Genomic DNA, 44,628 nt, shown 5'->3' with positions numbered 1-44,628 from the left:
CGCTGCCTTGGGCGAGTCCCCCTAGCCTTGGGCAGTCTGCCGCCTGGGGCGGCAGGGTGGGCAAGGCGGCGCCCCGTCGCGGGGTGAGCGCTTCAAGGGGCGTTCGGTGCAGCGCCGTTGGCGGGTGCGCCCCGGTGGGGCTTCTCGCGCAGTTCCCCGCGCCCCTTACGGGGCGGGTAGTAACCCGCGACCCAGCGCGCCCCGCTGTACAGTCCCGCGCCCCTGTCGGGGCGAAGAGCGGCCCGCGCAGTCGCAGCGCCCTGACGGGGCGGACAGCAGCCCGCGTGCACAGCGGGCCCGACGGGACGGACAGCAGGCCGCGATCCCAGAGCGACCTGGCGGGGCGGACAGTGGCCCGTGCCGGGAAGGGGACCCGTTCGGCTCAGCCCGTCGAGCCCGGCAGGGCCCCGCGTGGGACGGTGAAGCGAACGCCGTCCCACGTTTTCCGGAGCCTGCCATGGCAGACCTACAGGGCGAAGTCGTCGCCCCCGCAGAGGCGGGCGAGCTGGACCAGCCCGCTCCCCCCGTCCCCGTCAATGTCCCCGCACCCGCCCCCGACCCCCACACCCTCCTGTCCCGGCACCCCGTGGCCGACGGATACTGCGGCCTGCCGGAGACGCTGCGCACCTTGCCCTGGCACGACCTCGAACTGGGGGAGACCTCCGTCGAGAGCGACCTGCCGCGCCTGCGCGCCGGCGGCACCGGCGCCCTCCTGTGGGCCCTCGACGCGACAGCGGACCGCCCCCTCACCGCGGTCCTGGAACAGATCGACCTGATCAACAACGTCGTCGCCCGCTACCCGGAGGGCCTGCGCCTGGCCCGCTCCGCGTCCGAGACCGCGGACGCCCGCGCCCACGGCCGGATCGCCGTCGTCATCGGCCCGGCCCCGGCCGCCGCCACCGGCGAATCCCTGGGCACCCTGCGCGCCCTGCACGCCCTCGGCCTGCGCGCGCTCACCTTCGCCGGCGCCTCCTGGGCGGAGTGCGAGCAGGGCCTGACCCGGTTCGGCGAAGAGGTCGTACGGGAGATGAACCGGCTCGGCATGCTCGTCGACCTCACCGGCGCAGCCCGGGCCACCGCGGCCCGCGCCCTCGCCGTGTCGAAGGCCCCCGCGCTGCTCACCCGCTCCGGCGCCCGCGCCCTCAACCACCACCCGGACAACGTCCCCGACGACCTGCTCGCCGAACTCGGTGAGCGCAAGGGCCTGTGCCTGGTGCCCTGTTCGGCCGCGCGGACCGGCCCCGAGCTCCGCGACGTCGCCGACCACCTCGACCACGTACGCGAACTGGCGGGCCCCGAGTCGGTCGGCCTGTCCGGGATGTACGACACCGGCGACGCCCACCCCGAAGGACTCGGCGACGCCACCGGCTACCCCGCGCTGATCGCCGAACTCCAGGGCCGCGGCTGGCCCGAGGAGGACCTCGCGCTGCTCACCTGGGGCAATGTCCAACGGGTGCTGCGCGTCGCCGAGTTCACCGCCCGGGCCGCCCGGCAGCGCAGGGGGCCCTCGACGGCGCGGCCCTGACGCCCGCTCAGCAGGCGCACAGGCAGAAGGGGTGCCCCACCGGATCCGCGTAGACACGCCACGAGCGGGTCCGGTCCTCGTTGTCGAGCACCGTGGCGCCGAGGGCCAGGACCTCCTTCTCGCCGGCGTCCAGGTCCTCGACCTTCAGGTCGAGGTGGAACTGCTGCGCGCCGCCCACCGAGGGCCAGGGCGGCGGCGCGTACCCCGGTGCCTCCTGGAAGGCCAGCGGATGCCCGCCCGGCACCTCCAGGTCTACCCAGTCGGGCTCCGCGGGGTCCGTGGCGGGGGTGCCGCCGAGCAGTGCCGCGTAGAACCGAGCGAGCGCGAGCGGGTCGGGACAGTCCAGAACGGTGGCGCCCAGCCGTGCGATGGCCATGATTCCTCCCAGGGGTTACCGACAGAACCGCTCAAGGGGTAACGCTGTCGTCACCGCATCATCCCGCCTCAAGGCGTGCGAGGCCCACGACTGCCACCGGAGCCCCGCGGGCCTAGAGCCGGTCCGGTTCGCGCAGGGCCGTCGAGAGCAGGATCGCCAGGACCGGCACCGTGGCGAGGACCGTCAGCGCGCCCCGGGGGCCGTGGTGGGTGGCGACGATGCCGAGCAGCGGCATGAACAGACCGCCGGCGCTGAGGGCGAGGCCGAGGGTGACCCCGGCCGCGGTCCCGGGCCTGCTGGGCAGATAGTCCTGGCCGAGCTTGATGAGCACGGCGAACGGGATGTTGGAGATCAGGCCGACCAGCAGCGCCAGCGGCAGCGCGGCGTACTTGTCGTCGCAGACCAGCATCGCCCACAGCGCGGGCAGCATGGCGGCGTTGCCGATCTGCACCGTACGGACCATGCCGACCCGGTCGGCGAGCCGGCCGCCGAGCAGGGTGCCGAGCACACCGCCGCCCAGCTCCAGGGTCAGGGCGAGACCGCCGAGGCCGCTGCTCGCCTCCAGGTGCCGGATCCAGTACAGGGAGATGAACGTGTTGAGGCCGGTGGAGATGGTCGAGCGGACGATCTCCACGGCGGTCAGGGCCGCGAACAGGCCCGGCCGGTCCCGGCCCCGGCGCCGCGCCTTCCCGGCCGCCGGCCCGGTGGCGGCGCGGGTGTGGTGGCGCAGCAGGACGAAGCCCATCAGGACGGCCGGGGGCACGAACAGCGCGGTCGCGTTCATCCCGAGGCGGTCCAGGGCCGGGGTGACCAGGGCCGGGGCGATGAAGAAGCCGACGCTGCCGCCCGCGGCGAAGTAGCTCATCGCGGTGGCGCTGCCGCCGGCCGCGCGGCGCGCGTCGCGCCCGGCCGGCGGATGGAACATCGCGATGCCCACGCCCGCCGTCAGCAGCAGCGCGAACACCACGGGGTAGGAGGGCGAGAGTCCGGACAGGCCCGCCCCGGTCCCCGCCAGGCCGATGCCGAGCGGCGACATCCAGCGCAGCCGGTAGCGGTCGGCCAGCAGCCCGATCGGCACCTGCGGCAGGGCGCTGCCCAGGGTCGCGGCGAGCGCGAGGCCCGACGCCTGTACGTAGCTGAAGTCGCGTTGCAGCACGAAGTAGGGGACGGCCGCGGGCACCAGCCCCTGGTAGAAGTCGTCGACGGCGTGGGCGGAGGCCCAGATCCGCATCCGGCGCCAGTGTCCGGGCGGCCCGGCCGCCTCCTGATCGGTGCTTGTCTCCTGGATCGAGGTCACCCGTCCACGATGGCGAGCGGCACCCCGGGCGCGCTTCCCGTATTCTGCCGATCCATGTCGCAGATCCGCCACACGGCCGTCGCGCCGACCAGCACCCAGTCCCGCGGCGGCGGCGACACCATCGACCGGCACCGCCACGACGACCACCAGCTCATCTACGTGAGTGCGGGCGTGCTCGCGATCACCACGGAGCACGGATCCTGGATCGCGGGCAACGACCGGGCGGTGTGGATCCCGGCGAACACCTGGCACGAGCACCGCTTCTACGGGCAGAGCCGCTTCCACACCATCGGCTTCCCCGCCCGGGACAGGCCCCCGCTCCCGTACACCGAGCGGCCGACCGTCATCGCCGTCGACGCGTTGGTGCGTGAACTGCTGATCGCCCGGACCGGCAGCGCGCTGCCGCCCGCCGAGGTCCGGCACATCGACGCGGTGCTCCGCGACCGGCTGCGCCGCGTCACGGCCGAGCCGGTGGCCCTGCCCGCCGCCCGCGACCGGCGGCTCGCCGAGGCCTGCGCGCTCGTCGAGGAGGACCTGAGCGTGCCGCGCACGCTGGCGCAGCTCGCCGCCCGGGTGCACACCGGCGAGCGGACCCTGTCGCGGCTGTTCCGCGACGAGTTCGGCATGACGTATCCGCAGTGGCGCACCCGCGCCCGCCTGTTCACGGCGAGGGTGATGCTGGCCGAGGGGGCGGGCGTCACCGACACCGCGCACGCCTGCGGCTGGGCGACCACCAGCGCCTTCGTGCACACCTTCGCCCAAGCCGCGGGCAGCACGCCGGGCGCCTACCGCGCGGGCGTGCGCACGGCGCCGGGCGCGTAGCCCGTGGGTCAGGCGGCGGGTCGCCCCATCGCGCGGAACGTCCAGCCGGCCGCCCGCCACAGCGCGGAGTCCAGTGCGTTGCGCCCGTCGAGGATCAGCCGGTCCGAGGCGACGGCGCCCAGCTCGGCCGGGTCCAGCTCCCGGAACTCCCGCCACTCGGTGAGGTGCAGGACGACATCGGCGCCGCGCACCGCGTCGAGGGCCGTCTCTGCGTACCCGAGCGTCGGGAAGAGCCGCCGCGCGTTGTCCATGCCCTTGGGGTCGTAGACGGTCACCTGGCCGCCCTGGAGGTGGATCTGCCCGGCGACGTTCAGCGCGGGGGAGTCGCGGACGTCGTCCGAGTCGGGCTTGAAGGTCGCACCGAGCACGGCGACCCGCTTGCCGAGGAAGGGGCCGCCGCCGAGCGCCTCGCGGGCCATCTCGACCATCGCGCCGCGCCGCCGCATGTTGATGGAGTCGATCTCGCGCAGGAAGGTGAGCGCCTGGTCGGCGCCGAGTTCACCGGCGCGCGCCATGAACGCCCGGATGTCCTTGGGCAGACAGCCGCCGCCGAAGCCGATGCCGGCCCGCAGGAACTTGCGGCCGATCCGCTCGTCGTAGCCGATCGCCTCGGCCAGCTTGACGACGTCGCCGCCCGCGGCCTCGCACACCTCGGCCATGGCGTTGATGAAGGAGATCTTGGTGGCGAGGAAGGAGTTCGCGGCGGTCTTCACCAGTTCGGCGGTGGGGAAGTCGGTGACGACGAACGGCGTGCCCTCGGAGAGCGGCGTCGCGTACACGTCGCGCAGCAGCTTCTCGGCCCGCTCGCTCGTCACGCCGACCACGATCCGGTCCGGGTGCAGGGTGTCGTCGACGGCGAAGCCCTCGCGCAGGAACTCCGGGTTCCACGCCAGCTCGACGCCCTCGGGCAGCAGCTCGGCGAGGCGCGCGGCCGAGCCGACGGGCACGGTCGACTTGCCCACGACCAGGGCGCCCGCGCTCAGGTGCGGCGCGAGGGAGGCGAAGGCGGCGTCGACGTAGCTCATGTCGCACGCGTACTCGCCGTGCTTCTGCGGGGTGTTCACACAGACGAAGTGCACGTCGCCGAAGGCGCCCGCCTCGGCGAAGTCCATGGTGAAGCGCAGCCGCCCGGTGGACCCCTCGATCCCGGCGACGTGCTTGCGGAGGATCTCCTCCAGACCGGGCTCGTACATCGGGACCTCGCCCCGCGTGAGCATCTCGATCTTCTCGGGCACCACGTCAAGGCCCAGCACCTCGAAGCCGAGCTCGGCCATGGCCGCGGCGTGGGTGGCGCCGAGGTAGCCGGTGCCGATCACGGTGATCTTGGGGGCCATGCGGTGCTCCAGAGGTCTGGGGGCTGATCTGCGCTGCCTGAGCATAGTCGGGCGTGCCAGGGCTGCTCACGGGGCACATTCCCGCTGTCGTATAGCTCACGTATCCCCTGCGTGGGCAGACACCTAAAATTCGGGTTACTTAACAGTAATTAGCGTCGCTTGGAGCGTGAGAACCTTGGCCGGATCGGCTGATTTCGACCTCTACCGCCCGTCCGAGGAGCACGACATGCTCCGCGACACCGTCCGTGCGCTGGCCGAGGCGAAGATCGCCCCGCACGCGGCCGCGGTCGACGAGGAGGCCCGCTTCCCGCAGGAGGCCCTGGACGCGCTCGTCGCGGCCGACCTCGCGGCCGTGCACGTACCGGAGGAGTACGGCGGCGCGGGCGCCGACGCGCTCGCCACGGTCATCGTGATCGAGGAGGTGGCGCGCGCTTGCGTGTCCTCGTCCCTGATTCCCGCCGTGAACAAGCTGGGCTCCCTGCCCGTCATCCTCTCCGGCTCCGAGGAGCTGAAGAAGAAGTACCTGGGCCCGCTGGCCAAGGGCGACGGGATGTTCTCGTACTGCCTGAGCGAGCCGGACGCCGGTTCGGACGCGGCGGGCATGAAGACTCGCGCGGTCCGCGACGGCGACGACTGGGTGCTCAACGGCGTGAAGCGCTGGATCACCAACGCCGGCGTCTCCGAGTACTACACGGTCATGGCGGTCACCGACCCCGAGAAGCGCTCGAAGGGCATCTCGGCCTTCGTCGTCGAGAAGTCGGACGAGGGCGTCTCCTTCGGCGCCCCGGAGAAGAAGCTCGGCATCAAGGGCTCGCCGACCCGCGAGGTCTACCTCGACAACGTTCGCATCCCCGCCGACCGCATGATCGGCGCCGAGGGCACCGGCTTCGCCACCGCGATGAAGACCCTCGACCACACCCGCATCACGATCGCCGCGCAGGCGCTCGGTGTCGCGCAGGGCGCCCTCGACTACGCCAAGGGCTACGTCCAGGAGCGCAAGCAGTTCGGCAAGGCGATCGCCGACTTCCAGGGCATCCAGTTCATGCTCGCGGACATGGCGATGAAGATCTCCGCCGCCCGCGCCCTGACCTACCAGGCCGCCGCCGCCTCCGAGCGCGGTGACGCCGACCTGACCTACCTGGGCGCGGCCGCCAAGTGCTTCGCCTCGGACACGGCGATGGAGGTCACGACGGACGCCGTCCAGCTGCTCGGCGGCTACGGCTACACCCGTGACTACCCGGTGGAGCGCATGATGCGCGACGCCAAGATCACCCAGATCTACGAGGGCACGAACCAGGTCCAGCGCATCGTCATGGCGCGCAACCTGCCGTAGCCGTATCAGTACGTGCGCGAAGGGGCCCCGCCGAAGACCGGCGGGGCCCCTTCACACGTGTCCGGACGGGCTCAGTCGCTCGTCACGGTGACCTTCTCGTCGTTGTTGAACTGCTCGACGAGCTGCTTGACCTTGGCCTTGTCCCAGAGGAGATTGCCGCCGGTCGAGCCGTTGACCGGCATGTTCATGGACTTGCCGTCACCGCCGGAGACGGACTTCATCGCCATGAACATCGAGCCCAGGTTCCACAGGCTCATGTCCTTGTCGACGACGAGCGAGTCCAGGCCCGAGCCCAGCGTCGGGTAGAGCTTGAACGGGTTCATGACGGTGCTCGGCGAGGCCACCTTGTGGGCGAGCGCGGCCAGGAACGCCTGCTGGTTCTTGGTGCGCTGGAGGTCGGACGCGGCGAAGGCGTGCCGGGTGCGGACGAAGGCGAGGGCCTGCTGGCCGTCGAGGGTCTGCTTGCCGGCCTCGAAGTCGGCGCCGGACCACTTGTCCTTGAAGCCTTCCTTCAGGTTCATCTCGACGCCGCCGACCGCGTCCACGATGCCCGCGAAGCCGCCGAAGCCGATCTCCGCGTAGTGGTCGATGTGCAGGCCGGTGTTGTACTCGACGGTGCGCACGAGCAGCTCGGGGCCGTCCTCCGCGTAGGCGGCGTTCAGCTTCACCTGGCGGCCCGTGTTCGGGTAGAGCTTGCCGGACTCGGCGCCCTTGAAGTTCGGGATCGTGACGTTCGAGTCGCGGGGGAGGGAGACGAGTGTGTCCCCGTTGCTCCCCGTGTGCAGGATCATCATCGTGTCCGTGCGCTTGCCCTCGGCGGAGCCGGTGTGCAGCTTCTTCTTCTCCTCGGCGGACATGCCCTCACGGCTGTCGGTGCCGACGATCAGGTAGTTCGTGCCGTCGCCCGCCTCGGGCCGCTCGATCACCTTGGACAGGTCGACGTCGCGGTTCAGCTTGGAGTCGGCCCAGAAGTAGGTGACGACGCTGGTCACCACGAGCACCGTGACCAGCGTGATCGCGGTCCACTTGATGCGCTTGCGCCAGTTCGGGGTGCGCGCGGGGCGCCCGCTCGGCGGCCCGTAGTCGTCACCGCCGCCCCCGCCCGCGCGGCTGGGCTGGCCGTAGACCTGCCCGGTGTTGTAGCCGCTGTCGTACCCGTTGCCCCCGTTGTCGCCGTACCCGTCGTCGTACGCGGGCTGCTGCTGGGGTACGGGGCGCCGTACCTGCGGCATGACGCGTGCTCCCTCGGGACGTGCGCTCCCGCTGCCACGGCCGTAGCCGCCGCGGCCGCCGCCGCTCTGCCTGTCGCTCCGCCCGTCGGGCCAATCGCTCATTGGAACAGTGTGCAGGGAGCCGCTGTGTGCCCCACAAGAGCGTGTGAGAAATCGGACCAGGGCTGTTGCAGAGCTGACACAAAGACGGCTGGCCTGGTCGGGGGGCCATACAGTTGAACCATGACTGATCACGCCATATCGCCTGGAGCGGCCCCGGAGGACACCCTCCCCGGCAAGCCGGTCTCGGCCTCCCGCACGACGCTGAGCCACATCATGACGGCCGCCGAGACCAATCTGCTCGGCACCGTGCACGGTGGCGTGATCATGAAGCTCGTCGACGACGTCGCGGGCGCGGTCGCCGGCCGTCACTCGGGCGGCCCCGCCGTCACCGCCTCCATGGACGAGATGGTCTTCATGGAGCCGGTCCGCGTCGGCGACCTCGTGCACGTGCGCGCGCAGGTCAACTGGACCGGCCGTACGTCCATGGAGATCGGCGTCCGTGTCCTGGCCGAGCGGTGGAACGAGTCGACGCCGCCCACCCGCGTCGGCTCCGCCTATCTGGTCTTCGCCGCGGTCGACGCCGACGGCAAGCCGCGCCCCGTCCCCCCGGTGGAGATGGAGACGGAGAAGGACCGCCGCCGCAACCAGGAGGCCCAGATCCGCCGCCAGCACCGCCTGGCCCGCCGCCGAGCCATCAAGGAACTGCGCGAGAAGCGCATCGCAGAGGGCTTGAACGACGACCTCTGATCAAGCCCCTCCGGCGGGGGCAAATCAAGCCCCTCCGGCGATTGAGGAGCGGGGTCCGGGGCGGAGCCCCGAGTCCCGCACCCCATCCGGCCATCAGGAACAAGAAACCTCGTCCCCGGTGACAGCCCCGAACTCACCCTCAGACGCATCCTCGGCCCGAACAGCCCGCACCCCGCGCCAGTCCCCGCCGGCCACCACCTTGAGCACGGCCCCCTGACCGTCGACGGCCCGCATCCGGGCCCCCGGCACCGCGGCGGCCAGCGACTTGGCCGACCGGTCCCAGCGCGGGTCGTACAGCACGGTGGTGTGCGCGGCAGTGCGGTCGTCGGCGTTGGCGGGCGCGCCCGTCGTGCGGAACCCGGTGCCCCGCAGCGCGGCGTCGACCTTCTTCCCGAGCCCGGCCGTCGCCGTCGCGTTCTCCACCTGTACGCGGATCTGCTGCGGCGCGACATCGACGACGGTCGCCTTCTTCTTCGCCCGGTGCGGGGCCAGCGGCTTGTCGTCGCGCAGGGCCTGGAACAGCTTCCCGGACTTCTTGTCGTCCCACTTCACGGTGGAGCCGATGCCCTTGACCGGATAGCTGATGTTGCCGATCGGCACCGTCGTGAACTCCGACGACGAGGGCGAGAAGTTCCGCATCGCCCGCGCCAGATCGACCATCTCGTCGCTGCCGAACCCCTTGTCGGCGCGGACCGAGCTGAGCAGCGTACGGGCCACGTCACGGAAGCGGACCGGGTTCAGCAGCACCCCGGACGAGGTCGTCTTCGCGATGAGGGAGGCCAGGAAGCGCTGCTGGCGCTGCATCCGGCCGAGGTCGCCCGCGCCGTCCAGGTGCCGGGCCCGTACGTACTGAAGAGCCTGCCCGCCGTCGAGGTCGTGGCTGCCCACACCCAGGTCGAGACCGGTGTACGAGTCCTTGAGCGGGCGGGTGGTGCACACCTTGACGCCGCCGAGCTCGTCGACCGTCTTCATGAAGCTGGTGAAGTCGACCTCCAGATAGTGGTCGATCTTCACGTGCGTCATGTGCTCGACGGTGCGCACGGTGAGCTGCGGCCCGCCCTCCGCGTACGCCGCGTTGATCTTCACCGGGTGCTCGTGGTGCTCCTCGCCGCTGTTCATGTCGGTGTGCGGCGGGATCTCCGCGTAGGAGTCGCGGGGGAGCGAGACGACGGAGGCGCGCTCGTGGTCGTCCGAGATGTGCACGATCATGATCGTGTCCGTGCAGTGGCAGGGCGAGCCGCCGAGCCGGTACTTCTGCCGCTCCTCCTCGGTGATCTTGTCCCGGCCGTCGGTGCCGACGAGCAGCACGTTCATGCCGTGCCCGGCGGCGGGACGGTTCTTCATGTCCTTGAACGGGTCGATCCGCTGGATGCCGGTGTCCAGGCCGGAGACGAGCGCGTGCCCGACCCCGGCGGCGGCCAGCACCGTCACCGAGAACGTGGTCGCCACCCGCATCGCCCACCGGGGCTTCCTCCTGCGCGGTGGCCGGACCGGACGGCGGCCCTGGCCCGGCCGCGGTTGACGCTGCGGACGGGCGGGGGAGCGGGGCGGCGTGGGCACCGGGGGACACCTCCGAGAAGGTGGGCGTGGGACAGACCCTGGCACCGTAGGCCGATACGATCTGCGGCCCGCGGTAGTGAGACGGGCGGCGCGCGCCGGTGTCCCCCATTAGCGGTAACGTGACGTCCGATGAACGCAACCGCCAACACTGCCGGGCAGCAGCTTCCGGCCGTCTCCGTGATCATGCCCATCCTCAACGAGGAGCGGCACCTGCGAGAGGCCGTCGAGGCCATCCTGGCGCAGGAGTACGACGGCCCGATGGAGGTCGTGCTCGCCCTCGGTCCGTCCGCCGACCGCACGGACGAGATCGCCGCGCAGCTGGTCGCCGAGACCGCCTCCGCCGACAAGCGCGTCCACACGGTGCCGAATCCGACGGGCCGCACCCCCGCCGCGCTGAACGCCGCGATCAAGGCCTCCCGCCATCCGGTCGTGGTCCGCGTCGACGGCCACGCCGCGCTCTCCGCCGGGTACATCGCCACCGCGGTCCGCCTCCTGGAGGAGACCGGCGCGATGAACGTCGGCGGCATCATGCACGCCGAGGGCACCAACGCCTGGGAGCAGGCCGTCGCCGCCGCGATGACCTCGAAGATCGGTGTCGGCAACGCCGTGTTCCACACCGGCGGCCAGGCCCAGCAGGCCGACACGGTCTACCTCGGCGTCTTCCGGCGCGAGGCGCTGGAGCAGCAGGGTGGGTACAACGAGGAGTTCATCCGCGCCCAGGACTGGGAGCTGAACTTCCGGATCCGCGAGGCCGGCGGGCTCATCTGGTTCTCGCCCGAGCTGAAGGTCTCGTACCGCCCGCGGCCCTCGGTGAAGGCGCTCGCCAAGCAGTACAAGGACTACGGCCGCTGGCGGCACGTCGTCGCCCGCTACCACTCGGGCTCCATCAACCTGCGCTACCTCGCCCCGCCGGCCGCCGTGTGCGCGATCGCCGCGGGCATCGTGGTCGGCGCCGCGCTGACCCCGTGGGGCTTCGTGATCCCCGCCGGGTACCTCGCGGCGATCGCGGCCGGTTCCGTCCCCGCGGGCAAGGGGCTGCCGCTGAAGGCGCGCGCCCAGATCCCGGTCGCCCTCGCCACCATGCACATGACGTGGGGCTGGGGCTTCCTCACCAGTCCCAAGTCGCTGGCGAAGAAGGTCATCGCGTCGCGCCGCCCGGCGGTCCTCGCCACCGGCTGACGGCTCGTCATGCGACGTGAGGGGCGCGGGAGTTCATCTTCCGCGCCCCTCACGTCGTACGGGTCCTACCAGGTGTAGCCGGGCTCGACCTTCATGCACTTGGAGTCGTCCGCGCCGTTCTGCGTCTGCTCCTTGTCGAGCGCCTTGCTCGCGTCCTCGTCGGCGGCCGACTTCGGGTAGGCGTTCCCGGTCGTCCAGTCGGCACCCACGATCAGCGTCACCCCGGAGACGTCCGTCGACTTCTTCACCGAACTCAGCGGAATCCCGAGGGACTTGGCGACCGCCTGGGCGTCACCCTGCAGATCGGACGACGGATAGCGCAGCACCGTCTTCTCCTCGGCGAGGGTCTGCGACTGGTCCCGTACCGTCTTGGTGAAGCCCTTGGCCACGAGCGCCTGCGCCACCTGCGAGGCCCGGCCGGGCACCGGGGCGGTCGTCGCCGTACGGGTGCCGTTGAGCACCTGCACCGCGATCTTGTCGTCGGCCGCCGCAGGGTCGTCGGAGGTCTCGTCCTGCGACTTCTTCTTCTTGTCCTTGCCGTCGAGCGAGACGTCCTCCTTGATCAGGCTCCACAGCGCGTCCGCGTCGTGCTCCTTCGGCGCCACCCGCGCGCCCACGTACACGAACGGCATCGTCGTCATCGTGATCCGGCTCGGCTCGGGCCTCTTCAGCTCGTTGCTGAGGTCGTACAGCTTCTTGACCGTGTCGAGGCCGTCGTCGACGTGCAGCGCCTTCGTCGCCTTCTCGGCGAGGGTGCGCAGCTTGTTGGGGTGGCTGAACGTCGCGTTCTTGCGCAGCTCACGCACCATCGAGCTCATGTACATGTGCTGCGCCTTGGCGCGGGCGATGTCGCTGCCGTCCTCGAAGCCGTGCCGGGTCCGCAGCCACGCGAGAGCCTGCTCGCCCTTGACGGACGTCGTGCCCTCCTTCAGCTTCAGGCCCGAGCCCTCACCGCGGCTGTTACGCGAGTAGACATTGGCGCTGACGCAGACCGGTACACCGCCGACCGCGTCCGCCATCGACACCACACCGGAGAAGTCGACCATCATGAAGTGGTCGATGTGGATGCCGGTCATCTCCTCCCAGGTGGCGACCGTGCAGCCGGGACCGCCGCGGCCCAGCGAGGTGTTCACCATCTGCCGGGTGGCCGTCGCCTCGTAGACCTTGCCGCTCTCCGGGTCGGTGCACTTGGGCAGCTGGGCGAGGGTGTCGCGCGGCATGCTCACCACCGACATGTTCGTGCGGTCGGCCGACAGGTGCAGCAGCATCTGGACGTCCGCGAGCGGGGCGGCGCCGACGCTCTCCTTGGACCCGCCGAGCTTCAGGTTCTCCTTGCTGTTCCGGCTGTCGGAGCCGATCAGCAGGATGTTCAGCGGGGTCTGCCCCGCCGCGTTCGGCGTGGGCTTCGCGGCCTTGTGCTCGCCGATGTTGAGCTTGTCGGTCTTGATGTTGTTGTTCAGATGCCGGTACCAGAGATAGCCGGCGCCCGCCGTGACGAGCACCAGGACCGCGAGCGTGCCCGCGGTCCAGCGCAGTATTCGAAAGCCTCTGCGTTTCTTCGCGCGGCCACCCTTGTGCCGGTGACCCGGTGGTCTGCGATCGCCAGGCCCGGGCACCGCGTCCCCGGCGTCCTGGTACAGGGACTCGTCCCAGCCAAGATCACCGGCTCCCGCCGTCGACGCACCGTGGCCACTCGGTCGTGAACGCTCCCCGCGCACACCACTTCGCCCCATGTCCTCCCCGCCCTCCCCGCCCCCGCGCCCATGTCTCGGCCGCCCCGCTGTCTTCTGTTCAGACAGTCGAAGGGCGGCCGAGGTTGGTCACGACGCGCACACAGTCTTGTCCGCTGTTTGTTGCCCGTCGACCTTCGGCGCCTTCGCCGACGCGCCGTCGATGGGTGTGCCCGCCCCCTCGAAGTCCTGGCCGAGGATGAGGATCACCGCCGGCAGGCCCTGGTCGTTCTTCTCGCTCTTGCCCGGCTTCATCGCGGAAGCGGGCAGCCCCATGATGTCGGCGAGCCGCCTGGCCTGGTCGGCCTGGTCGGGCGAGTACTCCAGCGTCGTCTTCTTCTGCGTCGGCTTGTTGCCCAGCTGGCTGGACTTGCTGACACCCTCGCTGTTCTGCAGCCAGGTGAGGGTCTCCTGCGCGGCGCCGGTCTTCAGGCTGCCGTTGTAGAGGTCGACGCGGACCTCGGACGCCTCCGACTTCGTGCCCTTCAGCTTCGCCGACTCGGCGGCCTTCTTCTTTTTCTTCGTCTCCGTCAGGGACACGTCGTTCTTGATGGCGTTGAAGACCTCGGGCGCCGTCGCCTCGTTGACGACGACCGTCGCCTTGACCTTCTCCGCCGGGTTGTCCAGGACCGGCGTGGTGACGAACGAGATGTTCTTCGTCGGGACCTTCTTCAGCTCCAGGGCCACGTCCTTGAGCTTGTTCAGCGTTCCTATGCCCTGGTCGACCGTGAGCGCGTTGGTCGCGGCCTCGGCCAGGCTCGTCAGCTTGGACGGGTTGGTGAGCGTGTCACTGGAGCTCATCTTGCGGGCGAGCGAACCGAGGAACTGCTGCTGCACCTTGATCCGGTCCAGGTCGCCCTGGTTGCCGAAGCTGTGCCGGGTGCGCAGGAAGGCGAGGGCCTGCTCGCCCTCGACGGTGGACGTGCCCTCCTTGAGCTTGAGGTGCGACTCCTTGTCGTCCACGTCCTTGCCGACACAGACCTGGACGCCGCCGACCGCGCTGGTCAGCGTCTTCACCGCGTTGAAGTCGACCATCATGAAGTGGTCCGGGGTGATGCCCGTGACCGCCTTCACCGTCTTCATGGTGCAGCCCGGGGTGCGGTCGTACTGCCCGAGGCTGGTGTTGAAGCGGACCTGGCTGGTGCCCGGGATCACCTTGCCGTCGTCGTCCGTGCAGTCCGGGATGTCCACGATCAGGTCGCGCGGGATGCTCAGCGCCGTCGCGTTCGACCGGTCCTTGGAGACGTGCAGCAGGATGTTGGTGTCGGCGTGGCCGACACTCCCCTTGTCTCCGTAGCCCTCGTTGCCCTTACCGGTGCGCTTGTCCGTACCGATGATGAGGACGTTGAACGCCTCGTCCTTGCTGAAGCTGTTCTTCGCCTCGGGAGTGTCGGTGACGGTGAGGTTGCCGTTGAGGTGCTCGTAGTAGAAGTAGGCGCCCGCAGCCGTGGCGAGCACGACGAAGGCCAGACCGCCGCTCGTCCAGAGCAGGATCTTCTTGCCCTTGGACTTCTTCTTCGGCTTCGAGCGGCGGCGGCCGGCGGCCTGCGCCGGCTGCTGCGGCTCACGCCTCCTGCGTTGCGGAGGCACCTCCTGCTGCTGCTCGCGCCGGGGCGCGCTGCGGCGGGGATTCGGCACCGCCGACTGCCCTCCGGAAGGAGTCAGTCGCAGTTCGTAATCGCCAGTCTGGGGATTGAGCACCCACTGGTCTGCGGGATCGACATTGTTGTCAGCCCGCCCACGGCCTTGCGCGTCCACGGTTTTCTGCATCCTCCGTCGGGGCCACGCGGCGCCCCACCCCCCTCAAAGCGGGCGCCCGGTCTAAGTCGGTAAGCAGTGCGCGACCCCGCCGACGAAGTATCGAGGCATGGCCGGGTGCACCGGATCGCTCACACTATCCGCCCAGTTCAGCGTCAAGCGACGACGGTGACAAATTCCACTCCCCTACAACTGGGCAATCCGGACCATTTCTTGAAACCTGTGTGCCTGCTGATGACTTGACCTTTACCCGCAGGCGTCCTGGGCCGCCGTGTTGCCCCGGAAAGTAGGGGTGGGGGAGGGGGAGGGGCCCTTGCCGCCGGGGCCGTGGGCGCCGGGCTTGCCGTCGTCCTCGTAGTCCTCGTAGTCCTCGGAGTACCCGTAGTCGCCGTCGTCCTCGTCGTATGCGCCCTCATCCGACATTCCGGACTCGTCCGAACTGTCGTCCCCCTGCCGGCTTTCGGCGCGCACCTCGGCGGGCGTCTCCTTCGCGACCGTCACGGGGGCGTCGGTGCGGATCCGGGTGAACAGCCGGTCGGCGGCGGGCTGGATCAGCTGGTCGCGGTTGGCGTTGTAGACGTACGACTCGCGGGGCACGGTCAGGAACTGGATCCGGTCGGCCGGGATGTCGCGCATCCCGCGCACGAGGTCGTACAGCCCGCGCAGACTGGCGAGGCCCGGGTCGGTGGTCAGCGCGGAGGTCGCGGCGTCCAGCACCGGGTACAGCTTCGCCGGGTTCAGCAGCACTCCGCTGCTCTGCATCTTGGTGGCGAGCGCGCCGAGGAAGCGCTGCTGGCGGTCCATCCGGTCGGTGTCGCTGCCGTTGCCGAGGGTCTTGCGGGCGCGTACGTAGCCCAGGGCCTGCTCGCCGTCGAGGCGCTGGCGCCCGGCGGCCAGCTTCAGATGGGCGTCCTTGTCGTCGATCGGCTTGTCCAGGCAGACCTCGACCCCGTCCACGGCGTCGACCATGTTCTTGAACCCCTGGAAGTCCACGACCATGTGGTGGTCGACCCGGACCCCCGTCATCTTCTCGACGGTCCGGATCGTGCAGGCCGAACCGCCCACCTCGAAGGCGTAGTTGAACATCGCGAACATCGGTTCGATCTGGGAGCCGTCGGACCTGTGGCAGGCCGGTACGTCGACCATCAGATCGCGCGGAAAGGAGACGGCGGTGGCGCTCTTCCGGTCCGCGGCGACGTGCAGCAGGATCGTGGTGTCCGAGCGCTGGGTGCCGTCGTTGTGCCCGTACTTCCCGTTGTCGCCGGCCCGCGAGTCGGACCCGATGAGCAGCAGGTTCTGCGCCCCGTCGACCAGGACGGTGGGCCGCTCCTTGTCGTAGCGGGCCAGCTCGGTCGCGGCGTCCTCGTCCGCGGTGATGTTCCCGTTCAGCTTGTCGTACGCGACCCAGCCCACACCGCCCGCCGCGAGCACCAGCAGCGCGACGCCGATCGCCGCGTTCCGCAGCCATCTCCTGCGCCGCCGCGTCCGCCAGGCGCCGGTGGGCGACGCACCGGCACCGGGTCCGGTCGGCGGCGTGGCGGCAGAGTCGGTCACGTGCGGATCCCCCTCGGCGACGTAGAAGACATGGAACGCGTCTCTACGACCATGGACCCGTCGGCGGTGCGCGGCCGGGGGAGCTGAGCCGAACGGGCTACCTGACGGTCGCCGTGACCCGTTCACTCTCCACGCGCTGGGCCAGGCCCTCGTCGTTCAGCTGGTCCAGGTGGCGGCAGAGCACCACCGAACCGCCGGTCGCCAGCGGCGCGTACAGCCCGGCGGACAGTCCCTGCCAGGTGTCGTAATCGAGCCCCGACAGCAGGCGCGCGCCGGGGGCGGTGGCCTCCGCGCGGGCCTTCGCCACGACCTCGGCGCCGGTGAACTCCTCCCCGCCGACGGCGAGTGCGATCTCCTCCGGGTCGACCGGGACGAAGGGGGCGAAGCGGTCGCCCTGTCCCGGCACCTCCACCGCGTAGTCGAGGAACCCCTCGGGCGGCTGCGGGAACCGCCCGCCGAGCGGCCGCAGGGCCAGCGCGATCCGCTCGCCGGAGCAGGCGCGCGCGGCGTCCAGGGTGTCGGGGCCGGTGACGACGAGGTCGGCGCTCGCCGGGTCCCCGCCGACGTCGGCGACGACGCCGACCGCCGAACAGGCGAGCAGCCACACCGCGGTCTGCCAGTGCGCGGGCAGCAGCACGGCGACCCGGTCCCCGGGCTCGGCGCCCAGGTCCCCCTGCAACAGATTGGCGGTCTTGGCCACCCAGTTGGCCAGCGTGGCCACGGACAGCTCGACCCGCTCCCCGGTGGCGTCGTCGTAGAAGGTGACGAGCGGCCGACCGGGATCGCCCCGCAGCGCCTCGTCCAGCACTCGCCCAGGCGTCAACACAACATCATTCACACCCCCACCCTAGGCCCCGCCCCCGCAGCCTCGGGCAATCCGCCGCCACCCGTCCGAGCCTTGGGCAATCTGCCGCCAAGGGCGGCAGGGTGGGCAAGGCGGCCCCCGGTGCGGGGTGAGCACCTGTCAGGCCCGAGCCCCGTCACGGCGCCACCCGGACACCCCGCCGAACCGGACACCCCGTCACCCCCCAACACCGCCACCCCACTTCCGGCACCCATATGACCCGCCCCGATAGCCGGAATCACCCACTTATGTCCACGATCGTGGGCATGCGTGGTTTTCTTGCTTCCTCGATCGGCGTCACCTGCGCGGCCGCCCTCACCCTCCCCCTCACCCTGCCCACAGCCGCGCACGCGGCAAAGCCCGCGGCGCAGGAATCAGTACCGGGCACCACCCAGTCCCTCCCCCTCACCCCCCTGGCGACGACCGGCGACAGCACCCGGTCCGCCGCCCCGCGGCAGCGACAGGAACAGGGCCTGCCCCGCCGCGACGTCCGCCCCTTCTCCCTCGTCGGCGTGGTCTGGGACAACCCGAACGCCCAGCTCCACGGCCAGGTCCAGGTCCGCACCCGCACCACGGGCACCTCCACCTGGTCCACCTGGCAGGACGTGGAGACCCACAACGACGACGCCCCCGACCCCGACACCGCGGAACACACGTCGAGCACCGTCCGCGGCGCGACGGCCCCGCTCTGGGTCGGCGACTCCGACGGCGTCGAGGTCCGGGTCAAGGCCGAAGAACCCCCGGCGGGAACCCGCGCCGCGGACCAGGCCGCCGAACCCCTCCCCAAGGGCCTGCGCCTGGAACTCGTGGACCCGGGGGAGGAGCCCCCGGCGGCCGGCGCCGAGGCCGACGGCCCCCGCGGCGCGACGCTCGGCGCGGAGACCGCCGCCGCCTCCGCCGTCAACGCCGACCTCGCCCCGCTCGGCGCGACCGTCATCCCCGCCCTGACGAAGAAGGAGACGGAGGACGACCTCATCTCGGCCCGCGGCGGCGACGCCGACGCGACCAAGGCCCGCCCCTACGTCGGCCCGCGCCCGCGGATCATCACGCGCAAGGGCTGGGGCGCCGACGAGAAGCTGCGCGAGCGCCAGTTCGGCTACACGAAGACGGTGAAGGCCGCCTTCGTCCACCACAGCGCCTCCGGCAACAACTACCGCTGCTCACAGGCCCCTTCCGTCATTCGCAGTATCTACCGCTACCACGTCAAGAGCAGCGGCTGGCGGGACATCGGCTACAACTTCCTCGTCGACAAGTGCGGAAACATCTACGAGGGCCGGGCCGGTGGCGTCACGAAACCGGTCATGGGCGCCCACACCCTCGGCTTCAACACCAACAGCACGGGCATCGCCGTTCTCGGCACCTTCGGCAGCTCCAACCCTCCGGCGGCCGCGGTGAACGCCATCGCACGCCTCACGGCCTGGAAACTCGGCCTCTACGGGGCGAACCCCCGTGGCACGACGACTCTGAAGTCGGGCGGTGGCAATCTGTACAAGAAGGGAAAGAATGTACGGCTGAAGGTGATCTCCGGTCACCGGGACGGGTTCGCAACCGAATGCCCGGGACGCCGTCTCTACAAGAAGCTCGGCACGGCCCGTAGCAGCTCGGCCCGTCTCCAGGGTCGCTGACGCCGGCTCCCGGGCTGCTCGAACGGTCTGCATACACTGGCCGGCCGAAAGACAGTTCGGCCGGCCCCAGCAGGAAGCAGAGACGACAGGTGACAGAAGCGATCCTCCTGGTCGGCGGCAAGGGCACCAGACTGCGCCCCCTCACCGTGAACACGCCGAAGCCGATGGTCCCGGCGGCGGGCGTCCCGTTCCTCACGCACCAGCTGGCGCGCGCGAAAGCGGCGGGCGTCGACCACATCGTCCTGGCCACCTCCTATCTGGCCGAGGTCTTCGAGCCGTACTTCGGCGACGGCTCCCGCCTCGGCCTCCACCTGGAGTACGTCACCGAGGTCGAGCCCCTCGGCACGGGTGGAGCGATCCGCAACGTGGCCTCGCACCTGCGCTCGGGACCGGACGACCCGGTCCTGATCTTCAACGGCGACATCCTGACGGGCCTGGACATCTCCGCCCTGGTCCACGAGCACGAGTCGACCGGCGCGGACGTCTCGCTGCACCTGTCCCGGGTCGAGGACCCGCGCGCGTACGGACTGGTCCCCACGGACGGGACGGGGCGGGTGACGGCCTTCCTGGAGAAGCCGCAGACCCCCGAGGAGATCGTGACGGACCAGATCAACGCGGGCGCGTACGTCTTCCGCCGCTCCGTCATCGACACGATCCCGACGGGCCGCCCGGTCTCGGTCGAACGCGAGACCTTCCCCGACCTCCTCTCCTCCGGCGCCCACCTCCAGGGCATGGTCGACTCCACGTACTGGCTGGACCTCGGCACCCCGCAGGCGTTCGTCCGGGGCTCGGCTGACCTGGTGCTGGGCCGCGCCCCGTCCCCGGCCGTCCCCGGCCGCTGCGGCGAGCGCCTGGTGCTGGAATCGGCCGTGGTGGCCCCCGACGCGAAGCTGACCGAGGGCACGGTCGTCGGCGCCGGCGCGCGCGTGGGCGAGGGCGCCCGGGTCTCCGGCTCCACCCTCCTGGACGGCGCGGTCGTCGAACCCGGCGCGGTGATCACGGACTCGCTCATCGGCAGAGGAGCCACCATCGGCGCCCGCACGGTCCTCACCGGCGCGGTCATCGGCGACGGCGCCCACGTGGGCGCCGACAACGAACTCCAGACAGGAGTCCGCGTCTGGTGCGACGCGACCCTGCCCGCGGGCTCGGTCCGCTTCTCATCCGACCAGTAGCCCCGTAAGGGGCGCGGGGAACTGCGCGAGAAGCCCCACGGACCGGCACCCGACAACGAACGCGGCGGGTCCCGGGGGCGCAGCCCCCGGTTTCGGGACGGGAAGGGGAGGCGGGGGCGACCCTCTCTCCCCGCCCGCCCCGACCCCCTACCCTCGAAGGGCACACCCACCCCACCCGAGGACCCCAGTGGCAGGCCGCCGATACACCCCCCGCCCCCAGGCACCGGCACCCACCCGCACCACAGTGCGCGGCGGCGACCTCCGAGTGCCCCACCCCACGGCGCCGACGGCGGCCCCGGCCACCCGCACCTACACGCCCCCGTCCCCGCTCCACCTGGGCCTCATCCTCGGCCCCCTGCGCCGAGGCCCCGCGGACCCCACCTTCCGCGCCACCCCCGACGGCACCCTGTGGCGAACGAGCCGCACCCCCGAAGGCCCCGCCACCCTCCGCCTGACCTCCACCCCGGACGGCACGGTCCGAGCCGCCTCCTGGGGCCCGGGCGCGACCTGGTTCCTCGACCGCATCCCGGCCCTGCTCGGCGAAGGCGACGACCCGGCCCCCTTCGCCCCCCGCCACCGCCTGCTCGCCGAATCGGCCCGCCGCCGCCCCGGCCTGCGCCTGACGAGCACCGGCCTGGTCCTGGAGTCCCTGATCCCGTCGATCCTGGAGCAGAAGGTCACGACGGACGAGGCCTACCGCGCGTACCGTCTCCTGCTCCACAAGTTCGGCGAACCGGCCCCGGGCCCGGCGGGCGGCCAGGAACTGCGCATGCGGATCCCCCCGGACCCGTACACCTGGACCCGGATCCCGTCCTGGGAGTGGCACAAGGCGGGCGTCGACAACAAGCGGGCGTCGACGATCATCCGCGCGGCCCAGGTGGCCCGCCGCCTGGAGGAGGCGGCGGCGATGGAGCCGGTACGGGCGAGGGCCCGCCTGGAACTGGTCCCCGGCATCGGCCCCTGGACCTCGGCCGAGACGATCCAGCGCACGAACGGCGCCCCGGACGAGGTCACGACGGGCGACCTGCACCTGCCCGGCATCGTCGGCTACGCCCTGGCGGGCAACCGCGACGCGACGGACGACGACATGCTGGAACTGCTGGCCCCGTACGAGGGCCAGCGCCACCGGGCGGCCCGCCTGATCCTCCTGTCGGGAGTCTCACCCCCGCGCAGACACCCGAAGATGCGCAAGGTGAACATCGCGGAGTGGTAGAAGGCGCCCCGTGAGGGGCGCGGGGAACTGCGCGAGAAGCCCCACGCACCCGCACCCGGCCTACTCCTACCGAACCTCGACGAAGTCCGAGACCACCCGGGCCGGCCGCTCGACCGGCGCCGCAGCCGGATGCCCCACGGCGACGGCTCCCATCGGATCCCACGACGAGGGCAGATCAAGCACCCCGCGCACGACATCCCGGCAGAACATGGTCGACGAGACCCAGGCGGAGCCGAGCCGCTCACCGGCGAGCGCCACCAGGAAGTTCTGCACCCCGGCCCCGGCGGCCACGACGAACATCTCCCGCTCGGCGGCATCCCGCCGCGCGTCCCCGTACGTGTGGGCCCCGTCCATCACGAGACACGGCACCACGAGATACGGCGCGTTGCGCAGCACGTCCCCGCGCCGCACCCGCTTGGCGATCGACTCCTCGCTCTTGCCGTCCCGCCGCAGATCGGCGATCCACGCGTCCCGCATCGCGTCGAGCAGCCGTGTCCGCGACTCCTCGGACTCCAGCAGCACGAACCGCCACGGCGTCGTGTGATGCGGCGCGGGCGCGGTCACGGCGGCCGCGACGGCCCGCCGCACGGCCCCCGGATCCACCGCCTCGTCGGTGAACGCCCGCACGGTGCGCCGCTGCGTCACGGCCTCCCGCACGGCCTCGGAGGTGCCGAGCCGGAACATGTCGTCCCGGGCGCCGCGCACCAGTTCGCGCGCGGACCCGCCCGGCTCGGCCACGACGGCCTCGCCGAGCCCGCGCACCACGGCGACCGGCAGCCCGCCGGCCTTGCCCTTCACGAGATCCCCGGCCCCGGCCAGCTCGTCGGCGGTGGCCACCACGGTCGCGCTCAGCGGATTGCCGTGCGCGTCCGTGCCGCCCCGCAGATCCTCCAGGACGCGGACTCCGGCGGCGCCGATGGCGATGTCGGTCAGCCCGTTGCGCCACGGCCGGCCGAAGGTGTCGGTGACGACGACGCCGACCTCGACGCCGAGCGCGTCCCGCAGCCCGGCCCGCACGGCCTCGGCCGACGCGTCCGGGTCCTCGGGCAGCAGCAGGACGGTCCCGGCCGGGGTGTTCGAGGCGTCGACGCCGGCCGCGGCCATCACCAGGCCCTGCCGGTTCTCCACGATCCGGAGCGTGCCGCGTCGCGCGACGACCCGTACGGTCTCGGCGTCGATGGCGGCCTCCCGGTCGTCGGCGCGGACGATCCGCCCCTCCGCCTTGGAGACGATCTTCGAGGTGACGAGCACGATGTCGCCGTCCACGAGTCCGGGCTCGGCGGCGGCGATCAGCTTCGCCAGGTCGTCGCCCTCGCGCACCTCGGGGATCCCGGGCACGGCCCATACGCGCAGTTCGCTCACGCGCCCCGCACCTCCTCGGCGAGGGCGAGGGCGACGCGCGCCATCTCGGCGGCGGCGGTGCCCACCTCCGGGTCGGTCATCATCAGCGGCACGGCACGGCAGCGGATCCCGGCCGCCTCGACGCGCTCCACGACTCCCTCGTCCACGGTGTCGACGAGCCAGCCGTCGAGCAGCCCCGACCCGTAGTGCTCGGCGACGGCGGCGGCGCTGGACTCGACGCCGACCGCGGAGAGCACCTTGTCGGCCATTCCGCGCACCGGGGCGTCGCCCACGATCGGGGACAGTCCGACGACCGGCACCCCGGCCTCGGCGATGGCCTCCCGGATCCCGGGCACGGCCAGGATGGTGCCCACGCTGACCACGGGGTTCGACGGCGGGAAGAGGATGACGTCGGCCTCGGCGATGGCCTCCAGGACGCCCGGCGCGGGCTTGGCCTGCTCGGCGCCGACCGGCACCACGGCCTCGGCGTCCACGGAGGCCCGCAGCCGCACCCAGTACTCCTGGAAGTGAACGGCCTTGCGCTCGCCGTCCACCTCCACGGCCACATGGGTCTCCACGCGGTCGTCGGACATGGGGATGAGCCGCACGCCCGGCTGCCACCGCTCGCACAGCGCCTCGGTGACGGCGCTCAGCGGGAAGCCCGCGGCCAGCATCTGCGTACGGACGATGTGGGTGGCGAAGTCCCGGTCGCCGAGCCCGAACCACTCCGGCCCGACCCCGTACGCCGCCAGCTCCTCCTTGACCTTGAAGGTCTCGTCGGTACGGCCCCAGCCCTGTTCCTCGTTGATCCCGCCGCCCAGGGTGTACATCACCGTGTCGAGATCCGGACAGACCTTCAGGCCGAAGAGATGGATGTCGTCCCCGGTGTTGCCGATGACCGTGATGTCCGCGTCCGGAGCCGCCAGCTTGAGACCGCGAAGGAACCGGGCACCACCGATGCCGCCTGCAAGAACCACAATGCGCATGCGCCCAGCATCGCAGGCAGCACCGACACCACGGCAGCCGGTCTCAGACAGTGGCCTCGGCGGCGACCGAGCACGCGGCGGTGTGCATCGGCATGTCGGTCAGCCCGGGGAAGTAGACGTGCAGGCTGACGGCGGGTTCGAGGGAGTCGTTCACGACCTCGTGCACGTACCCCGGCGCGAACACCCGCTGCGCGCCCGCCGCGAGCGTCCGCGCGCCCCGCTGTGAACGCTCCGTCAGTTCCCCCTGGAGCAGCGTCAGGACGCCGGACGAGGAGCCGTGGTCGTGCAGCCCGCTGCCCTGCCCGGGCACCCAGGACAGCAGCCACACCTCGTAGCCGGGGCCGGTGCGCAGCCGGTGGTACCAGCGGGTCGTCGCGTCGAACTCGACCAGGTGCTCCCACTGGGAGCGGTCGGCGGCGAGCGAGCGGGCGAGACCGGCGAATTCGGCCACGGTCGCGGGGTGTTCCCGTGCGGGCTGGAGCAGGTGCGGGACTTCGAGGATGTCGCCGGCGATCTGGAGGTCGCTGTCGCTGTTCATCGAGTGTGGGGTTCCTCAGTCGTGCAGGTCGGTCAGACGGTCGGTGCAGACGGGCCATGCAGCATGCGGGGAGTGGCTCATGCAGAGGTCGTGCAGGGATCGCGCGGAGGAGGAAGTGCGGTCGGAGCCGGCAGGCTCAACGACTCAACAGCTGGAACAGCAACAGCTGTGGTGCGCGCGGGCAGCACAGACGGACCCGGCGGTGCCGGTCGTCGTGATGAGTGCCAAGTTCGCGAGCATGCCCACCAGAACATCGGTTCATGCCTCCCCTGTCAACCCAATGTCCGGAATGCGAGATATCTTTAGCCCTTTCCGGTTGTTCTGTTTGGCGAAAGGTTTGTGCAGGGCGATGTGCGGACACGTGGCGCAGTGAACCGGCGCGCAAACGTCGTTGTGATCCTGTGATCCGAATGTGATCAGGTTCGCTTCACGGGCGCCGCCGGAACGAGATCAAACTCCGCGGCGTCCTTGTCTGTACGAGGCGTTCAGGGGCGTGAGCGGCCGGGATCGGCTGGATGGGCCGCTGGCAAGTGTCACGGTTTTTGCCGATTTGAACACTTTCCGCATAGCCTTGGTTCCGCAGAGTGAATAAGGGGCCCAATAGCAGATCCCGGCTTGACTGCCCCGGATCGGCACACTTGTAATTTCACTCGTGTCGTTCAGCCGAAATCGGTAACGGCAACATCACGGGGACGCACGGACAGACGAGGGGCGCACTATGACCGAGTCGTTTTCGGATCTGCTGGTCGAGGACGCGGAAGAGGAACTCGGCTGGCAGGAGCGCGCGCTGTGCGCCCAGACCGACCCCGAGTCCTTCTTCCCCGAGAAGGGCGGTTCCACGAGGGAGGCCAAGAAGGTCTGCCTGGCGTGCGAGGTCCGCTCCGAGTGCCTCGAGTACGCACTCGCCAACGACGAGCGGTTCGGCATCTGGGGCGGCCTGTCCGAGCGCGAGCGCAGGCGGTTGAAGAAGGCTGCTGTCTAGTCCCCATATTTGCGGTACGTACGGCCCGGCGCAGGTGGGTTATCCACAGGCGGCGGGCCGCTGTTGTCGGCAGCCGTTAGTGTGAGGTCCCGTCCGAGACACCCCAGCGCCCCCGTGCGCCACGGATGTCCACCGCAGTCCAACGAACCGGGGCCCGTACCTCGATGTCCGTGCACAGCCACTCGGCAGACCAATTCGGCACTGCCGCCGCCGCGTTCAACCCGGGGCACGCCGCAGGGCTCGACCCGAGCAGCGCCCCCGAGTTCCCCAGGCATGTCGTCACCGCCGTCCTCGTCTCGCACGACGGCGCGCGCTGGCTGCCCGACGTCCTGTCAGGAGTGCTCGACCAGGAGCGCCCGGTGCAGAACGCGGTGGCGGCCGACACCGGCAGCGCCGATGACTCCGCGGCCCTCGTCGCCCGCGCGATCGGCGACGAGCGCGTCCTGCACCTCGCCCGCCGCACCGGCTTCGGCCAGGCCGTCGAGGAGGCGGTGCGCAGCGCCGGGGTCCTCACGCCCGAAGAGCTGCCGTACCTGAAGCGGCCCAGCGGCTGGGACCCCGTCAGCCGCTCCTGGCGCGACGACACGTACGACCTCCCCGACTTCCCGCACGGCGAGCCCGAGCAGTGGCTGTGGCTGCTGCACGACGACTGCGCGCCCGAATCCGACGCGCTCGCCCAGCTGCTGGCCGTCGTCGAGGCGGAGCGCGAGGCCGGCTCCGACGTCGCGATCGTCGGCCCCAAGCTGCGCGGCTGGTACGACCGCAGGCAGCTGCTCGAGGTCGGCGTCTCCATCGCCCACTCCGGGCGCCGCTGGACCGGCCTCGACCGCCGCGAGCAGGACCAGGGACAGCACGACCACGTGCGGCCCGTCCTGTCCGTGTCCACCGCCGGCATGCTGATCCGCCGCGATGTCTTCGAGCAGCTCGGCGGGTTCGACCGCCGGCTGCCGCTGATGCGCGACGACCTCGACCTGTGCTGGCGCGCCCAGGCGGCCGGCCACCGCGTCGTCGTCGCGCCGGACGCCGTCGTGCGGCACGCCGAGGCGTCCTCGCGCGAGCGCCGCACCGTCGACTGCGTGGGCCGCACCGCGTCCTCCCCGCACAAGGTAGACAAGGCGGGCGCCGTCTACACCCTGTTGGTGAACGCGCGCACGGCGGCGCTCCCCTGGATCCTCGTCCGCCTCCTCGTCGGCACCGTGCTGCGCACCGTCGCCTACCTCGTCGGCAAGGTGCCCGGACAGGCCTTCGACGAGATCACGGGTCTGCTCGCGACACTGCTGCGGCCGGGCCGGATCATGGCCGGGCGACGGCAGCGCGGCAAGGGGGTCGTCGACCCCAAGGACCTCAAGCCGCTGTTCCCGCCGCCGGGCGCGACCCTGCGGCTCACCGTCGAGCAGGTCGCCGGCAATCTGTTCGGCGCCGCGGACCCGGAGACCACGACCGCCGGACGGCACGGCGGCGGCGGCCTCGAATCGGGGCCGGGCGACGACGAGTTCTTCGAGGTCGAGCAGTTCGCCCGCCTCAAGCGCATCGCCCGCAACCCCGGACCGCTGCTCTTCGTCGTCCTCCTCTTCGTCTCCCTGATCGCCTGCCGCGGGCTGCTGGGCGGCGGGGCGCTCGCGGGCGGCGCGCTGCTGCCCGCCCCCGGTGACGCCTCCGACCTGTGGGCGCGCTACCTCGACGCCTGGCACGCCACCAGCACGGGCGGCACCCAGGCCGCGCCGCCCTACCTGGCCTTCGTCGCCGCGCTCTCCACCGTCCTGTTCGGCTCCACCGGACTCGCGATCACCGTGCTGCTCATCGGCTCGGTGCCGCTCGCCGGATTCACCGCGTACTTCGCGTCCCGGCCGCTGGTCGAGTCGCGGCTGCTGCGCGCGTGGGCGGCCGTCGCGTACGCGTTCCTGCCCGCCGCCACCGGCGCGCTCGCGGGCGGCCGGGTCGGCACCTCGGTGCTCGCGATCCTGCTCCCGCTGATCGCCCGCGCGGGTGCCTCGGCCTCCGGACTCATGAACGACCGGGGTGCGCGAGGCAGTTGGCGCGCCACGTGGGCCTACGCCCTGCTGCTGACGGTCACGACGGCCTTCACGCCGATCGTCTGGCCGATGGCCCTCGTCCTCGGCGTCGCGCTCCTCGTGGTGCGCCGCGACGACATCACCGCCTACGGACTGCGCTTCCTGGCCGCGCTCGGCACACCGCTCCTGGTGCTCGCCCCGTGGTCGCTGTCGCTGCTGCCGTTCGGCTTCTTCACGGAGGCCGGACTCCCGTTCGGCAAGGGCTCGGCCGGCGCGGTCGGTCTGCTCGGCGCCTCGCCGGGTGGCCCCGGCACCATGGGCAGCCTGCTGCTCGTCGGCATCGTCCTGGCCGCGCTCGCCGCGCTGCTGCGCCAGGAGCGCCGCCTGCCGGTCCTCGCCGCGTGGACCGTCGCCGTCGTGGCCCTGGTCTTCGCGGTGCTCTCCAACAGCTCGACGTGGGCTGGCCCCGCCACCCTCGTCTACGGCATCGCCCTCCTCGCCGCCGCCGCACTCGGCGCCGACGGCGCACGCACGCGCGTGGCCGAGCAGAGCTTCGGCTGGCGCCAGCCGGTGGCGGCGCTGATCGCGTTCGCCGCCGCCGCGGGCCCGCTGCTGCTCGCCGCGGGCTGGATGATCCGCGGCGCCGACGGACCGCTGGAGCGGCGCGACCCGATCCAGGTCCCCGCGTTCGTCGCCGAGGAGGCCGGCACCCGCGACCAGGCCCGCACCCTGGTCCTCGACGGCGACACGGGCGACGTGTCGTACGCCCTGGTGCGCGGCGCGGGCGCCCGCCTCGGCGACGGTGAACTGACCGACGCGGCGGGCGAGAACGGCCGCCTCGACAAGGTCGTCGCCAACCTCGTGGCGGGCTCCGGCGCCGACCAGGCCGACCAGCTCGGCGGCTTCGCCGTGCGCTACGTCCTGGTACGCGACGGGGCGCCGCGCGAGATGGGCCGCGTCCTGGACTCCACCCCCGGCCTGACCCGGCTCAGCCAGCAGGACGGCACCGCGCTGTGGCGCGTCGACCGCCAGGTGGCGCGCGCGGTCGTCCTGCCCACGGCGGGCTCCGGCTCGACCTCGGACGACGCCCTGCCGGTCGCCGCGGGCCCCGTCGACATCCACACGACCATCGGCGCGGGCAAGGACGGCCGCGTGCTGCGCCTCGCCGACCAGGCCGCCGAGGGCTGGACCGCCACCCTCGACGGCGCACCGCTGACGAGGACGACGGTCGACGGCTGGGCGCAGGGCTTCGAACTGCCCGCGTCCGCCGGCCGCCTCGACGTCACCTACGACGCGCCGTTCACCCACACCGCCTGGCTGTGGGCGCAGGGCGCGCTCGCGATCGTCCTCGTGGTGCTCGCGCTGCCGGGCCGCCGCAAGGACATCGACGACGACCTCCCCGAGGAGCCCGTCGTGCCCGCCCAGGCCGTCGAGGGCGAGGGCCGCAGAGCTCGCAGGCTGCGCGCCCAGGCGGAGGCCGAGGCCGAGCAGACCGATCCGGCCGCGCAGGACGCCGCCGAGGAGGAGGCACCGGTCGCGGACGTCCCGCAGCAGCAGCCGTACGGCGAGTGGGAGCAGCCCAGTTACGCGGGCGCCGAGTACGGCGCGTACACCGCGGGGGAGCAGCAGTACCAGCAGCAGGGCGGATACGGGTACGACCAGCAGGCCGACCCCTATCAGGCGGGCCAGTACGACCCGTACGCCTACGGCGGCGGCTACGACCAGCAGGTCACCTACGACCAGCAGGCCGGGTACGACCAGCAGGGCGGGTACGAGCAGCAGCCCGCGTACGACCAGCAGGCGCCGTACGACCCGACGTACGAGCAGCGGCAGCCGCGGCACGGCACCGGCGCCGACGGTGAGCACCCCGACGGGAGCCAGCAGTGAACCGCACGACCCTGTCCCTGATCGCCGCCGTGACCGCCCTGGCCGCCGTCACGGGCTTCGCCTCCGTCCGGTCCGGGGGCGAGGACGAGGCCCCCGTCACCGCGGCCGCCCGGCTGCCCGTCGAGCGCTCCAGCCTGCTCTGCCCGCAGCCCAGCCAGTCCGACCTCGCGGAGACGGAGTACACCTCGTACACCCCGAAGTCCGCGGACACCGAGGACAAGGGCACGGCGCAGCTGATGCCCGCCGGGGCCGGCGCGACCGACAGCGGCGACGACACGGGCAAGAGCAAGAAGGCCAAGGCGGTCGTCACCCCGAAGGAGCCCGGCAAGCCCGCCACGGGCGATGCCTCGGGAGGCGACGCGCCGGCCCTGGTCGGCACCGCCGACGGCTCCCTCGCGCCCGGCTGGACCGTCCAGCAGACCACCACGGTGGACGTCGGCACGGGCCGTGGACTGCTCGGAGTGGACTGCTCGCAGCCCGACACCGACTTCTACTTCCCCGGCGCCTCCACCGCCAAGGACCGCAGCGACTACATCCACCTGACGAACCCGGACGACGAGCCCGCGGTCGTCGACGTCCAGATGTACGGCCCGGACGGCGCCATCAAGTCCGAGGTCGGCGAGGGCATCCAGATCGCGGCGCGCTCCAGCGTCCCGGTGCTGCTGTCGACGCTGACCGACACGCCGTACACGAACCTGACGCTGCACGTCACCGCGCGCAGCGGCCGGGTCGCGGCCGCCGTCTCCGCCGCCGACTCGAAGCTGGGCGGCGACTGGCTGCCCGCCTCCACCGACCCGGCGGCCTCCCTGGTGCTGCCCGGCATCCCCGAGGACGCCACGGACGTCCGCCTGGTGGCCTTCGCGCCGGGCCAGGACGACGCCGACCTGAAGCTCCAGATCGCCACGTCCAGTGGCAAGATCACGCCGGCCGGGCACGACACGCTGCACGTGAAGTCCGGCATGACGACCGCCGTCGACCTCGGTGACGTCACGCGCGGCGACCCGGGCTCGCTGATCCTGACCCCGAGCGAGGACTCCGTGCCGGTGGTGGCCGCGCTGCGCGTCACGCGCGGCAAGGGCGCCGACCGGGAGACCGCGTTCATCCCGGCCACCGGTGACATCGGCACGCGCGCGACGGTCGCCGACAACCGCTCCAAGGGCTCCACGCTCGCCCTGACCGCGCCCGGCGCCACCGGCAAGGTGAAGGTCACCGCGTCGGCGGGCTCCGAGGGCGGCACCCCGGTCACGAAGGAGTACACGGTCAAGGGCGGTACGACCCTGGCGGTCACCCCGCCGGTGCCGAGCGGTCTGAAGGGCGCGTACGCGCTGACCGTCGAGCCCGTGTCGGGCGGCAAGGTCTACGGCTCGCGGATGCTGGAGGAGAAGCAGGACGGCGTCCCCGCGTTCACGATCCAGACGCTGCCGGACGACCGCGGGACGGTGTCGGTGCCCCGGTCGGACGAGGACCTGTCGGTGCTTCAGAAGTAGGTGCTTCAGAAGTGGCGCGGCGGCCCGCCGGTCAGTCCTCCTCGTCCCCGTAGCGGGGATCGACGGTCTCCGGGGTCAGCCCCAGGACCTCGGCGACCTGCTCGACGACCACGTCGTGCACCAGGGCCGCGCGCTCGTCGCGGCCCTTGGTGCGGATCTCGATGGGGCGCCGGTAGATCACCACGCGCGCGGGGCGGTCGTCCCGCGCCGCGATCGTGCCGCCCAGCGGCACCGAGTCGCCGCCGAACGCCTCGTCCTCGGCCGTCAGGCGCGGCACCTCCAGGACGAGGAAGTCGACCTCGGCCAGTTGCGGCCAGCGCCGCTCCAGACGCTCCACGGAGTCCTGCACGAGGTCGGCGAAGGTGTCCGCGCGGCTCGCGGACAGCGGCACCTGCGGGGGCGCCACGGGCCCGCGCATGCCCCGGCCGTGCCGGTCGCGGCGGCGCGGCGGACGCGGCTCGCCGGGGGAGCGCGGTACCTGACTGTCTGACCTTTCCATCACCGACGCAGCGTAGTCCTTGGGGACGTCGGAGCGGTGCACGAAGCGGGGCAGTACCGGGCGGGCCACCGCATGTCGCTTCCCGACCGATCAAGCCATTCTTGGGCCGGATTCCGCATCCCTCCCGGACCGTTGAACTCGCGAAAGTTGACGGCAATTGTCCCGAGTGGTGACCGCTTTCAAGTGCGCGTAAGGGCGTACGACCCCGGGTCGCCGCAGGTCACGGAGGCGCCCGCGCGAGCCGGTGTGCGCCGTCTCACACCACGACACGGTGGGGTGACCTCGGGGAGAGTCGTCGCGGCCCGCTCAAGAGTGCGGTACCGTCCAACGCTGTGAGCCCTGTACGTCGCTGTTCGCGCACCGCTTGCGGCCGTCCCGCCGTCGCGACGCTGACGTACGTCTACGCCGACTCGACCGCGGTCCTCGGCCCGCTCGCCACCTACGCCGAACCCCACTGCTACGACCTGTGCGCCGAGCACTCGGAGCGCCTCACCGCGCCGCGCGGCTGGGAGGTCGTCCGGCTCACCGACAGCAGCGCCCCCAGCCGCCCCAGCGGCGACGACCTGGAAGCGCTGGCCAACGCCGTGCGCGAGGCGGCCCGCCCCCAGGAGCGCGCCGCCGAGGCCGGCGGCGGAGGCCCGCGCACCGCGGACCCCATGGAGGTCGCCCGCCGCGGTCACCTCAGGGTCCTGCGCTCGCCCGACAACTGACCGCATACGGGGGCACAGCGCGCCCGCGGCCGTCGCCTTCACCGGATCTTCGCCACCATCTCTGTCCCGCACGTTGACGCGAGTTTGTTGTGGACAGAACATTTTCGCCACCCTGTCGATGGGAATCCGGACATCCGGTATTCCGGGAGGCGCCCGTGTTCGTCCAGCAACTGGAGCCCGTCAGCGGCTCCCTCGGCCTGTCCGCCCTCGTCGCGACCCTGCCCCTCGTCACCGTCCTCGTCCTGCTCGGCGCCGTGCGCATGAAGGCCCACCGCGCGGGCCTCATCGGCCTCGGCGTCGCCGTCCTGGTCGCCTGGCTCGCGTACGGCATGCCGCTCGGCCAGACCCTCTCCAGCGGCGCGCAGGGCGTGCTGTTCGGGCTCTTCCCCATCATGTGGATCGTCGTCAACGCCCTGTGGGTGTACCGGATGACGGTCCGCACCCGGCACTTCGACATCCTGCGCCGCTCCTTCGGCCGGCTCTCCGACGACCCGCGCATCCAGGCCCTCGTCATCGCGTTCTGCTTCGGCGCGCTCCTCGAGGCCCTCGCCGGATTCGGCGCGCCCGTCGCGATCTGCTCCGTGATGCTCGTCGCGCTCGGCTTCGACCCGGTGAAGGCCGCGGTCGTCTCCCTGGTGGCCAACACCGCGCCGGTCGCCTTCGGCGCCATGGGCACCCCGGTCGTGACGCTCGCGTCCGTCACCGGCCTGCCGCTGGACTCCGTCGCCTCCGTGGTGGGCCGTCAGACCCCGCTGCTCGCCCTCGTCGTGCCGCTGGTCCTCGTCGGCCTGGTCGACGGGGTACGCGGACTGCGCGAGACCTGGGTGCCCGCGCTGGCCTGCGGAGTCGCCTTCGCCGTCGCCCAGTTCGCGGCCTCCAACTACGTCTCCGCCCAACTCGCCGACATCGGAGCCGCCTTGATCGGCGCGGCCGCCCTCGTCGCCGTGCCGCAGGCCCGCAGGCCCGCCGCCGAGCCGGTGCGCGCCGCGGTCCTCACCGGCGTACGCAGCGAAGACCTCGACGAGGAGGACCCGCGGCCCGAAGTGCTGCGCGCCTACGCCCCGTACGCGCTGATCGTCGTGATCTTCTCCCTCGCCCAGATCCCGGCCGTCAAGGACTGGCTCGCCAAGGCGAACCGCGTCTTCGACTGGCCCTTCCTGAACGTCGCCAATCCGGACGGCGACCCCGTGAGCGGCAACGTCTTCACGCTGCCGCTGGTCTCCACCGGAGGCACCCTCGTCCTGATCGCGGGCGTGTGCACGGCGGTGGTTCTCGGCGTGCACGCGCGCGTGGCGGTGCGTGAGTGGCTGGGGACCGTGCACGAACTGCGGTTCGCGATCCTCACCGTGACGAGCGTGCTCGCTCTCGCCTACGTCATGAACCTCTCCGGGCAGGCCGCCACCATCGGGCACTTCGTGGCCGCGGCGGGCGCGGGCCTCGCCTTCCTGTCGCCCGTGCTGGGCTGGTTCGGCGTCGCGGTCTCCGGCTCCGACACCTCGGCCAACGCCCTCTTCGGCGCACTCCAGGTGACGGCGGCCCAGCAGTCGGGCCTGTCGCCGGAACTCCTCGCCGCGGCGAACAGCTCGGGTGGCGTCCTCGGCAAGATGATCTCCCCGCAGAACCTCACCATCGCGTGCGCGGCCGTCGGCCTCGCGGGCCGCGAAGGCGATCTGCTGCGCAAGGTGCTGCCGTGGAGCCTGGGACTGCTGCTCGTGATGTGTCTCATCGTGTACGCGCAGAGCACGGCGGTGCTGTCCTGGATGCTGCCATGACGCTCGTGTGACCAGCACCGATGGCGGACGGCGGGTTCTTTGCGCCGCATCAGGGGTTCACACTCTGTCGTCGGTGCGGACCGGTAGTTTGTGGGGTCCGTGAAGTACTTCAGGAGGGCTGGGCCGGTCCATGGCTGCTGATCTGTCGCAGATCGTCAAGGCGTACGACGTGCGCGGGGTGGTTCCGGACCAGTGGGACGAGAAGCTGGCGGAGCTGTTCGGTGCCGCGTTCGTCCGGGTCACGGACGCGACGGCGATCGTGACCGGGCACGACATGCGGCCCTCGTCGCCGGGGCTGTCGCGGGCGTTCGCGCGGGGCGCGGCGGCGCAGGGCGCGGACGTCACGGAGATCGGCCTGTGCTCGACCGACCAGCTGTACTACGCGTCGGGGGCGCTGGATCTGCCGGGTGCGATGTTCACGGCGTCGCACAATCCGGCCCGGTACAACGGGATCAAGCTGTGCCGGGCGGGTGCGGCGCCGGTCGGCCGGGACACCGGTCTTGCCGAGATCCGGGCGCTGGCGGAGGAGTGGAGCGACACGGGTGCCCCCGAGCCGGCCGCCACCACGGGCACGATCACGCAGCGGGACACGCTCGACGACTACGCGGCGCACCTGCGCGGCCTGGTCGATCTGACCGGCATCCGCCCGCTGAAGGTCGTGGTCGACGCGGGCAACGGGATGGGCGGGCACACCGTCCCGACCGTCCTTTCCGGCCTTCCGCTGGAGGTCGTGCCGATGTATTTCGAGCTGGACGGCACGTTCCCCAACCATGAGGCGAACCCGCTGGACCCGGCCAATCTCGTGGACCTCCAGGCCCGGGTGCGGGCCGAGGGCGCCGACCTGGGGCTGGCCTTCGACGGGGACGCGGACCGCTGCTTCGTCGTCGACGAGCACGGCGACCCGGTCTCCCCGTCGGCGATCACCGCCCTGGTCGCCTCCCGCGAGCTGGCGCGCAACGGCGGCTCGGGCACGATCATCCACAACCTGATCACGTCCTGGTCGGTGCCCGAGGTGGTGAAGGAACAGGGCGGCACGCCCGTGCGCACGCGCGTGGGCCACTCGTTCATCAAGCAGGAGATGGCCACCACCGGGGCGATCTTCGGCGGCGAGCACTCCGCGCACTACTACTTCAAGGACTTCTGGAACGCGGACACCGGCATGCTCGCCGCGCTCCATGTCCTGGCCGCCCTCGGCGGGCAGGACGGGCCCCTCTCCGCCCTCGTCGCCTCCTACGACCGCTACACCGGCTCCGGCGAGATCAACTCCACGGTCGCCGACCAGGCCGACCGCCTCGCCGCCATCAAGGCCGCGTACGGCGACCAGGACGGCATCACCCTGGACGAGCTCGACGGCCTCACCGTCACGGCCAAGGACTGGTGGTTCAACGTCCGCCCGTCCAACACCGAACCGCTGCTCCGCCTGAACGCGGAGGCCCGGGACCGGGCGACCATGGAGAAGGTCCGCGACGAGGTACTCGCCGTCATCAGGACCTGACATCGCCCGCGGCTCTCATCGGGAGGCGGCGCGCAGCGCATGCCTCAGGGGCGCGGGGAACTGCGCGAGAAGCGGCCACCGGCCGTCAGCCGACATACGCCCTCAGGGGCGCGGGGAACTGCGCGAGAAGCGGCCACCGGCCGTCAGCCGACGTACGCCTCAGGGGCGCGGGGAACTGCGCGAGAAGCGGCCACCGGCCGTCAGTCGACGTACGACCCAGGGGCGCGGGGAACTGCGCGACCAGCCACACTCAACCCGCACTCCGCGACGAGAGCCCACCCCGCAGACACGAACGCCCCACCCCACCACCCCGGCGGTACCCTGACCAGGCCGCACACAACGCACCCGCACCCCCGAAGGGACCCCTCATGCCGCTCGAAGCCGGCCTCCTGGAGATCCTGGCCTGCCCGGCCTGCCACGCCCCCCTCAAGGAGGACGACGCCGAGCTGATCTGCACCTCCAAGGACTGCGGCCTGGCCTACCCGGTCCGCGACGGCATCCCCGTCCTCCTCGTCGACGAGGCCCGCCGCCCCGCGTAACCCGCAAAAGACGCCGCCCGCTGGAGGCCCGCGCCATGTTCGACGAAACGCTCCTGGACGACCCGGACGCGCTGGCCCGGGCCGACCGCCGCGGCCTGCTGCGCGGCGCCGCAGAGGCGGGCGCCCGCGTCCGCACGGCCGCCCGCTACGCCACCGAGGCCGGCATCGCCGAGCTGAAGCCGGACGGCCGCCCGCGCGCCGTGATGATCGCGGGCCCCGGCACCGCGGCCCTCGGCGTCGCCGAGTTCACCGGCCGCCTGGCGGGCTCCGCCTGCCCGGTCGTCCGGCTGCGCTCCACCGGCGTCGCCGCCGCCTCCGGCGCCCTGCGCTGGGAACTGCCCGGCTGGGCCGGCTCCGTCGACCTGCTGCTGATCGCCACCCCGGACGGCAGCGAGCCGAGCCTCGCGCTCCTGGTCGAACAGGCCTACCGCCGCGGCGTCACGGTCGTCGCGGTCTGCCCCTCCGGCGCCCCGCTCACCGAGACCGTGGCCGGCGCCCACGGCCTGTTCGTCCCGATGGCGACGGCCCCGTACGACGAGCAGGAGAGCCCCGTCGCGGCCTCCGCCCCCGGCACCCTGTGGGCCCTGCTCACGCCTCTCCTCGCGCTGCTCGACCGCACCGGCCTGCTCAGCGCGCCCCCGGAGGACCTGGAGAAGGTCGCCGACCGCCTCGACCGCACCGCCGAACGCTGCGGCCCGGCCATCGCCACGTACGGCAACCCGGCCAAGACGCTCGCCTCCGAGCTCGCCGACTCGCTGCCGCTGATCTGGACCGAGGGCGCGGCCGCCGGCCCGGCAGGCCGCCGGTTCGCCGCCGCGCTCGCCGAACTGGCCGGCCGCCCGGCGCTCGCCGCCGACCTGCCCGAGGCACTGCCCGCCCACGGCGCGCTCCTGGCGAGCGACATCGCCGCGGGAGCCGACCCCGACGACTTCTTCCGCGACCGCGTCGACGAGGCCCAGGCCCTGCGCGCCCGCGTCGTCCTGCTCCGCGACCGGCCCACCGGCGGGATCAGCGCCGCCCCCGCCGCCCGCGAACTCGCGCTCTCGCACGGCACCGCCATCAGCGAGCTGGAGCCGGAGGAGGGCAGCGACCTGGAGACCCTCGCGGAGCTGATCGCCGTCACGGATTTCGCCGCCGTTTACCTGGGCCTCGCCTCCGGTACGTGACCCGGAGCCGACCCTGTCCCCGGCCCGGCCGCACGCGCCCGGCCCACCCGACCAGGACCGCGTACGGAGAAGAAACACCTCATGGACCGCCTCACCAACACCGTCCGCCCCTACGCCTGGGGCTCCACCACCGCCATTCCGCGGCTCATCGGCGCCGAACCGACCGGCGAACCCCAGGCCGAGATGTGGCTGGGCGCCCACCCCGGCGCCCCCTCCCGCACCGGGCGCGGCCCGCTGAACGAGGTCATCGACGCGCACCCCGAGCAGGAGCTCGGCGACCGGGCGACCGCCAAGTTCGGCCCCCGCCTGCCCTTCCTCCTCAAGCTGCTCGCCGCGGGCGCCCCCCTCTCCCTCCAGGTCCACCCCGACCTCGCGCAGGCGAAGGAGGGGTACGAGGACGAGGAGAAGCGGGGCGTCCCGATCGACGCCCCCCACCGCAACTACAAGGACGCCAACCACAAGCCCGAACTCATCTGCGCGCTCACCGAGTTCGACGGCCTGTGCGGCTTCCGCGCCCCCGAGGAGGCGGCCCGGCTCCTCGAAGGGCTCGGCGTCGACACCCTCAAGCCGTACGTCGACATGCTGCGCGCCCAGCCCGAGGAGGCCGCGCTGCGCGAGGTCCTCACCGCCGTGCTGTCCGCGGACCGCGCCGAGATGACGGCCACCGTCACCGAGGCGACCGCCGCCGCCCAGCGCATCGGCGGCGCCTACGAGCCGTACGCGGGCATCGCCCACCACTACCCGGGCGACCCCGGGGTGATCGCGGCGATGCTCCTCAACCACGTACGACTGCAGCCGGGGGAGGCGCTGTTCCTGGGCGCCGGCGTCCCGCACGCGTACCTGAACGGCCTCGGCGTCGAGATCATGGCCAACTCCGACAACGTCCTGCGCTGCGGCCTCACCCCCAAGCACGTCGACGTCCCCGAACTGCTGCGCATCGTCCGCTTCGAGGCGACCGACCCGGGCGTCCTGCGCCCCGAGGCGACGCCCGACGGCGAAGAGCTCTACGACACCCCCATCGACGAGTTCCGCCTCTCCCGCTACGTGCTGCCCGAAGGCGGCGCGACCCACGACCTCACCGCGCCGACCCCGCAGATCCTGCTCTGCACCGCGGGCACGGTCCGGGCGGGCGACCTCGACCTCGCCCCCGGCGGATCCGCCTTCGTCCCCGCAGGCGAAAAGGCCGAAGTGTCCGGAGTGGGAACGATTTTCCGCGCGACGGTCGTGGCCTGAGAGACCCCTGTGCCGTCCCGTGCTGCAACAATGACCCACCGCTGCACGGGACGTAGGCATACGCAGAACCTCGAAGGGACACCGGGAACGACATGAGTGCTTCAGGCGGAGCAAAGGCGATCGTGGCGGCCCTCGCCGCCAACCTGGCCATCGCGGTATCGAAGTTCGTGGCGTTCCTCTTCAGTGGCTCCTCGTCGATGCTCGCCGAGTCGGTCCACTCGCTCGCCGACTCCGGCAATCAGGCCCTGCTCCTGATCGGCGGCAAGAAGGCCCAGCGCGAGGCGACCCCGCAACACCCCTTCGGCTACGGCCGCGAGCGCTACATCTACGCCTTCCTGGTCTCGATCGTGCTCTTCTCGGTGGGCGGCATGTTCGCCGTCTACGAGGGCTACGAGAAGATCAAGCACCCGCACGAGCTGGAGCACTGGTACTGGCCGGTCGGCGTCCTCGTCTTCGCGATCATCGCCGAGGGCTTCTCCTTCCGGACGGCCATCAAGGAGTCCAACCAGCTGCGCGGCAAGCTGACCTGGAGCCAGTTCATCAAGCGCGCCAAGGCCCCCGAGCTGCCGGTCGTCCTGCTGGAGGACTTCGGCGCCCTGATCGGTCTCGTGCTCGCCCTGCTCGGCGTCGGCATCACCCTCGGCACCGGCGACGGCGTCTGGGACGGCATCGGCACCCTCTGCATCGGTCTGCTCCTGATCGCCATCGCCATCGTCCTCGCGCTGGAGACCAAGTCCCTGCTCCTCGGCGAGGCCGCGGGCGCGGAGGAGGTCGCGAAGATCGAGCAGGCGGTCGTCGACGGCGACACCGTCACCGGCCTGATCCACATGCGCACGCTCCACCTCGGCCCCGAGGAGCTCCTCGTCGCCGCGAAGATCGCCGTCCAGCACGACGACACGGCCGCCGAGGTGGCCCGCGCCATAAACGAAGCCGAGGCCCGCATCCGCGCCGCCGTGCCGATCGCCCGGGTCATCTACCTCGAGCCCGACATCTACAGCGAGTCCGAGGCCGCCAAGGGCGCCGACCCGGAGGCCGCCCCCGGCGGCCCGAATCCGCACCCGACGCCGGAGCACTGACCACCCTCGTACGCGCTCGGCCCGGCCCCCGATACCGAGACGGGGTAGGGCCGACTGGGCCGATCGGTGTAGCTTTGTCACGAGCCAGACGTCGCTGCTGATGGCGGTCGGGCGGCCCGCACGACGGGCCGGCCGAGGGAGAGAGGGCCTCCGACGGACTGCGCTGCGAGTATCGACGGGACACGTGTGTCCGCCGACGCCCGCAGACCAGCCACGCATGCCTCCACCCGGTCGGCATGCGGACGAAGCCCACCTCGACCACCTGCAACTGCACCGAGGAGCAGCTCACTTATGACTTCTGTCGCCAACCGACAGGACCAGGACTTCAAGGTCGCCGATCTCTCCCTCGCCGCTTTCGGCCGCAAGGAGATCACCCTCGCCGAGCACGAGATGCCCGGCCTGATGGCGATCCGCAAGGAGTACGCCGAGGCGCAGCCGCTGGCCGGCGCCCGCGTCACCGGTTCCCTCCACATGACGGTCCAGACGGCCGTCCTCATCGAGACCCTCGTCGCCCTGGGCGCCGAGGTCCGCTGGGCGTCCTGCAACATCTTCTCCACGCAGGACCACGCCGCCGCGGCCATCGCGGTGGGCCCGAACGGCACGCCGGACGACCCGCAGGGCGTCCCGGTCTTCGCCTGGAAGGGCGAGACCCTGGAGGAGTACTGGTGGTGCACGGAGCAGGCGCTGACCTGGCCGAACACCCCCACCGGCGGCCCGAACATGATCCTCGACGACGGTGGTGACGCCACCCTCCTCGTCCACAAGGGCGTCGAGTACGAGAAGGACGGCAAGGTCCCCTCGGTCGACACCGCCGAGTCCGACGAGCACCGCGTCATCCTCCAGCTCCTGAACGACACGATCTCCAACGGTTCGCAGAAGTGGACCCAGCTCGCCTCGGAGATCCGCGGCGTGACGGAGGAGACCACGACGGGCGTCCACCGCCTGTACGAGATGCACCGCGACGGCTCCCTCCTCTTCCCCGCGATCAACGTGAACGACGCGGTGACGAAGTCGAAGTTCGACAACAAGTACGGCTGCCGCCACTCCCTGGTCGACGGCATCAACCGCGCCACGGACGTCCTCATCGGCGGCAAGACCGCTCTGGTCTGCGGCTACGGCGACGTCGGCAAGGGCTGCGCGGAGTCGCTGCGCGGCCAGGGCGCCCGCGTGATCATCACGGAGATCGACCCGATCTGCGCGCTGCAGGCGGCGATGGACGGTTTCCAGGTCGCGACGCTGGACGAGGTCGTCGACAAGGTCGACATCTTCGTCACGACGACCGGCAACAAGGACATCATCATGGCGAGCGACATGGCCAAGATGAAGCACCAGGCCATCGTCGGGAACATCGGCCACTTCGACAACGAGATCGACATGGCCGGCCTGGCGAAGATCGACGGCATCGTCAAGGACGAGGTCAAGCCGCAGGTCCACACCTGGACGTTCCCCGACGGCAAGGTCATCATCGTGCTGTCCGAGGGCCGCCTGCTGAACCTGGGCAACGCGACCGGTCACCCGTCGTTCGTGATGTCCAACTCGTTCGCGGACCAGACGCTGGCCCAGATCGAGCTGTTCACCAAGCCGTCGGAATACCCGACCGACGTCTACGTGCTGCCCAAGCACCTCGACGAGAAGGTCGCCCGCCTCCACCTGGACTCGCTCGGCGTCAAGCTGACGACGCTCCGCCCGGAGCAGGCCGCGTACATCGGTGTCGAGGTCGAGGGCCCGTACAAGGCGGACCACTACCGCTACTGAGCACCCTCGCCGGCGGCAGCACCACGCCGGAGTCGACTGCCAGGACAGGCCCCCGCACCCCCGTGCCGGGGGCCTGTCCCGTACCCGCCGCACCGCTGGCTACGGTGGACACGTCCTTCGACGCCAGCCAGAACCATCGCCCGCGCCCGCGACCGGTGGCCACGGCCGTCACCAGGCCAGACAGAGGACTCCACGAAGCCCATGCCCCGCGGCCGCTATTCGCTCCATGATCCGCACGATCACACCCCCCTCGGCGAAGAACACTTCCACTGCGCGCCCGGCCCCTCCGGCTGGCGCTACGTCGCGCAACGCACCACCCCCTCCGGCGACCACGCCGGCTCGATCGACCTCGCCCTGGACGAACTCGGCCGCCCCATCCGCCTCGAACTCAACGCGGCGAGCTGGCAGGTGCGCGGCGCCGCTCTCGACGGCGTCACCTGGGTGCGCACCGACCCCACCGGCACGCACGCCACCGAAGGAAACGCTCCCGCGCACGCGTTCACGGGCACGTCCCCCGCGTTCCTCATCGCCACGACGCGTCTGCTGAACCTCACCCCCGCTTCCCCCGTGACCCGTGTCCGTCTGGTCGCCCTCACCGATCCGGTCCTGGCCCCACGCACCGTGGACCAGTCCTGGACCTTGCTGAACAGCGAAGCACACGCCACTGACAACGGACCCCTGACCGTGGACGCGTACCAGGTCACAGCCCTGGACACCGGCGAGCAGGCCACCGTTCACGTCAGCGGCGACGTGGTCCTCTCAGCCCCCGGCATCGAGCTGGAGGACCTCGAGACTCCGCCTTCGGTATTCGCCTGACGCCTCGTGCCGGATGTCCGATGCCGGATGTTTCAGGCCGGCGGCGCGAACCCGGTGGCCGGCGGCTCGGACCCGCGGTCCCGATCGCCGGGCGCGGGAGCGGGCGCGGGAGCGACGGGCGCCGCGGGCGGGGTGTACGGAGCGGGGTGTGGCTGAGCAGGGTGGGGCTGAGCAGGGTGGTAGGGCGGAGCGGGGTACGGCGAAGCACCCGCGGGCGCGTACCCGGCGGAGACCGCAGGCCCCCCACCGTGCCGCCCCGCACCGAAAGCCCGCTGGGCCTCCCGTGACTGCCGCTCGTGCACCACGGCGGCCAGGAACGCCGCGGGCGGCACGTCCGTCGGCACCGGAGCACCGGTGTGCGCGGCCACATCGGCCGCGAGCCGCGCGGCCATGCCCTGCCCCACCTGCGGATCCAGCTGCCCCATCCGCGTCAGGTACTGCCGCACCGCGAGCCACAGCCCCTCGGGCACGGCGGACAGATCGAGCTGAGCGAACCGCCCGACCAGCCACGGCGGCGGGGCCGGTACGAACGCGGCCTGTCCGGTGGGCACCCGCTCCCGCACGACGAGCGTCCCCGCGACGACGTCGCCGATCCGGCGTCCTCGCGCGGACACCAGCGAGGCGATGCAGGCCACGACCCCGAAGGTCATCAGGATCTCCACGACGCCGACGGCCCCGCGCACCAGCGCGTGCCGGAACCGGATCGGCCCTCCGTCGTCGCGCACGACCCGTAGCCCGCACGCGAGCTTGCCCAGCGACCGCCCCCGGCTCAGCGTCTCCACCGCGATCGGCACCCCGACCAGCACCATCAGGAACGTCGCCACGGCCACAGCGGCCGAAGCGGCATCGTCCAGCGAGGCCGTGGCCGCCACGATCGTCATCGTCACGGCGATGTAGACGGCGAAGGCCACCGCGAGATCGATGAGCACGGCGAGTGCCCGGCTCGGCAGTTTCGCAGGTCGCAGCTCCAGAGCTACCGCCTCGCCCGTCACCAGCTCACTCACACCGGCCACCCACCCTTCCCTGACCTGCCCTAGGAACCGCCAGTCTGCCAAGCTGAGGGCACATCGCGCCGCTCAGGTGCCGGAAAGCGAGGAGCAGCAGACCGGATGGACCTCGACGTCTTTGTGTCCGCCCACCGGGCCGAGTGGGACCGCCTGGACGCTCTGCTGCACCGGCGCGGCCGTCTCACCGGCACGGAGGCGGACGAACTGGTCACGCTGTACCAGCGCACGGCCACCCATCTCTCGCTCATCCAGTCCAGCGCACCGGACCCCCGGATCGTCGGACGCCTCACCCAACTCGTGGCACGCGCGCGTAGTGCCGTGACAGGCACGCGCCGCGCCTCATGGCGCGACGTGACCGACTTCCTGACGCGCGGTTTCCCGGCCGCGGTCTACCGGGCCCGCCACTGGTGGGTGCCCACTGCCCTCGTCTCGACGGCGATAGCCGCCCTGATCGGCTGGTGGATCGGCACCCACCCCGATGTCCAGGCCTCCATAGCCGCCCCCGCGGAACTCCGCGAGATGACCCGCCCCGGCGGTCAGTACGAGACGTACTACTCGAGCCACCCGGCGGCCTCCTTCGCGGCCCAGGTGTGGACGAACAACGCTCAGGCGGCAGCGATGTGCCTGGTCCTGGGCGTCTTCCTGGGCCTGCCGGTCCTCTGGATCCTCTTCCAGAACATGCTCAACGTCGGCGTGGGCATCGGCCTCATGACCTCCGCCGGCCGCCTCGACACCTTCCTGGGCCTGATCCTTCCGCACGGCCTCCTCGAACTGACCGCGGTCTTCGTCGCCGCCGGCACCGGCCTCCGCCTCGGCTGGACGGTCATCGACCCGGGCCCGCGCACCCGCCGCACCGCCCTAGCGGAAGAGGGCCGCGCAGCCTTGGGCATGGCCATCGGCCTGGCTCTGGTCCTCTTCATCTCGGGCGCCATCGAAGGCTTCGTCACCCCCTCGGGCCTCCCGACCTGGGCCCGTATCGGCATCGGCATCGCGGCCGAACTCGCTTTTCTGACGTACGTCTACGTCCTCGGCGGCCGCGCCGCCCGAGAGGGCGACACCGGCGATGTGTCCGAGTCCGAGCGCAGTGCGTTGCTGCCGACAGCGGCTTGATGTGCACCCGGCCTCTCTGACCTGCTAGTCTCCTCTTCGCCCCGGAAAGACCGTTGACACGGACTGGACGGGGAGGTAGATTCGAACAGTTGCCCCGAACTCGACAGGTTCGTTTGCAACGGTTAGCATTTACCGCGCTTCACGAAACACTTTCTTTCGAGAAGCCCCTCTGACTAATTCAGAAACCAACAGCCGGTCAGACCGGCCCAAAACTTCTGATAAAGTCGGATCAGCCGAAAGGCAAAGGCCCTCCAACGGCCACTGGAAACAAATTCGGACCGGAAACGGAACGGAAAACGGATCTGGTAAGGTTGGAAACACGAAATACCGAAGGGAAGCGCCCGGAGGAAAGCCCGAGAGGGTGAGTACAAAGGAAGCGTCCGTTCCTTGAGAACTCAACAGCGTGCCAAAAATCAACGCCAGATATGTTGATACCCCGTCTCCGGCCGTTCGGCTGGGACGAGGTTCCTTTGAAAAAGTCCTGTCGGTCTCTGACTGGCAGGCGCACAGCGAGGACGCTGTGAACATCGGGATTATTCCTCCCGGTGTTCCGCTCTCGTGGTGTCACCCCGATTACGGGGAAACATTCACGGAGAGTTTGATCCTGGCTCAGGACGAACGCTGGCGGCGTGCTTAACACATGCAAGTCGAACGATGAAGCCCTTCGGGGTGGATTAGTGGCGAACGGGTGAGTAACACGTGGGCAATCTGCCCTTCACTCTGGGACAAGCCCTGGAAACGGGGTCTAATACCGGATACCACTCCTTCTCGCATGGGAAGGGGTTGAAAGCTCCGGCGGTGAAGGATGAGCCCGCGGCCTATCAGCTTGTTGGTGAGGTAGTGGCTCACCAAGGCGACGACGGGTAGCCGGCCT

Annotated in this window: 35 protein-coding genes and 1 rRNA gene; 22 read left to right on the top strand and 14 right to left on the bottom strand. The window is 71.5% G+C overall.

Annotated features, from left to right (window positions below; genetic code table 11):
- Window positions 1-457: 457 nt before the first annotated feature.
- Window positions 458-1,525 (top strand): membrane dipeptidase, encoded by a 1,068-nt coding sequence (locus ABZ930_RS17780; protein WP_361548666.1) that lies wholly within the window; start codon window positions 458-460, stop codon window positions 1,523-1,525.
- Window positions 1,526-1,532: 7 nt separating this feature from the next.
- On the opposite strand, the gene ABZ930_RS17775 is transcribed toward ABZ930_RS17780, so the two are convergent.
- On the bottom strand, window positions 1,533-1,901 hold the full coding sequence (locus tag ABZ930_RS17775; RefSeq protein ID WP_361548664.1) for a VOC family protein: 369 nt from the start codon (window positions 1,899-1,901) through the stop codon (window positions 1,533-1,535).
- A gap of 112 nt (window positions 1,902-2,013) precedes the next feature.
- Window positions 2,014-3,132, bottom strand: a complete 1,119-nt coding sequence (locus tag ABZ930_RS17770; protein ID WP_361548800.1) for an MFS transporter — start codon at window positions 3,130-3,132, stop codon at window positions 2,014-2,016.
- Window positions 3,133-3,252: 120 nt separating this feature from the next.
- Here ABZ930_RS17770 and ABZ930_RS17765 point away from each other — a divergent pair, with 120 nt between their 5' ends.
- Complete coding sequence (locus ABZ930_RS17765; protein WP_361548662.1) at window positions 3,253-4,020, top strand: helix-turn-helix transcriptional regulator; 768 nt, start codon at window positions 3,253-3,255, stop codon at window positions 4,018-4,020.
- Between the two features lie 8 nt (window positions 4,021-4,028).
- Here the strand turns inward: ABZ930_RS17765 and ABZ930_RS17760 are convergent, their stop codons facing one another.
- Window positions 4,029-5,354 carry a UDP-glucose/GDP-mannose dehydrogenase family protein gene (locus ABZ930_RS17760; protein ID WP_361548660.1) on the bottom strand — a complete coding sequence of 442 codons (1,326 nt, stop codon included), beginning with the start codon at window positions 5,352-5,354 and terminating at the stop codon, window positions 4,029-4,031.
- A gap of 175 nt (window positions 5,355-5,529) precedes the next feature.
- On the opposite strand from ABZ930_RS17760, the gene ABZ930_RS17755 reads away from it, so the two are divergent.
- Window positions 5,530-6,687, top strand: coding sequence for an acyl-CoA dehydrogenase family protein (locus ABZ930_RS17755; RefSeq protein ID WP_351444061.1), 1,158 nt, complete (start codon window positions 5,530-5,532; stop codon window positions 6,685-6,687).
- Between the two features lie 71 nt (window positions 6,688-6,758).
- Here ABZ930_RS17755 and ABZ930_RS17750 read toward each other — a convergent pair whose 3' ends face one another.
- Window positions 6,759-8,021 carry an LCP family protein gene (locus ABZ930_RS17750; protein WP_361548658.1) on the bottom strand — a complete coding sequence of 421 codons (1,263 nt, stop codon included), beginning with the start codon at window positions 8,019-8,021 and terminating at the stop codon, window positions 6,759-6,761.
- Between the two features lie 120 nt (window positions 8,022-8,141).
- Between ABZ930_RS17750 and ABZ930_RS17745 the strand changes: the two genes are divergently transcribed.
- A complete protein-coding gene (locus tag ABZ930_RS17745; RefSeq protein ID WP_111665864.1) occupies window positions 8,142-8,708 on the top strand; it encodes an acyl-CoA thioesterase in 567 nt (188 codons plus the stop codon).
- A gap of 93 nt (window positions 8,709-8,801) precedes the next feature.
- Here the strand turns inward: ABZ930_RS17745 and ABZ930_RS17740 are convergent, their stop codons facing one another.
- Window positions 8,802-10,163, bottom strand: coding sequence for an LCP family protein (locus ABZ930_RS17740; RefSeq protein ID WP_361548656.1), 1,362 nt, complete (start codon window positions 10,161-10,163; stop codon window positions 8,802-8,804).
- 234 nt (window positions 10,164-10,397) lie between these two features.
- Here ABZ930_RS17740 and ABZ930_RS17735 point away from each other — a divergent pair, with 234 nt between their 5' ends.
- Window positions 10,398-11,447, top strand: coding sequence for a glycosyltransferase family 2 protein (locus ABZ930_RS17735; RefSeq protein WP_361548654.1), 1,050 nt, complete (start codon window positions 10,398-10,400; stop codon window positions 11,445-11,447).
- A gap of 65 nt (window positions 11,448-11,512) precedes the next feature.
- Here ABZ930_RS17735 and ABZ930_RS17730 read toward each other — a convergent pair whose 3' ends face one another.
- The 4 genes from ABZ930_RS17730 to ABZ930_RS17715 all read right to left on the bottom strand — a co-directional run bounded on the left by ABZ930_RS17730 (window position 11,513) and on the right by ABZ930_RS17715 (window position 17,312).
- Complete coding sequence (locus ABZ930_RS17730) at window positions 11,513-13,180, bottom strand: LCP family protein (RefSeq protein ID WP_361548652.1); 1,668 nt, start codon at window positions 13,178-13,180, stop codon at window positions 11,513-11,515.
- Between the two features lie 87 nt (window positions 13,181-13,267).
- The gene (locus ABZ930_RS17725; protein WP_361548650.1) at window positions 13,268-14,935 is read right to left on the bottom strand and encodes an LCP family protein; all 1,668 of its coding nucleotides are present in this window, start codon (window positions 14,933-14,935) and stop codon (window positions 13,268-13,270) included.
- Between the two features lie 246 nt (window positions 14,936-15,181).
- Entirely contained in the window at window positions 15,182-16,489 is a 1,308-nt protein-coding gene (locus ABZ930_RS17720; protein WP_361548648.1) for an LCP family protein, read from the bottom strand.
- A 97-nt stretch (window positions 16,490-16,586) separates the two neighbouring features.
- On the bottom strand, window positions 16,587-17,312 hold the full coding sequence (locus ABZ930_RS17715) for a TIGR03089 family protein (protein ID WP_361548646.1): 726 nt from the start codon (window positions 17,310-17,312) through the stop codon (window positions 16,587-16,589).
- Between the two features lie 287 nt (window positions 17,313-17,599).
- Here ABZ930_RS17715 and ABZ930_RS17710 point away from each other — a divergent pair, with 287 nt between their 5' ends.
- The 3 genes from ABZ930_RS17710 (at window position 17,600) to ABZ930_RS17700 (ending at window position 21,343) form a co-directional block, all read left to right on the top strand.
- On the top strand, window positions 17,600-18,958 hold the full coding sequence (locus tag ABZ930_RS17710; protein WP_361548644.1) for an N-acetylmuramoyl-L-alanine amidase: 1,359 nt from the start codon (window positions 17,600-17,602) through the stop codon (window positions 18,956-18,958).
- Between the two features lie 89 nt (window positions 18,959-19,047).
- The gene (locus ABZ930_RS17705; protein WP_361548642.1) at window positions 19,048-20,130 is read left to right on the top strand and encodes an NDP-sugar synthase; all 1,083 of its coding nucleotides are present in this window, start codon (window positions 19,048-19,050) and stop codon (window positions 20,128-20,130) included.
- A gap of 265 nt (window positions 20,131-20,395) precedes the next feature.
- Entirely contained in the window at window positions 20,396-21,343 is a 948-nt protein-coding gene (locus ABZ930_RS17700) for a DNA-3-methyladenine glycosylase 2 family protein (protein ID WP_361548640.1), read from the top strand.
- A gap of 66 nt (window positions 21,344-21,409) precedes the next feature.
- Here the strand turns inward: ABZ930_RS17700 and ABZ930_RS17695 are convergent, their stop codons facing one another.
- The 3 genes from ABZ930_RS17695 to ABZ930_RS17685 are packed head-to-tail and all read right to left on the bottom strand — an operon-like array spanning window position 21,410 to window position 24,208.
- Window positions 21,410-22,705 (bottom strand): coenzyme F420-0:L-glutamate ligase, encoded by a 1,296-nt coding sequence (locus ABZ930_RS17695; protein ID WP_361548638.1) that lies wholly within the window; start codon window positions 22,703-22,705, stop codon window positions 21,410-21,412.
- The gene (gene cofD / locus ABZ930_RS17690; RefSeq protein WP_361548636.1) at window positions 22,702-23,670 is read right to left on the bottom strand and encodes a 2-phospho-L-lactate transferase; all 969 of its coding nucleotides are present in this window, start codon (window positions 23,668-23,670) and stop codon (window positions 22,702-22,704) included. The genes ABZ930_RS17695 and cofD overlap by 4 nt, the downstream gene beginning before the upstream one ends.
- Before the next feature lie 43 nt (window positions 23,671-23,713).
- On the bottom strand, window positions 23,714-24,208 hold the full coding sequence (locus tag ABZ930_RS17685) for a cysteine dioxygenase family protein (RefSeq protein WP_361548634.1): 495 nt from the start codon (window positions 24,206-24,208) through the stop codon (window positions 23,714-23,716).
- 718 nt (window positions 24,209-24,926) lie between these two features.
- Between ABZ930_RS17685 and ABZ930_RS17680 the strand changes: the two genes are divergently transcribed.
- The 3 genes from ABZ930_RS17680 to ABZ930_RS17670 all read left to right on the top strand — a co-directional run bounded on the left by ABZ930_RS17680 (window position 24,927) and on the right by ABZ930_RS17670 (window position 30,576).
- Window positions 24,927-25,190 carry a WhiB family transcriptional regulator gene (locus tag ABZ930_RS17680; RefSeq protein WP_351444013.1) on the top strand — a complete coding sequence of 88 codons (264 nt, stop codon included), beginning with the start codon at window positions 24,927-24,929 and terminating at the stop codon, window positions 25,188-25,190.
- Between the two features lie 164 nt (window positions 25,191-25,354).
- Complete coding sequence (locus ABZ930_RS17675; protein WP_361548632.1) at window positions 25,355-29,089, top strand: glycosyltransferase family 2 protein; 3,735 nt, start codon at window positions 25,355-25,357, stop codon at window positions 29,087-29,089.
- Window positions 29,086-30,576 (top strand): DUF5719 family protein, encoded by a 1,491-nt coding sequence (locus tag ABZ930_RS17670; RefSeq protein WP_361548630.1) that lies wholly within the window; start codon window positions 29,086-29,088, stop codon window positions 30,574-30,576. Before ABZ930_RS17675 ends, ABZ930_RS17670 begins: the two co-directional genes overlap by 4 nt.
- A 31-nt stretch (window positions 30,577-30,607) precedes the next feature.
- Here the strand turns inward: ABZ930_RS17670 and ABZ930_RS17665 are convergent, their stop codons facing one another.
- On the bottom strand, window positions 30,608-31,075 hold the full coding sequence (locus tag ABZ930_RS17665) for a metallopeptidase family protein (protein WP_361548798.1): 468 nt from the start codon (window positions 31,073-31,075) through the stop codon (window positions 30,608-30,610).
- 332 nt (window positions 31,076-31,407) lie between these two features.
- On the opposite strand from ABZ930_RS17665, the gene ABZ930_RS17660 reads away from it, so the two are divergent.
- The 9 genes from ABZ930_RS17660 (at window position 31,408) to ABZ930_RS17620 (ending at window position 41,637) form a co-directional block, all read left to right on the top strand.
- On the top strand, window positions 31,408-31,785 hold the full coding sequence (locus ABZ930_RS17660) for a DUF3499 domain-containing protein (protein ID WP_361548627.1): 378 nt from the start codon (window positions 31,408-31,410) through the stop codon (window positions 31,783-31,785).
- 155 nt (window positions 31,786-31,940) lie between these two features.
- On the top strand, window positions 31,941-33,557 hold the full coding sequence (locus ABZ930_RS17655; protein ID WP_361548624.1) for an L-lactate permease: 1,617 nt from the start codon (window positions 31,941-31,943) through the stop codon (window positions 33,555-33,557).
- 130 nt (window positions 33,558-33,687) lie between these two features.
- Complete coding sequence (locus ABZ930_RS17650) at window positions 33,688-35,052, top strand: phosphomannomutase/phosphoglucomutase (RefSeq protein ID WP_361548621.1); 1,365 nt, start codon at window positions 33,688-33,690, stop codon at window positions 35,050-35,052.
- 368 nt (window positions 35,053-35,420) lie between these two features.
- Window positions 35,421-35,591: a Trm112 family protein gene (locus ABZ930_RS17645; protein ID WP_361548618.1), complete on the top strand. Its 171-nt coding sequence runs from the start codon at window positions 35,421-35,423 to the stop codon at window positions 35,589-35,591.
- 35 nt (window positions 35,592-35,626) lie between these two features.
- Window positions 35,627-36,757: an SIS domain-containing protein gene (locus tag ABZ930_RS17640; RefSeq protein WP_361548615.1), complete on the top strand. Its 1,131-nt coding sequence runs from the start codon at window positions 35,627-35,629 to the stop codon at window positions 36,755-36,757.
- A gap of 81 nt (window positions 36,758-36,838) precedes the next feature.
- Window positions 36,839-37,990 carry a mannose-6-phosphate isomerase, class I gene (gene manA, locus ABZ930_RS17635; protein ID WP_361548612.1) on the top strand — a complete coding sequence of 384 codons (1,152 nt, stop codon included), beginning with the start codon at window positions 36,839-36,841 and terminating at the stop codon, window positions 37,988-37,990.
- Between the two features lie 92 nt (window positions 37,991-38,082).
- Entirely contained in the window at window positions 38,083-39,066 is a 984-nt protein-coding gene (locus tag ABZ930_RS17630) for a cation diffusion facilitator family transporter (RefSeq protein WP_361548609.1), read from the top strand.
- Window positions 39,067-39,357: 291 nt separating this feature from the next.
- The gene (gene ahcY / locus ABZ930_RS17625; protein WP_361548606.1) at window positions 39,358-40,821 is read left to right on the top strand and encodes an adenosylhomocysteinase; all 1,464 of its coding nucleotides are present in this window, start codon (window positions 39,358-39,360) and stop codon (window positions 40,819-40,821) included.
- A gap of 201 nt (window positions 40,822-41,022) precedes the next feature.
- On the top strand, window positions 41,023-41,637 hold the full coding sequence (locus ABZ930_RS17620; RefSeq protein ID WP_361548603.1) for a hypothetical protein: 615 nt from the start codon (window positions 41,023-41,025) through the stop codon (window positions 41,635-41,637).
- Window positions 41,638-41,669: 32 nt separating this feature from the next.
- On the opposite strand, the gene ABZ930_RS17615 is transcribed toward ABZ930_RS17620, so the two are convergent.
- On the bottom strand, window positions 41,670-42,641 hold the full coding sequence (locus ABZ930_RS17615; protein ID WP_361548796.1) for an RDD family protein: 972 nt from the start codon (window positions 42,639-42,641) through the stop codon (window positions 41,670-41,672).
- A gap of 105 nt (window positions 42,642-42,746) precedes the next feature.
- Here ABZ930_RS17615 and ABZ930_RS17610 point away from each other — a divergent pair, with 105 nt between their 5' ends.
- Window positions 42,747-43,754 (top strand): stage II sporulation protein M, encoded by a 1,008-nt coding sequence (locus tag ABZ930_RS17610; protein WP_361548600.1) that lies wholly within the window; start codon window positions 42,747-42,749, stop codon window positions 43,752-43,754.
- 586 nt (window positions 43,755-44,340) lie between these two features.
- Window positions 44,341-44,628, top strand: a 16S ribosomal RNA gene (locus ABZ930_RS17605); the annotation flags it as partial.

This window comes from Streptomyces sp. NPDC046716, from assembly GCF_040645755.1.
GTDB lineage: Bacteria > Actinomycetota > Actinomycetes > Streptomycetales > Streptomycetaceae > Streptomyces.
The sequence above is the reverse complement of the archived record's forward strand: the minus strand, read 5'-3'. Positions and strand labels throughout refer to the sequence as shown.

What these genes read in the sequence shown, in the direction of transcription:
- ABZ930_RS17780 (WP_361548666.1), top strand. Translation starts at nt 458, where the DNA reads ATGGCAGACCTACAGGGCGAAGTCGTCGCCCCCGCAGAGGCGGGCGAG.
- ABZ930_RS17745 (WP_111665864.1), top strand. Translation starts at nt 8,142, where the DNA reads ATGACTGATCACGCCATATCGCCTGGAGCGGCCCCGGAGGACACCCTC.
- ABZ930_RS17645 (WP_361548618.1), top strand. Translation starts at nt 35,421, where the DNA reads ATGCCGCTCGAAGCCGGCCTCCTGGAGATCCTGGCCTGCCCGGCCTGC.
- ABZ930_RS17750 (WP_361548658.1), bottom strand. Translation starts at nt 8,021, where the DNA reads ATGAGCGATTGGCCCGACGGGCGGAGCGACAGGCAGAGCGGCGGCGGC.
- ABZ930_RS17740 (WP_361548656.1), bottom strand. Translation starts at nt 10,163, where the DNA reads ATGCGGGTGGCGACCACGTTCTCGGTGACGGTGCTGGCCGCCGCCGGG.
- ABZ930_RS17680 (WP_351444013.1), top strand. Translation starts at nt 24,927, where the DNA reads ATGACCGAGTCGTTTTCGGATCTGCTGGTCGAGGACGCGGAAGAGGAA.
- cofD (WP_361548636.1), bottom strand. Translation starts at nt 23,670, where the DNA reads ATGCGCATTGTGGTTCTTGCAGGCGGCATCGGTGGTGCCCGGTTCCTT.
- ABZ930_RS17640 (WP_361548615.1), top strand. Translation starts at nt 35,627, where the DNA reads ATGTTCGACGAAACGCTCCTGGACGACCCGGACGCGCTGGCCCGGGCC.
- ABZ930_RS17675 (WP_361548632.1), top strand. Translation starts at nt 25,355, where the DNA reads ATGTCCGTGCACAGCCACTCGGCAGACCAATTCGGCACTGCCGCCGCC.
- ABZ930_RS17630 (WP_361548609.1), top strand. Translation starts at nt 38,083, where the DNA reads ATGAGTGCTTCAGGCGGAGCAAAGGCGATCGTGGCGGCCCTCGCCGCC.
- ABZ930_RS17620 (WP_361548603.1), top strand. Translation starts at nt 41,023, where the DNA reads ATGCCCCGCGGCCGCTATTCGCTCCATGATCCGCACGATCACACCCCC.
- ABZ930_RS17685 (WP_361548634.1), bottom strand. Translation starts at nt 24,208, where the DNA reads ATGAACAGCGACAGCGACCTCCAGATCGCCGGCGACATCCTCGAAGTC.
- ABZ930_RS17775 (WP_361548664.1), bottom strand. Translation starts at nt 1,901, where the DNA reads ATGGCCATCGCACGGCTGGGCGCCACCGTTCTGGACTGTCCCGACCCG.
- ABZ930_RS17760 (WP_361548660.1), bottom strand. Translation starts at nt 5,354, where the DNA reads ATGGCCCCCAAGATCACCGTGATCGGCACCGGCTACCTCGGCGCCACC.
- manA (WP_361548612.1), top strand. Translation starts at nt 36,839, where the DNA reads ATGGACCGCCTCACCAACACCGTCCGCCCCTACGCCTGGGGCTCCACC.
- ABZ930_RS17765 (WP_361548662.1), top strand. Translation starts at nt 3,253, where the DNA reads ATGTCGCAGATCCGCCACACGGCCGTCGCGCCGACCAGCACCCAGTCC.
- ABZ930_RS17650 (WP_361548621.1), top strand. Translation starts at nt 33,688, where the DNA reads ATGGCTGCTGATCTGTCGCAGATCGTCAAGGCGTACGACGTGCGCGGG.
- ahcY (WP_361548606.1), top strand. Translation starts at nt 39,358, where the DNA reads ATGACTTCTGTCGCCAACCGACAGGACCAGGACTTCAAGGTCGCCGAT.
- ABZ930_RS17730 (WP_361548652.1), bottom strand. Translation starts at nt 13,180, where the DNA reads ATGGGGCGAAGTGGTGTGCGCGGGGAGCGTTCACGACCGAGTGGCCAC.
- ABZ930_RS17665 (WP_361548798.1), bottom strand. Translation starts at nt 31,075, where the DNA reads ATGGAAAGGTCAGACAGTCAGGTACCGCGCTCCCCCGGCGAGCCGCGT.
- ABZ930_RS17735 (WP_361548654.1), top strand. Translation starts at nt 10,398, where the DNA reads ATGAACGCAACCGCCAACACTGCCGGGCAGCAGCTTCCGGCCGTCTCC.
- ABZ930_RS17610 (WP_361548600.1), top strand. Translation starts at nt 42,747, where the DNA reads ATGGACCTCGACGTCTTTGTGTCCGCCCACCGGGCCGAGTGGGACCGC.
- ABZ930_RS17770 (WP_361548800.1), bottom strand. Translation starts at nt 3,132, where the DNA reads ATGCGGATCTGGGCCTCCGCCCACGCCGTCGACGACTTCTACCAGGGG.
- ABZ930_RS17710 (WP_361548644.1), top strand. Translation starts at nt 17,600, where the DNA reads ATGCGTGGTTTTCTTGCTTCCTCGATCGGCGTCACCTGCGCGGCCGCC.